Genomic DNA, 57334 nt, shown 5'->3' with positions numbered 1-57334 from the left:
TGTCAAGTCAGGTGACACCTTGTCCGCGATTGCTGCTTCTCATCAGACGACTGTTGACAAGATTGCGCAAAAAAACAAGATTAGAAATATCAATCTGATTAGTGTTGGCCAGGTTTTAGAACTGGACGATGATGTATCTGAGCAAATGACTGTTGAAAAATCAGATAAGGCTGAGCAATCTACTGTAAACCCAAGTTCTGGCTTGAGTGCTGAGGATGCAGAGGCTAAGGAGTGGATTGCTCAAAAAGAATCCAGCGGCAGTTATACAGCGCAAAATGGGCAATACTATGGTCGCTATCAGTTGACCATCACCTATCTAAATGGAGATTTATCACCAGAAAATCAAGAGAAGACAGCGGATGCTTATGTAGCAGGTCGCTATGGCTCATGGTCGGCTGCTAAAAATTTCTGGTTAGTAAATGGCTGGTATTAAAACTTTAGGAAAAATTATATTTACAGGGATTGGAGTTTATATTCTAGTCCCTTTTTTATAATTATTAGTACATTTTTGCTTGGAATATGATATTTTTCATCAAGGTGTTTACAATACTGTAAATTTACTTGACAACTTATAAAGCTCTTCAGATTGGCCAAAGGTTATTCGTTGTTCTCCGTGCTAAATCATGCTATAATAGACCTTGCTCAAGCGACCTTCAATCGTTGAAAGCACAGCACGACCTTCAATCGTGAAATAACGAAAAGATGGGAGAACACAATGAGTGATAACTCTAAGATTCGTGTCGTTGTTGGTATGAGCGGAGGTGTTGATTCATCAGTAACTGCCTTACTCTTGAAAGAGCAAGGTTACGATGTGATTGGCATCTTCATGAAAAACTGGGACGACACAGATGAATTTGGTGTCTGCACAGCCACAGAAGACTACAAAGATGTAGCAGCTGTTGCAGACCAGATTGGCATTCCTTACTACTCTGTCAACTTTGAGAAAGAGTACTGGGATCGCGTTTTTGAATACTTCTTGGCGGAATACCGAGCTGGTCGGACTCCGAACCCGGATGTCATGTGTAACAAGGAAATCAAGTTTAAAGCCTTCCTTGACTATGCATTGACACTGGGGGCAGATTACGTTGCAACAGGTCACTATGCTCAAGTGAAGAGAGACCAGGATGGCTTGGTTCACATGCTGCGTGGCAAGGACAACAATAAGGATCAAACCTACTTCTTGAGCCAGCTATCACAGGAACAACTGCAAAAGACTATGTTTCCTCTGGGTCATTTAGAAAAACCAGAAGTTCGAGCAATTGCTGAAAGAGCCGGCTTAGCCACTGCTAAGAAAAAAGACTCGACTGGTATTTGTTTCATTGGTGAGAAGAATTTTAAAGAATTTCTGAGTCAATATTTACCAGCCCAGCCTGGTCGCATGATGACAATGGATGGACGAGATATGGGTCAGCACGCTGGACTTATGTATTATACAATTGGCCAGCGAGGTGGTCTTGGAATTGGTGGCCAGCAGGGCGGTGACAACGAGCCTTGGTTTGTGGTCGGAAAAGACCTTAGCCAAAACATTCTTTATGTTGGTCAGGGCTTTTATCATGACCATTTAATGTCAACCAGCCTTGACGCTAGTCAGGTTCATTTCACAAAAGAAATGCCAGAAGAATTTACTATGGAATGTACAGCTAAGTTCCGTTACCGGCAGCCTGATTCCAAGGTAACAGTTACTGTAAAGGGTGACAAGGCTATTGTCAACTTCGATCAACCACAAAGGGCCGTTACTCCAGGCCAAGCAGTCGTCTTCTATGATGGAGAAGAGTGTTTAGGTGGTGGCTTGATTGACAGAGCTTATAAAAATGGTCAAGTCTTGCAGTACATTTAGATTGACAATTCAACATAATTTGTTAAAATAAGATAAGCAATACCTATGATGGTCAAAGCTCATGGATGTTGCAGGCTTTTTTGTCCTGCACTTCTAGAGACTTGGCCTTTTTTGGTGAAAAAATGAAGGAAAAAGAAATGACACACAATTTTACTGAAAGTTATGATGTTATCGTGATTGGAGCAGGGCACGCTGGGGTTGAGGCATCGCTTGCTGCTAGTCGAATGGGTTGTAAAGTTCTTTTGGCAACCATCAATATTGAGATGCTGGCTTTTATGCCTTGTAATCCCTCTATTGGAGGGTCTGCAAAAGGCATTGTTGTCCGTGAAGTAGATGCTTTGGGCGGCGAGATGGCCAAGAATATTGACAAGAGCTATATCCAGATGAAGATGCTCAATACAGGCAAAGGACCTGCAGTTCGGGCTCTTCGGGCGCAGGCAGATAAAGAGCTTTATTCCAAAGAAATGCGCAAGACTGTCGAAAATCAAGAAAATCTGACTCTAAGACAAACCATGATTAATGAAATCCTGGTTGAAGATGGTAAAGTAATTGGTGTTAAAACAGCGACCCATCAGGAGTATGCGGCTAAAGCCGTCATTGTTACGACTGGAACAGCCTTGCGGGGAGAGATTATTATTGGTGATCTCAAGTATTCATCTGGCCCTAACCATAGTCTAGCAGCAATTCCATTGGCAGATAATCTGCGTGATCTAGGTTTTGAAATTGGTCGTTTTAAGACAGGAACGCCTCCGCGTGTCAAGGCTTCGTCGATCAATTATGATGTGACAGAGATTCAGCCAGGTGATGAAAAGGCCAATCATTTTTCATACACATCTCGTGATGAAGACTATGTGAAAGATCAAGTGCCTTGCTGGTTGACTTATACCAATGCAGAAAGTCATGAAATTATCCAAAATAACCTGCACCGGGCTCCTATGTTTTCAGGTATCGTTAAGGGTGTGGGACCTCGCTATTGCCCGTCAATCGAGGATAAGATTGTCCGTTTTGCGGATAAGGAACGCCACCAGCTTTTCTTAGAGCCTGAGGGTCGTGATACGGAAGAAGTTTATGTTCAGGGGCTGTCAACTAGTCTGCCAGAAGATGTACAGAAGGACTTGGTTCACTCTATCAAAGGTTTAGAAAATGCTGAGATGATGCGGACAGGTTATGCCATTGAGTACGATATGATTATGCCTCACCAGTTGCGGGCAACCTTAGAAACCAAGAAAATTTCAGGACTCTTTACAGCAGGCCAAACCAATGGAACTTCTGGTTATGAAGAAGCTGCAGGCCAAGGGATTATCGCTGGGATTAATGCGGCCTTGAAGATCCAAGGGAAGCCAGAGTTGATCTTGAAGCGTAGTGATGGTTACATTGGAGTCATGATTGATGATTTGGTGACCAAGGGGACTGTAGAACCTTATCGCCTCTTGACTAGTCGAGCGGAATATCGTTTGATTCTCCGCCACGACAATGCTGATATGCGTTTGACAGAGATTGGCCGAGAAATTGGTTTGGTAGATGATGAGCGCTGGGCTCGTTTCGAGATTAAAAAGAATCAATTTGACAACGAGATGAAGCGATTGGAATCCATCAAGTTGAAACCTGTCAAGGAAACCAATGCTAAGATAGAAGCGCTTGGCTTTAAAGCTCTGACAGATGCGGTAACTGCCAAAGAATTTATGCGGCGACCGGAAGTGTCTTATCAAGATGTGGTTCAATTCATTGGTCCAGCGGCAGAAGAGTTGGATGAAAAGATTATCGAGCTAATTGAGACAGAGATTAAGTACGAAGGTTATATTTCTAAAGCTCTTGATCAAGTTGAGAAGATGAAACGCATGGAAGAAAAGCGGATTCCAGCCAATATTGATTGGGATGATATTGATTCGATTGCGACAGAAGCGCGACAGAAGTTTAAGAAAATCAATCCAGAAACGATTGGTCAGGCAAGCCGTATTTCGGGTGTCAATCCAGCAGATATTTCTATTTTGATGGTTTATTTGGAAGGTAAATCTAGAAGTATTTCTAAAAATAAAGCAAAATCGTAGACATATTAACGTACTATCTTATTGATAGTACGTTTTTTACATAATTTACACGTTTGTAAATAAATGTTTACAAAAGATCTCTTTTATATAGAGAAGCTTTTACAACTACTGTCAACTTTTTGTTTAATAAACTTTACAAGATTTACACATCTTGTAAATTAATTGTGAATGTTTATTTGAGAATAGATCCGGGATTTGAGTCTTTCTTGCTTTACAAGTATCCAAAGGCAGTGAAAACTCGCTTTTTTTAAGAAAATATGGTAAAATGGCGCAATAAGAGGTTTTTTAATGAAAAGAATTCGTTTTTCCCCGAGCCACTTTGCGATAGTGGGGTTTACTTCCTTTATCATATTAGCTATTTGTCTACGCCTTTTTGGTGATAGTTTGCCTATGCTGGTGTCTCTTTTTACAGTGTTGGCGCTCTTGGTTTGGCTATTTATACAGCAGCAAAGAGTGACCGAATTGGACGAGCTTGAGCAGATTCGCTATGTCAATCATCAAGCAGAGGGAAGTTTAGCTTCTTTGTTGGATAAGATGCCAGTTGGTGTGATTAAAATCAATGAAAATAGTGGAGATGTGGACTGGTTCAATCCTTATGCTGAATTGATTTTTACAACGGATGATGGGGAGCTAAATAGTGATCTCCTGCAGGAAATTATCCACCTTGCTGCTTCGAAATCGGGTAGCTACGCAACAGTAGGAGATAACCAGTATTCTGTTTACTTTGATTCAGCTTCTAGTGTCCTGTACTTTTTTGATGCATCAAGTGAGTATGAAGCAACAGTTGGGCTCGTTACGACGCGACCAGTTATCGGTGTTGTCTCAGTTGATAATTATGATGATTTGGAAGATGCTGTATCAGATTCAGATATTAGTCATATCAATAGCTTTGTAGCTAACTTTGTAGCAGAGTTTTCTGAGCAATTTCATATGTTCTACCGTCGGGTGGGAATGGATCGTTATTATCTTTTCACGGATTATACGGTTTTGGAACAACTGATGGATAGTAAATTTTCGATCATTGATCAATTTCGGACAGAAGCCAAGAATCGAAAACTTCCTCTGACGCTTAGTATGGGCTTTTCTTACGGAGATGGCAAGCATGATGAAATTGGTAAGACCGCGCTCCTCAATCTTAACCTAGCTGAGGTCCGAGGTGGCGACCAAGCGGTTGTCAAAGAGAATGACGAGACCAAGAATCCAGTTTACTTCGGTGGTGGAACAGCTGCATCTGTCAAACGTACACGTACGCGTACGAGGGCTATGATGGCAGCTATTTCAGATAAAATCAAGAGTGTAGATCAGGTTTTCGTGGTTGGTCATCGCAATCTTGATTTGGATGCCTTAGGCTCCGCGGTGGGTATGCAGCTTTTTGCTAGCAATATCATTGAGAAAGCCTATGTTGTGTATGATGACCAACAGATGGGCTCGGATATCTATCGCTCTATTCAAAAATTGACATCAGAAGGCGCTGATTATCTTTTGCCGATCTCGGAAGCCGTAAACCGAGTAACCAGTCGCTCACTATTGATAATGGTGGATCACTCGAAGTTGGCCTTAACGCTTTCAAGAGAATTGTTTGACCGATTTAGTCAGACGATTGTGGTGGACCATCATCGTCGCGATGAGGATTTTCCTGAAAATGCAGTCATCGCCTATATTGAAAGTGGAGCTAGCAGTGCCAGCGAATTGGTAACGGAGCTGATTCAGTTTCAAAATTCCAAGAAGAATCGCCTGAATAAAATTCAAGCCAGCCTGCTCATGGCTGGGATTATGCTAGACACCAAGAATTTCACCTCCAGAGTAACGAGTCGAACCTTTGATGTAGCCAGTTATTTGCGGGCTCGGGGCAGTGATAGTGTCGTCATTCAGGATATTTCTTCGACGAATTTTGAAGAGTATCGAGCAGTCAATGAGCTGATTTTGACTGGTAAGAAGCTTTTGCCAAATGTGATTGTAGCAGCGGGTCCTGAAAATACCAGCTATGATACTGTCGTCATTAGTAAGGCAGCTGACACTATGCTTGCCATGTCGGGCATTGAAGCAACATTTGTAGTCAGCAAAAATACTGAGGGTTACGTATCCATTTCAGCTCGTAGTCGCAGCAAGATCAATGTCCAGCGGATTATGGAGAAAATGGGTGGTGGCGGCCACTTTAATCTAGCAGCAGCGCAAGTCAGCGATCAAACGGTTGCTGAAGTCACTCAACGTCTAAATCAAGAGATTATGGATCAAGTGATGGATAATGAGGAATCAATAGAAAAGGAGAAATAAAATGAAAGTCATTTTTTTAGAGGATGTAAAAGGAAAAGGGAAAAAAGGGGAAATCAAGGAAGTACCTACTGGGTATGCTCAAAATTTCCTGATTAAGAAAAATCTGGCTAAGGAAGCCAATGCACAAGCTATCGGTGAGCTGAGAGGAAAGCAAAAATCTCAGGAAAAGGCTCATGCAGAGATGGTGGCAGAAGCTCAAGCTATCAAAGCGAAGTTGGAAGAAGAAGCAACGGTTGTTGCTTTTACAGAGAAGGTCGGACCAGACGGACGGACTTTCGGTTCGATTACTAACAAAAAAATTGCTGATGAACTACAAAAGCAATTTGGTCTAAAAATTGATAAACGGAATATCAAGGTTGATTCTCCCATTCGTTCGATTGGTTTGATTGATGTTCCTGTAAAGATTTACCAAGATGTGACAAGTGTGATTCGCCTGCGGGTTACGGAAGGGTAAAAAGAATTAAAGGAAGGATTCACCTATGGCAGAGATTGATGAGTTGCGAGCTCAGCCTCAAGATATTTTAGCAGAACAGTCTGTACTAGGGGCCATTTTCATCGATGAGAGCAAACTGGTCTTTGTCCGTGAATATATTGAGCCTGGGGATTTCTTTAAATATGCCCATCGGCTGATTTTTAAGGCCATGATTGACTTGGCGGATCGTGGGGATGCTATCGATGCGACCACCGTTCGCAATATTTTGGATAGCCAAGGAGACTTGCAGAATATTGGTGGTTTGAGCTATCTGGTGGAGGTCGTTAATTCTGTGCCGACTTCTGCCAATGCAGAGTACTATGCCAAGATCGTTTCTGAAAAAGCAATCTTACGCCGCTTGATTTCACGCTTGACAGAATCCATCAATCAAGCCTATGATGGGGAAAGACCATCAGAGGAAATCATTGCAGGAGCAGAAAAGGCCTTGATTGATGTCAGCGAAACGGCCAGCCGCAGTGGGTTTAAAAATATTCAAGATATTCTAAATCTTAACTTTGCTAATCTAGAAGCCCGTTCTCAGCAAACTACTGATATTACGGGGATTGCGACGGGTTACCGTGAGTTGGATAAGATGACGACGGGCTTGCATGAAGAAGAGTTAATCATCCTAGCTGCTCGTCCTGCGGTCGGAAAGACGGCCTTTGCCCTCAATATCGCCCAGAATATCGGGACCAAGCTGGATAAGACAGTGGCTATCTTCTCCCTAGAAATGGGGGCAGAGAGTCTTGTGGATCGGATGCTGGCCTCAGAGGGAGTGATTAATTCTCACTCCATTCGTACAGGGCAATTGACAGATGAAGAATGGCAAAAATATACCATTGCGACGGCAAATCTGGCTAATGCGAGTATTTATATCGATGACACGCCGGGGATTCGGATTACGGAGATTCGTTCGCGAGCTCGCAAGTTGTCTCAGGAGACAGGGAATCTTGGTCTGATTTTGATTGACTACCTGCAGCTGATTACAGGAACGGGTCGTGAAAACCGCCAGCAGGAAGTTTCGGAAATTTCCCGCCAGCTTAAGATTTTGGCGAAGGAGCTTAAGGTTCCGGTTATTGCTCTGAGTCAGCTCTCACGTGGCGTGGAGCAGCGACAGGATAAGCGACCAGTGCTGTCTGATATTCGGGAGTCAGGTTCCATCGAGCAGGATGCGGATATCGTAGCCTTTCTTTATCGGGATGACTATTATGAGCGGGCCGGTGAGGAAGAGGAAGGCATTCCTAACAACAAGGTTGAAGTCATTATTGAGAAAAACCGGAGCGGGGCGCGTGGTACGGTTGAGCTAATTTTCCAAAAAGAATATAATAAATTTTCAAGTATTTCTAAAAGAGAGGATGTATAGTATGAGTGATGCATTTACAGATGTGGCAAAAATGAAGAAAATCAAGGAGGACATCAAGGCTCACGAGGGGCAGATGGTAGAGATGACCTTGGAAAATGGCCGTAAGCGCCAAAAAAGTAAACAAGGTCGCTTGATTGAAGTTTACCCTTCTCTCTTTATCGTTGAGTATGAAAATGAAGGGGGACAGCCGGGTGAAATTGCTAACACCTATGTGGAGTCCTATACTTACTCAGATATTTTGACAGAGAAAAATTTAATTCGCTATTTTGACTAAGAATAATAGGTGATTCCAGAACTTTGTATTGCTTCCTAGAGTTGGGTAAACCCCGACTTTGAGGAACAGTTCATTTCTGGGATTTTTCTTAACCTAAATATGCTATACCAAGGATGGTGAAGACCATCCGAAATAGCGGATTTGCAATGGCATGAGCTAGAACTTACGAAAGCTCCTACATATAGAGAAAGGGCTGGTGAAAGAAATGATAAGAAATTTAGTTTTTGACTTAGGAAATGTCTTGATTGAATGGAATTCTGAGAAAATTTTGACCACTTTCGAACCTGAGAAAGAGCGTCGACAGATTCTTAGACAGGCTATTTTTGACTCGGGTGTCTGGCATCAAACAGACAAGGGAGAGTTGAGCTTGAAAGAAGCCTGTGACGAAGTGCTAGCTCAGCTGGATGACTCCTACCATCCTGCTGTTCAGAATATCTTCTACAATTGGTATGAGGTTGTAGAGGTTTACAGTGGTTTACAGGAAAAGATTCGACTATGGGCTAATCAAGGTTATCGCATTTATATCCTGTCAACTACTTGCGAGATTTTTTACCGTATTGAAAAAGCTGGTTCGCTGCCCATCTTTCCACTGCTGTCAGGCTATATCCTCTCCTCAGAAGTCGGGGTTGTCAAGCCAGAGCCAGAGATTTATCAAAAGCTACTAAAAAAGTATAGTCTTGATCCGATAGAGTCAGTCTTTATTGACGACATTCAAGCTAACTTGGATACGGCAGCTGAACTGGGTTTTGAAACCATCTTATCCACAAGTGAGCCAGAGAATATCAGGGCTATGGAGGCTTTGTTGGCTGCGAAAGGGAAGTTTGGCTAATTGATGATCGTTTGCTTCACTTATCGTTGAAAAGTAGTGAGTCCAAGCTCAAATCTTGACATTTGCTGATGATTACGTTATCATAATCCTATATATGGGAGTCTGTGTACAGTCTGAGAGGAAGTGTAAGCTTCGACCGCACCTGATCTGGGTAATGCCAGCGTAGGGAATTGTATTTGTAAAGACCTTGTGGTTTTGCTAAAATGGGGAATTATTCACCAATCTTTAGTTTACTGATGCATGCAACACCTTTTCCATATTGGGAAAGGTGTTTTTGTATGGAAAGCAAGGTGTTTATAAAGGGAGCTCGCTGTCTTTTTGTTTAAAAACCAAGTTATTTTCTTGTGAATTTTAAGCCTATCTGCATACATTATTCTCAGATGAAGCATGAAAGTAAGGAGGTGAAGAGATGAAAGCCAGCATTGCGTTACAAATTCTTCCTTTGTCACATAATGTGAATCGTTTGGCAGTCATAGAGGAAGTGATTGAGTTTTTGCAAAAACAGCTAGTGAAGATGGTCGTGACGCCTTTTGAGACCGTTCTAGAAGGGGAATGGGAGACTTTATTTCCTATTCTGCAGCAGGCGATTGAGCTTGCAGGCAGTCAGGCAGACAATGTTTTTGCTAATGTGAAAATAAACTATGGAAAGATTTTAAGTATTGATGAAAAACTTGAAAAATATCCTGCGGCAGCAGATTAGCCTTTTGGGTATGCTGGGAATCCTTGTTATCTGGCAGGTCATGGGCTGGCTCAAGCTCTTGCCCAAGTTTATCCTGCCGACACCTCTGGAAATCGGTCAGGCCTTTATCAGAGATGCGGGATTTCTAGCAAGTCATAGCTGGGCCACCTTAAAAGTAGCCTTGCTGGGTTTAGTCTTGGGTGTCATCTTGGCCTGTATACTAGCTGTGCTCATGGACAGCATGAGCTGGCTCAATGATTTGGTTTACCCCATGATGGTCGTGGTGCAGACGATTCCGACCATTGCTTTGGCGCCAATCCTGGTTCTCTGGCTGGGTTATGGGATTTTGCCCAAGATTGTGCTCATTATTCTGACGACGACTTTTCCGATTATCGTCAGTATTCTGGACGGTTTTCGGCATTGTGATCGAGATACTCTGACTCTCTTTGAGCTTATGCAGGCCAATCGCTGGCAGATTCTCTGGCACTTTAAGATTCCAGCTAGCCTGCCCTATTTCTATGCGGGCTTGCGCGTCAGTGTTTCCTACGCCTTTATCACGACCGTGGTTTCCGAATGGCTGGGCGGTTTCGAAGGTTTGGGTGTTTACATGATTCAGTCCAAGAAACTTTTCCAGTATGATACCATGTTTGCTATTATCATATTGGTTTCGGTTATCAGTCTTCTGGGGATGAAGCTGGTGGCTGTCAGTGAAAAATATGTCATCAAGTGGAAATAGAAGCTCAGCTCTGCTATTTTCCAAAAAAGAAAAGAGGATTATAATGAAAAAAACTTATAAAATGTTGTTGGCAGGTTTGGCTGCCGTGTCAATCTTTGGCTTAGCGGCTTGCAGCAAGTCAGGCTCAGAGTCTGCTAGTAAGGATAAAAAGATTGATTTTATTCTGGATTGGTCACCCAATACCAATCATACAGGACTTTATGTAGCTCAGGAAAAGGGCTACTTTAAGGAAGCAGGTGTGGATGTGGATATCAAGTTGCCGCCTGAAGATAGCAGTTCGGATTTGATTATCAACGGCAAGGCACCTTTTGGTATTTACTTCCAGGACTCCATGGCTAAAAAACTGGATAAGGGTGCAGAAATCACGGCTGTTGCAGCCATTGTAGAGCATAATACTTCGGGCATTATTTCCAAAAAATCTGCAGGGATTACAAGTCCTAAGGATCTGGCCGGGAAGAAATACGGCACTTGGAATGATCCAGTGGAGCTGGGTATGCTGAAAACTTTGGTAGAAAGCCAAGGCGGTCAGTTTGATGAAGTAGAAAAGGTTCCTAACAACGATTCTAACTCTATTACGCCGATTGAAAATGGCTTGTTTGATGCAGCCTGGATTTATCATGGCTGGGACGGCATCATGGCAGAGACGCAAGGCATGGATACGAATTTCTTTTACATGAAGGACTATGTCAAGGAGTTCGACTATTATTCTCCAGTCATTATTGCCAATAATGACTATCTCAAGAAGAATCCGGACAAAGCGAAAAAGGTCTTGCAGGCTATCAAGAAGGGCTATCAATATGCCATGGAGCACCCTGAAGAAGCGGCAGATATTTTAATCAAGCATGCACCAGAGTTGAAAACTAAGCGTGACTTTGTCTTGGCTTCCCAAAAATATCTGTCCGAGCAATATGCATCAGATAAGGACAAGTGGGGTCAGTTTGAGGCTAGCCGCTGGAATGCCTTTTACAAATGGGCTAAGAACAACGGCATTGTGAACAATGACTTGAGTGACAAGGGATTCAGCAACGATTATATAAAATAATGACAGAAATTAAACTTGAAAATGTAAGTTATGCTTATGATGAGCAGCAGATTTTGAAAGATATCGGCCTAGAGGTGGAAGCTGGCCAGGTCGTAGCGATTTTGGGGCCTAGTGGCGTCGGGAAAACGACCCTCTTTAATCTGATTGCTGGGATTTTGGAGGTCCAGTCGGGCAGGATTGTCCTAGACAGGCAGGAAAATCCCAAGGGCCGGGTGAGTTATATGTTGCAGAAGGACTTGCTGCTGGAGCACAAGACGGTCTTGGGCAATGTCATCTTGCCCCTCTTAATCCGAAAAGTATCCAAAAAGGAAGCGACGGAGCAGGCGACTCAGATTTTGAAGGAGTTCGGGCTCTTTGATGTGGCGGACAAGTATCCACATGAGCTGAGCGGGGGGATGCGGCAGCGCGTGGCTCTGCTGCGGACCTACATGTTCGGCCATAAGCTATTTCTTCTGGACGAGGCCTTTAGTGCCTTGGATGAGCTGACCAAGATGGAGCTGCACGCTTGGTATCTGGAGATTCACCGTAAGTTGGGCTTGACAACTCTCCTTATCACTCATAGTATCGAGGAAGCTCTGGCTCTCAGTGACCGCATCTATATTCTGAAAAATCGACCTGGGCAAATCGTAGCAGATCTCCAACTGACTTGGTCAGACAGTGAGGATAAGGAACTACAGAAGCTACGATACAAGCAGGAGATTTTGAACCTCTTGGGGCTGTAAGCTGCCTTGTTTTATAAAAATGACTTTAATCAAGCCTTTGGGCTTGATTTTTTTATGAGCCCCTTTACTTTTGACTTTATTCATGGTACAATAGCCTTTGTGTGAAATAGCAGCAGGAAAGCATGAAGCTCGTCAACAGGTGTCTTATAACAAGTAACCTTGGCTGTTTAGGCGAAGGGCATCTGCACGAATCAGGGCTTTCTAAGTGACTATTTCCACCGAAATATTATTTATATCAGGAGGACATACATATGTCACGTTATACAGGACCATCTTGGAAACAAGCTCGTCGCCTTGGCCTTTCACTTACAGGTACAGGTAAAGAATTGGCACGTCGTAACTACGTACCAGGACAACACGGACCAAACAACCGTTCTAAATTGTCAGAATACGGTTTGCAATTGGCTGAAAAACAAAAACTTCGTTTCACTTACGGTGTAGGTGAAAAACAATTCCGTAACTTGTTCGTACAAGCTACAAAAATCAAAGGTGGAATCCTTGGTTTCAACTTCATGCTTCTTTTGGAACGCCGTTTGGATAACGTTGTTTACCGTCTTGGTCTTGCGACTACTCGTCGTCAAGCTCGTCAATTCGTAAACCACGGTCACATCCTTGTTGACGGAAAACGCGTTGATATCCCATCATACCGCGTAACTCCAGGTCAAGTGATCTCAGTTCGTGAAAAATCATTGAAAGTTCCAGCTATCCTTGAAGCTGTTGAAGCAACTCTTGGACGTCCAGCATTCGTATCATTCGACGCTGAAAAATTGGAAGGTTCATTGACTCGCTTGCCAGAACGCGACGAAATCAACCCAGAAATCAACGAAGCACTTGTCGTTGAATTCTACAACAAAATGCTTTAATTTCTATTGGAAATTTATTCAGAAGCCGTTTTCGGCTTCTTTTTTATTCGACTAACAAAAAGAGGCTGGGATATCTTGTCCCAGTCTTTATTAGTTGTTGAGTTTTATAGCATCTTTAAAAGGAGATCAGCCATTTGTTCAGGGCTTTCCTTACTGCCTCGGGCGATCCACATTTGGTAGACGCCAAAGAAGGCATTAACGAGGTAGACGATGCCGTATTCCTTTTCGATTTGATTGAAAGCTTTATTGCGAAACCGTTCTTGTAGGATTTGGGAAAGTAAGGATTGGAGCTTATGGCGCAGGAAATTTTGGATTTCTCTAGTACCATTTTCCGTCAAGAGAGCAGCCAGAAGAGGCTCTTGGATCAAGAACTGAAAGACATCTGTGATAGCGACTGCAACATCTTCTCGATTGTGTTCAAAGATGTATTCTAATTGATGAAAGAGCCCTTGCTGATAGCGCTCAATCATATCATATTTATCTTTGTAGTGGGTATAAAAGCTACTGCGACTGATGCCAGCAGCTCGGGCTAATTTGACTGTTGTAATGTGGTCAAAAGACTCCTGATGCAATAAGTCAACCATAGCCTTCTCAATGATGGCCTTGGTTTTTTTACGTTTATTACTTTCTGTCATTTTAATCTTTCCTTTGTTATTGAATTATACAAAATTAGATAAGGTGTACAAAAATAGATTTTTCTGCTTGCCTTAATTTTTTTATTGTGTATAATCTATTATATCAAATTTTTAGACAAGGTGTATAAAAAAGGAGAAAAGATGTTCAAAGAATGGAAAGCGATCTTCAAAAAACCGAAGATTATTGTAGTCATGCTGGGGGTTGCCTTGATTCCAGCCTTGTATAATGTGATTTTTTTGAGCTCTATGTGGGATCCGTATGGCAAACTTTCTGATTTGCCAGTAGCGGTGGTCAATCAGGACCAGAAGGCGAGCTTGTATGGAAAAGACTTGTCCATTGGTTCAGATATGGTTCAAGATATGAAGAAAAATGCAGCGATGGATTTTCATTTTGTGGATAAGGATCAGGCAGAGAAGGGATTGGAAAAGGGCGACTATTACATGGTGGTGACTCTTCCTAAGGATCTATCAGCCAATGCGGCTAGTATCTTGAGCAATCAGCCTAAGCAAGTTACGATCCACTACCAAATATCCAGTGGTCATAGTTTTATCGCCAGCAAAATGAGCGATTCTGCCATGACTTCGATGAAGCAATCGGTCAGTCAGAAGATTACAAACAGCTATGTGACAAGCCTTTTTGCGAGTATGGATAAGCTAAAAGGTGGACTTGGAACAGCCGCAGATGGCACAGCTAAATTGGCCGAAGGCAGTCAGGAACTGGCAAACGGTAGCCAAAAGCTGTCTACTAACTTGGAAAGTCTAGCTCAGTCCAGCCTCACTTTCTCAGATGGAGCCACAGCGCTGTCAACTGGTCTGGTAGCATACACAGATGGAGTGGCTCAGATCAATGCTGGCTTGCCGACTTTTACTAGCAAGATGACGGAATATACAGATGGAGTTGGGCAGCTTTCAGCTGGCGCCAGTCAGTTAACTGCTCAGTCACAAACATTACTGAATGGAACCAACCAACTGACGGGTAATTCACAGGAATTAGTCGCTGGTGTGGAGCGCCTAAACAGCGGTTTGGCAGAACTGCAATCCTCCGTTAATAGTAGTGTTACTGCTAATCAAGAAAAGGTTGCTCAGTTGACGGCGGGTCTAGATCAGCTCAATACAGCTATTCAGAATGCCACATCAGGAACGAGCTTGCCAACGGAAACAATTGCGGCTTCTCTCACGACGATTGCGACCAATGCCCAGTCTTTGGCAAGTAGTGCGCAAAGTGATCGGGCTGCAGCCGTGGCCGCTTTAGAAGGAACAGCTGCTTACCAAAAACTTTCTACCGATGAGCAAGAAGAACTAAAAGCAGCTCTAGCAGGTGGTGCTGATTCTAGCAGTAGTGCAGCGGCAGCTATTGTACAGGAAGTCCAAGCTATCCAAACGAATCTGCAAGGTCTGCAAACAGCCAGCAGTCAGGCAAGTCAGCTGTCGGCAGCAGCCAACCAAGTCCTGCCAGGTGCTTCAGCTATGATTAGTGGTCTCTATGGTGGCTTGGGTCAGGTAAATGAAGCTCTGTCCTCTGCCAGCACTGGTTCAGCGACCCTTTCTCAAGGTATTACGGCTTATACAGGTGGCCTTTCTCAAGTAGCTCAGGGAGTAGCCGCTTATACTACAGGGGTTGACCAGCTTTCTCAAGGAGCGGCTAATCTAGCGAGCCATAATGACCAAGTGACTTCAGGAATCGGTCAAATCAGCTCAGGCCTCTCTCAATTAAATGATAAATCATCTACTTTGGTCGCAGGGATGCAAACATTATCTACAGGTGCCACTCAAATGGCAGATGGTTCTCAACAGTTAGCGACTGGTGGTCTCACTTTAAGTAGTGGGCTGGGAGACTTGTCAGTCGGTGCCCAGACTCTAAATGCAGGGTTGACGGATGCCAAGGGTCAATTGTCCGAGCTTTCAGTGACAGAGGACAATGCGGCAGCCTTGGCTGGCCCTGTCGATCTGAAAAAGACAGATAAAGATCAGGTTGGTAAAAATGGTGTTGGTATGGCTCCCTACATGATTTCTGTTGCTCTTTTTGTGGCGGCGATTTCGACCAATGTTATTTTTGGCACGCTTCCTTCTGGTCAGGTGCCAGCTTCTCGCAAAGCTTGGCTCAAGGCTCGTCTGGAAGTCAATGGCTTGATTTCTGTTTTGGCGGGTATCTTGGTTTATGGAGCGGTTCATTTGATTGGTCTTGAGGCCAACTACGAATGGACGACGCTGGCCTTGACTGTTTTAGCCAGCATGGCCTTTATGGCGGTTGTGACGACTCTGGTCACTTGGGATAGTAAGGTCGGGGCCTTTATCTCCTTGATCCTCTTGCTCCTGCAACTGGCTTCTAGCGCTGGTACTTATCCGCTGCCCCTGACGGCGAAAATCTTCCAAATGATCAATCCAATCTTGCCAATGAGCTATGCGGTGTCAGGACTGCGGGAAACAATCTCGATGAATGGTCAAATCGGTGGGCAACTAGCCTTCCTGTCCGCAACTTTACTGCTTTTCATGGTCTTAGGCACAATGGCCTATCGTCCTGATAAGAAAGAAATTATTTAAAATAGAGAAGAGCGAAGACTATTTTCTCTTCGAAAGGAACAACTTGGTTTTGTGAACAAAACCAAGTTTTTTTGTTTCACGTGAAACAGCAGAGAATTTTATTGTATAGATTTTCTCCACAAGTCTATTTTATTCAGTATGAAAATAATAATGTTTTGTTTTCTTTAAGTTTTCTTTATCCTTGCTTTAAGTTTTCATCCGTAAAATGGCTCTAGTTACAAGAAAGACAGGGGGAGAAACCATGGCTAAAAAAACATTTAAAGATAAATTTCAACGATTTGAAACAAAATATATTATTTCCAAAGAAACTTTGGCCGATTTACTGACCGAGTTTGAAGGCCATCTGGTGGAGGATGAGCATGCTTACTCGACCATCCATAATCTTTACTACGACACCCCGACCTATCAAATGATTCGTGAGTCCTTAGAAAAGCCTTATTTTAAAGAAAAATTGCGCGTGCGGACCTACGATGAAAGCCCAAGAGAAGACAGTCAAGTCTTTTTGGAAATCAAGAAAAAAGTGCGCAAGATTGTCTACAAACGCCGCATTTCGACAGATCTAGTCGCTGCAGAGGCTTACTTGGAGGGCGATCACAGTAAGGTTGAGGATTGTCAGATTCGTGAGGAAATCGACTGGATGGGTCAGCGCTACGGTGGTCTGCAGCCCATGATGTATATCTACTACAATCGTTATTCTATGAAGGGGATGGAGGATCCCAATGTTCGGATTACCATTGACCACGATTTGACCTACCGCAACTATGATTTAAGCCTCTTGAATGGTCATTACGGGGAAAATCTTCTGCCGGATCATCATGTGATTATGGAAGTCAAGGTGCCAGGGGCCTATCCGCTCTGGCTGAGTGAGATTTTGGATCGCCATCAGGTCTTCCCAAGCTCCTTTTCCAAATACGGGGTTGCTTACAAGAAAACGACAGACTATAAAGGAGTTGTAAATCATGCTTAGTCACTTATTTTATGATATTTTTACCGATACGGCCGTAGATCCAGCCATGATGCTGCTGGCAATCGGAGTGTCCTTGCTTTTGGGCTTGGTCGTTGCCAAGGTTTACCAGTTTAAGACGGTTTACAGCAAATCCTTTGTGATGAGCTTGGCGCTTTTGCCGACCTTGATTGCAATTGTCATCTTTTTAGTCAATGGAAGTTTGGGAGCAGGGGTTGCCGTCATGGGGGCCTTCAGCTTGATTCGTTTCCGTTCCGCACCGGGAGGGGCCAAGGAGTTGGTGTCCATTTTCCTAGTCATGACAATCGGGATTGCCATCGGAATGGGCTATCTGGTTTTTGCAACCGTCTTTACCCTCATCATGTCGCTCGTCATGCTGCTGCTTGAGGTGGTCAATTTTGGACAGATGAAGCATTCCATGCGCCAGCTGACTGTCGTCATACCAGAAAGTCTGGACTATGAAAGCATTTTTGATGATATTTTCAACAAAGCCGTCAATCATGTTGAACTAGCTAATGTCAAAACCTCTGATATGGGGAGCTTGTTCAAGATTAAATACATCCTTCAGCTGAATGGTCAAATGACTGAAAAAGAACTCATCGATGCCCTACGCACGCGCAATGGAAATCTAGAGATTGCCATCAGCCGCTATATCACGAAAGAAAATGAATTATAACTAGAAAGAGGCCAATCATGAAAACAGGCAAGAAAAAAATATTTCAGAAAATAAAACTAATGGTGCCCCTAGCGCTTATGACTGTTAGCTTGGGGGCCTGTAGCTTGACCAGCCAGTCCAGCACTCCTACGAGTGCTAGTGCCACGACCACTCAAACGGCTACCAGTACGACAAAGACAGATACATCTAGCTATTTCACGGATCGTGATCAGGATGCTTCTTATGATGAGTCGACAGTGACCAAGATTAGTTTGAGCGGCTCCACTGCCAAGACATCTGGTGACGGAGCCAGCGTTTCTGGCTCAACGGTGACCATTACGGCAGCTGGAACCTATGTCCTCTCTGGCAGCAGTGAAAATGTGCAGATTGTTGTCAAGGCTGGCGATCAAGATAAGGTGCAAATCGTCTTGGATGGTGTGACCATGACGGGAACGGATGCAGCGATTGTGGTAGAAAATGCAGATAAGACCTTCATTACCCTAGCTGAAGGCAGCAAGAATAGCATTTCTGACTCAGCCAATCACACCAATACTGACTACGATGCGGCCATTTATAGTAAGGACGACTTGACCTTTAACGGCTCAGGCAGTCTGATCATCGAAGGAAAATATGGTAATGCAGTCGAATCTAATGATGACCTGCGTATCACAGGCGGGACTTATACGATTAAAGGCTACAAGAATGGCTTGTCAGCCAATGATGCCATCAACATCAAGGAGGCTAGTCTGGATATTACCGCGACGGAGGATGCCATCCACGCAGATAATGACGAGGACACTTCGCTCGGAAATCTCTATATCCAGTCAGGTACCATTACGATTAATGCTGGTGATGACGGTCTTCATGCCAGCAATGCAGCGGTGATTGACGGCGGAACGATCACAGTCAAGTCCAGTGTCGAAGCTTTAGAGGGAACAAATGTCACGATTAACGGTGGTACACTTGATCTTTATGCGACGGATGATGGAATCAATGCAGCTAGTACAGCGACTGGGGCTGAGATTTTCATCAAGATTACTGGTGGTGACATCAAGGTTGAGGTCGGCCAAGGCGATACAGACGCCCTTGACTCTAACGGCGATATCATCATGACAGGCGGAAACCTAGCTATCACGTCCACTGTGTCTGCCTTTGACTTTGATGGTAAGGCTACCTATACGGGCGGGACCATCACGGTTAATGGGCAAACCCGAACCGAAATCACAGCCGACGGACCTGGCGCTGGTGGACCCGGTGGCGGCAGTGCCCCAGGCGGCCAAGGCGGTTTTGGTGGACATTGATTAGAAAAAATCTAAGCAGAGATTGTGCTTAGATTTTTTTGTTTAAATCGGCATAAAATGTACAAAAATGATATACTAGTCTCAATAATGACAAGGAGTAATACGATGAGAAAAACGGCTATTTTTGAAGATGTTGTTTCGATTATGACCCAAGATTCGGCAACTAAAAAGGATATTGCCGGTGCGGATCCGACTGGTTTTCGCGAATGTATTTCAGACGATATGAGTGAAAAGGACTTTCTTTATCAGGTTCAGACTTATCTAGCTAGCTTCGGAGTTATCGGCCACATAGCTTTTCGGGAGAAATATGCTAAGCCAAAAGGTTTTGTTCTACGTTCAACAATCCAAGGACTTTATGTTGAGCAGGCTAATGCAGATACGAATTTACAGGCGGGCGATCAAATTGTGAAACTGGATGGACAGCATCTAGAAGAATTTTATAGGATGCACCGAGCGTATTTTACCAGTTCAACGCCCGAGCGAAACTACCGTGAGTGGAGCGAGTTGATTTCAAAAGCTAGGCAAGTGACTGTTTTGCGAGCAGGAGTAGAGCAAATCCTTTCAGTTGAACCTAGCCAGAATCCTATAGAGAGCCGATTTGAATGGAAAGAGTTAGAAAAGGGTGTTATTTATCTCCGTTTGGATGACTTTAGGAACGAGAAAGCCATCAACAAACTCTATCAGGAAGCACAAGATACTATCAAGAGGGCTGCTTGTCTGGTGATTGATGTTCGTCAAAATACTGGCGGGATGGACTCGCTGTATTTTCCCCTGCTCCACTATGCTCTTTCTGAGGGGCAAGTCTATTCTGACTTGGACTGGACTGATGAAGGGATGGAAATTCTCTACACAGAGCGGAATGTCGACCTGCGTTTGAAAGATTTTGAAGCCTACGTGCAGCAGGAAGGGATTAAGCAGGAGACGAAGGATTTGTTGGAGATAATCATGCAAGACCTGCAGGCCAATCGGGGCAAAGGCTATGTCAAATTTGGAGGCGAGGACAGGGAAATGTTTTCTAATGTGAAAGGAGGAAGCCATCCTGAGAAGATTTTTGTCTTGGCAGATGTCTACTGTGCTTCGTCGGGAGACAATTTTGTCCAGATGATGAAATGGTTTCCTAAGGTGACGGTTCTGGGGCGCCCGACTCTTGGAATACTAGATTATTCCAACTGCTGTCAGGTAGATTATGGTGATTATAGTTTGAACTTTCCAACTTCACGCGCTCTAGCACTTGATAAGGGACAGGGGATGACAGACAAGGGGATTGAACCAGACATCCTTATTCCCTGGACAGTTGAGCATCTGGAGCGGGATGTGGATTTGGAGCGCTGTTTAGAGATGATTCATGACTTTTAGATATCAAAAACGACCTTTTGTTTGGAGGTCGTTTCTTGTTTATTCATCAATTCTGATCAACATCGTCTCCGTATCCACGGTCACTTGAGCACCGATGGTAATGGTAAAGAGTGGCTGAGTATGGGCAAAGTCCAAGTCATAAAGAACGGGAATTTGTTTGAGAATCGGATGTTTATCCAAGATATAAAAGAGCAGCTCCTCTGTCATCTGGCATTCTTTTGGAAAGCGGCCGATGAGAAGGGCCTGTGGGTTGGGATAGGCCTGAAGGAGGGCGGCAAGATTGCGGTCAAATTCCACATAATCATCTTCCTCCGCCTCTTCAACAAAGAGGACATAGTTTTCATCTGTTGGGGCATAGGGTGTTCCGCGCAGAAGTGAGAAGGTGGAGAGATTACCGCCGATAACAGTGGCTTGGGCTTGTCCGTGATGATAGACTTTCCACTCCGTTTCATGGAAGGTCAGTGGCGCATCGGGCAGATACCAAGCATTGTCGCCCCATTTTTCACTAGGAGTCAATTCATAAGAAGTCTGGCTGACGGCCTTGAGCCAGCTCTCGGTCTGATAGTCCTGCAGGGCATCCATCTTAAAGCTAGAGTAGGACGGTCCCATGTAGGTTTTCATACCAGTCTTACTATAGATAGCGTTGAGCAAGGCTGTTGTGTCTGAGTAGCCGCAGAAAATCTTAGGATTACTAGCAATCAATTCAAAGTCCAGATAGGGCAGGAGCTCATTGCAGTTAAAACCTCCGATAGTGGCCAGAATAGCATCAACGGAGTCATCTGAGAAGGCAGCATGAATGTCTGCCACCCGGCTTTCGATGGAGGCAGAACCTAACATATCATTTTCTAGATAATGCTCCGAAAAAGACACGGTAAATCCTAGCTTTTCCAAGCGCTCCTTGGCGACTAGATTGGCCTCAAAGCCTCCAATGTGTTCGATTGACGACGAGGGGCTGACGACCCGAATGTGCATGCCAGGTGTGAGTTTTTTCATGAGGACCTCCTTGTGGTAAATTTTATAGAGTATCATAACATAAAGGTTATAGGAAGTAAAGGTGGGGTTAGAGAATTTTTAGCAAGTCCGATAAGGAATTTATAGTAAAATCAGGTTCTTCTGACGGTGATTGGATTGGACTATATGCACTAAATCCTTGTTTTATCCAAATAGTTTTCATGCCTAATGCCTTAGCTGGCACAATATCATTATCAAGTCTGTCACCAATCATAATAGCAGGTGAAGCAGAACATGAAGCTTGTTGAAGGGCTAGTTGAAAAATTTCAGAACTAGGTTTGGAAAATCCACAGTCAGCTGATGAGATAATCAGATCAATCCATTGACTGATAGCAAACTTTTCTAATCGCTCCTCTAAGCCGGGTAGTTGATTAGCGATAATACCTATTTTATAGCGATTATGTAGTATTTCTAAGACCGTTTTTGTATCTGGGTAAAGTGTTTCTAGTTCAGAGTTCCATTTCGGACGTTCTAGACCAAACTCTTGTAACGCTATTAAATCTCCCTTTTGCCCCTCTTTAAATGATAGTAGCATCCGCTGATAAAATGCATCATAAGTGATATTTGTTCCTGCAATTGCTTGTTCAATCCTATCTTGATAAGCTTTCTCTTCATTAATTAAAGTAGAACCAATATCAAAAAATATCCATTTATAATTTGTCATTTGAAACACCTCTCTATCTTATTTTACCATTTTGACCATAAAAAACGGAACCAATCAGGCTCCGTTCTATTTTTAATGACTAATCTCAATGCTGCCGGTGCTGGTGCGGGCGGTCAGCTTGGCTTGAGCCTGTTCATTGGTATGAATGACCCGATCGCCTATGAAGTCCTCTCGGTCGTAGCTGGTCTGTATATCCTTGGGCAGTTCAATGTCACCTAGGTCTGTTTGCAGGTCTAGTGAGATGGCTTTGTAGGTCTCTTCGGCGAGATGGAGATCGATGGAGCCATTGTCGCTGGACATGTTGATGTTGCCCTTGAGAATCAGTTTATCACTAGTGATACTACCGTTGGAGAGACTGATTTGAGTATCGGTCAGGCTGGTTTGGACTAGCTCGATGCTACCGTTAGCACTTTCAATGCTACCGCTCTTAATTTGGCTCTGACTGAGTTCGATAGAGCCATTGCTGAGATCGGCTTTTAATTTTTTGATTGTCAGGTCATTGATTGATAGGCTGCCATTAGCTAAACTGGCCTTGACCTGCTCCAAGTTCCTTCCCTTAGGTAGGCTTAGAGTGATTTGTTGAGTCCTTTCTAATTCTCCATCTATCAAGCCCAGTAAAGAGCGTAGACCACTGCTAATGTTGATAAAAGATCTGGCTTCCTGAATGTATAAACTTCCGTTTTTAGCTTTAGTAGCTACTTTTTCAGTTATCTTGCCGTCTCCTTGATAATAGGTCAAGTGAACCTTATCATCGGGCGATTCTCCAATTACGACCGAGCGATTGTTGAGCTCTAGGTCTAGGGAATGGATATTATCATAGGTTTCTTCTTGCTTGGCCATCTTGGCGCTGGAAACGGAGCTCCTTACTAGATCCTGCAGACCTCCACTGGCCAGGCCTACTAGTAACAGGCCTAGACCCAGCAGACAGGTAGTAATCGCAATGCTGAACACGGTTTTTCTTACTTTAAACATGACGGCCTCCTTTCTGGGCCAAGGCTTGGGCGAGTTTGACAAAACTCAGTTTGATAAAGCGAAGGATAGGATCAATGCTGAGATAGAAGAGTCCAGCAAGTCCGAAGGCTAAGAGGCTCATCCCCAAACTAAGGGCAAAAGCAGGAATAGAAGTGCCCATGCCGAGAGTCAGGCTGTCCCAAATCAGACTAGCCCCTAGGAGAAGCATAGCAAAGGTAAAGACGACCATGACAAAAGCAAGGACACTGACGAGGAGGAAGAAAGTGAAAATCAAAGTCAAAGCCAAAATTAATAGAGGAATTGCTAGTGGAGCCGCCAAGATGGACAGAATAGCAACCTGGACGATCTGCTTACTATTTTTGACGGAGCTAGCTTCTTGGCTATCTTCTTCTATTTTCTTGTCCAGAAGATTGATGATAATCTCGTGAGCCGCTTCTTTGGGGCTGCCCAGCTCAGCTATAGCTGCTGCCTCTCCCTCTGGACCGACCTCGTCAAAGTACTCGGTGAAGTAGTCCATGGCTTCTTGATAGTCTTTTGCTGGCAACTTTTTTAAATATTTTTCTAGCTGGGCTAGATATTCAGTTCTTGTCATGGCGAACACTCCCTTCGATAATGCCCTTAATCATGCTGGCATAAAGCTCCCATTCATTTTTGAGGCTGACCAGTTGTTTCTGACCTGTTGGGGTCAGAGAATAATATTTTCGTTTTCGACCTTGATATTCCTGAGAGTAAGTCGCTAAATACTGACTCTTTTCCAATTTTTTCAGGATAGGATAAAGCGTGGACTCCTTAATATCGGCAATGAGCTTGATAGTCTGGCTAATCTCGTAGCCATAGGAATCTTCTTTATCTAAAATCGCTAAAATCAGAAATTCTATCAGGGTAGAAGATGTAGGGAAATACATGCACTACCTCCTATATATAAAAATATTATATATAAACTTTCTACATATAGGATAACCCCTTTTGAACAAAAAGTCAAGTAATATATAGAAATTTCACTTATAGATTTTGAAAAGGATTTCACCCTTGAAAGATAAGGGAAGTAACTCTTTTTCTCCTTATTTCCTTACAAGAACTTTACACAATTGATAGCTTTTATATTGAAATCTTTCTCTATAAAATGGTAAAATAATCTATGTCTATCTAAAAAAGATAAGAGTGAATGAAATGACGAAATATAAGACGATTTATAAGTTTGTAGGGCAGACATTGCTATACTTTGTGATTTTCGTAGCCCTGCTTTATTTCTTTAGTTATCTTGGTCAAGGTCAAGGTGGCTTTATCTACAATGAATTTTAATGTAAGAGAGTACTATACACATGTCAAATACAGCAATTACAGATATGATTGAAGCGATTGAGCACTTTGCTCAGACGCAGCCAGATTTCCCTGTCTACAATGTCCTAGGACAAGTTCATACTTACGGAGATCTAAAGGCTGACTCCGATGCACTGGCAGCCAAGATTGATAGCTTGGGGCTGGCTCCCAAGTCACCAGTGGTTGTTTACGGTGGTCAGGAATATGAAATGTTGGCTACTTTTGTGGCCTTAACCAAGACTGGTCATGCTTATATTCCTATTGATAGTCATTCAGCCTTGGAGCGCGTGACTGCTATTTTGGAAGTAGCTGAACCAAGCCTGATTATTGCCATTGCGGATTTTCCGCTGGCTGATACAGATGCAGCCATTCTCAGTCTGGAAGAGGTTCGAGCGGCTTACGCAGAAAAGACTGCCTATGAGATGAGCCATCCTGTCAAGGGTGATGATAATTACTACATCATCTTTACTTCTGGTACGACTGGCAAACCTAAGGGTGTGCAAATCTCTCATGATAACCTGCTCAGCTTTACCAACTGGATGATTACAGACAAGGAATTTGCGACACCCAGCCGTCCGCAAATGCTGGCGCAACCGCCTTATTCTTTTGACTTGTCAGTTATGTACTGGGCACCGACTTTGGCGTTGGGAGGGACTCTCTATGCCCTGCCTTCTAGTCTGACTCAGGACTTCAAGCAGCTATTTGAAGCGATTCTTAGCTTGCCTGTAGCAATCTGGACTTCTACACCGTCCTTTGCGGATATGGCCATGCTTTCGGAAGATTTTAACAGCCAAAAGATGCCAGGTATTACGCATTTTTACTTTGATGGGGAGGAGCTGACAGTCAAGACAGCTCAGAAATTGCGGGAGCGTTTCCCTGAGGCTCGTATTATCAATGCTTACGGCCCAACCGAAGCAACAGTGGCTCTGTCTGCAGTTGCTATCACAGATGAGATGTTAGCGACCCTCAAGCGTCTGCCAATCGGCTATACCAAGGAAGATTCTCCAACCTTTGTCATCGATGCAAATGGGCAAAAATTGCCAAATGGTCAGCAGGGCGAAATCATTGTCTGTGGACCAGCCGTATCCAAGGGCTACCTCAACAATCCTGAAAAGACAGCTGAAGCCTTCTTTGAATTTGAAGGGCTGCCAGCCTATCATACAGGCGATGTGGGTACGATGACTGATGAAGGCCTCCTACTCTACGGCGGTCGTATGGACTTCCAGATTAAGTTTAACGGCTATCGCATCGAGCTAGAGGATGTGTCTCAAAACCTCAACAAATCCAAGTATATCGAGGCGGCAGTAGCAGTGCCACGCTACAATAAGGACCACAAGGTTCAAAACTTATTGGCCTACGTTATTTTGAAAGACGGTGTTGCGGAGCAATTTGACCGCGAAATCGATATTACCAAGGCTATCAAAGAGGATCTACAGGATATCATGATGTCTTATATGATGCCATCTAAGTTCCTCTATCGGGAATCTCTGCCCCTAACACCAAACGGCAAGATTGATATCAAGGAGCTGATTAGTGAGGTCAACAAGTCATGATGGATTTCTTGAAACAGCTTCCTCATCTGGAGCCTTACGGAGACCCACAGTATTTCCTTTATCTTATCTTGGCTGTTTTGCCAATCTTTATCGGACTTTTCTTTAAGAAACGCTTCTCGGTCTACGAAGCCTTAGTTAGCTTGGCTTTTATCGTCTTGATGCTGACAGGTCCTAGTCTGGCGCAGCTCTATGCCCTGCTCTTTTATGTTGTCTGGCAGACGGTCTGGGTCTATTCTTATAAATTCTACCGCAAAAAGCAGGACAGCAAGTGGATATTTTATTTGCATACAGCATTGGCGGTTCTGCCCCTATTCTGGGTTAAGGTCGAGCCAGCTATTAGTGGCCATCAATCACTCTTTGGCTTTTTGGGAATTTCCTATTTGACCTTCCGCTCAGTTGGTATGATTATTGAGCTGAGGGATGGCGTGCTGACTGATTTCAGCCTCTGGGAATTCCTCCGCTTTATGCTCTTTATGCCCACTTTTTCTAGTGGTCCTATTGATCGTTTCAAGCGTTTCAATGAAAATTATCTCCAGATACCAGAGCGCGATGAGCTTCTAGATATGCTGGAGCAGTCGGTCAAGTATATCATGCTGGGCTTTCTCTATAAGTTTGTACTGGCTCATATCTTTGGCCACATGATTTTAGGGCATGTCAAGACCTACGCCCTCTATACTGGCGGTTTCTTCAATCTGGGAACGCTAGGCGTCATGTATGTCTTTGGTCTGGATCTCTTCTTTGACTTTGCTGGTTATTCGATGTTTGCGGTGGCCATTTCCAATCTTATGGGCATCAAGAGTCCTATCAACTTTGACAAGCCTTTTGTTTCACGCGATTTGAAGGAATTCTGGAATCGCTGGCACATGAGCCTGTCCTTCTGGTTCCGAGACTTTGTCTTTATGCGTCTGGTCATGGTGCTCATGCGCAACAAGGTCTTTAAAAACCGCAATACGACTTCCAGTGTAGCCTATATAATCAATATGTTGGTCATGGGCTTCTGGCATGGTGTGACCTGGTACTATATCGCCTATGGTCTTTTCCACGGTCTGGGTTTGGTGGTCAATGACGCTTGGCTCCGTAAGAAAAAGACCATCAATAAAGAGCGTAAAAGCAAGGGACTGCCAGCCCTGCCTGACAACAAGTGGACCCAAGCACTGGGGGTTGTTATCACCTTCCATGTTGTCATGTTCTCATTCTTGATCTTCTCAGGATTTTTGAATGACCTTTGGTTTAAAAAATAAAATGTAAAACGAGGAAACTATAATGGATGTAAAAGCAGAAGTAATTGAAATTATTGACGAATTATTTATGGAAGATGTTTCGGACATGATGGACGAGGACTTGTTTGATGCTGGCGTTTTGGACAGCATGGGGACAGTAGAGCTGATTGTTGAGCTGGAAAACCGTTTTGATATCCGCGTGCCAGTATCAGAATTTGGTCGCGATGACTGGAATACAGCCAATAAAATCGTTGAAGGTGTAACGGAGCTTCGTAATGCTTAAACGACTCTGGCTGATTCTGGGGCCGGTCTTCTGCGCCTTGGTCATGGTCGCCCTGCTCTTTTTCTTCTATCCGCTTGAGAAAAAGCACGATGTGGAAGCAGAGAAGCGGGCAGCTGTGACCCTTACAGCAGAAACGTTCAAAAGCCGTAGCAAAAAAATGACGGCCCTGACAGATCAAGATACCCGTTTTGTGCCCTACTTTGGCTCCAGCGAATGGCTGCGCTTTGACAGCATGCACCCAGCTGTTTTGGCCGAGAAGTATGACCGCAATTACCGACCTTATTTTCTAGGGCAGCGGGGGGCGGCTTCGCTCAACCAATATTTTGGGATGCAGCAGATGACCTCTGAGCTGGAAAATAAGACGGCTGTCTATGTCGTTTCTCCGCAATGGTTTACTAAAAAAGGCTATGATGCAGCAGCTTTTCAGCAGTATTTCAATAGCGACCAGCTAGCTGGCTTTCTCAGTTGGCAGGACGGTGGCGTAGGCGCTCAGTATGCGGCCCAGCGGCTTTTGCAGCTCTATCCCAACATTGCTATGGGGGATATTGTCAGGAAAGTGGCCGATGGAAGCCAACTGACTTCTTTTGAGCAGCAGTATATCCATACTATGAGCCGGATTTATCAGCGGGAGGATGCATTTTTCAGTACATTTGCTGCTGGTAATAATGGCAACTATGACACGAAGGTTTTACCTCAGCTTTCCCGTCTTCCAGATGAATTCTCCTATGAAGAATTGGAAAAACTGGCTACTGCAGATGCTGTCAAGCAGACCAATAACAATGATTTAGGGATCGATAACGACTTTTATAAGAAGCGTTTGGCTAGAAAAATCAAGAAGTTCAAAGGATTCCAATCCAAACAGTCTTACGAAAAGTCTCCTGAGTACAATGATTTGCAGCTAGTTTTGGAACAATTTGCCAAATCAAAAACCAATGTCATCTTTGTCATTCCACCGGTCAATGCCAAATGGATGGCCTATACTGGACTGAGCGAAGAGATGTACCAGCGGACAGTTGAGAAGATTAAGTTCCAGCTGGAGAGTCAAGGCTTTACAAATATTGCTGACTTTTCTAAGGACGGCGATAAGCCTTACTTCATGCAGGACACGATCCACATGGGCTGGAATGGTTGGCTGGCCTTCGACAAGGCTGTCGATCCTTTTGTGTCTAATCCTCAACCTGCTCCGAATTATCAGATCAATGAAAAATTCTTCAGTAAGGAGTGGGCTAATTACACGGGTAACTACGAGGAATTTGTCAAATAAGAATGCAAGCTGAAAGGAGAAGTCATGATTCGCTTGGCGGAAATGCAAGATATACCAGCAATTTTAGCAATTTTTGAGCAGGCTAGGGAGTTTATGCGGACTATGGGAAATCTCAGTCAGTGGCCAGCTTCCTATCCGAATCGTCAGCTGGTAGAGGAAGATATTCGGGTAGGTCACTGCTATGTCTTTGAAGAGGCTGGGCAAGTTGTTGGAACCTTTGCGTTCATCATCGGACCAGATCCAACCTACCAAGAGATTGAAGGTGCTTGGCATTTTTCAGAGCCTTACGGTACAATCCATCGTATCGCTTCAAATGGACAAGTAAAGGGTCTGGCTCATCAATGTTTTGACTTTTGCTTGCAGCAGATTCCTTATCTCCGCATCGATACGCATGAAGATAACCATCCGATGCAGTCAGCCATTCGCCGCTACGGTTTTAGCCAGTGTGGTACGATTTATTTGCCAGATGGCAGCCCTCGCCTTGCCTATGATTACCATCAATAAAAAAATCTGCTCAAGGGCAGATTTTTTTGCATTATAGTAAAACATATTCCTCAATAACTTTGGCGACCCCATGCTGGTTGTTGCTTTTAGTGACGACTGTTGCCTCAGCTTTAACTGCTTCAGGGGCATTGCCCATGGCAACTCCCAGACCAGCCAGTCGCAGCATTGGAAGGTCATTGAAGTTGTCTCCAATCGTCATGACCTGCTCCAGCGGAATCTGGTAGTGTTTGGCCACTTCTAGAAGGGCCTGCTCTTTTGACACCTGTTTATGTGTGACTTCCAAATAGTTGTCCTTGGACAGGTAGAAGGCTGTATTTGGAAAATCTATCGTTTGCAAGTAGGCATGGAGCTGCTGGATAACAGCTGCTTCATCAATCAACAGCAGCTTATGGGCTGGAATGAGCATATCTAGAACGGGCAGTAGAACATTTTGAATAAGAGGCTGCTCACCTGTAATCTCGGCTTCAATCTGCACCCACTTGTCCAAACGGTCAGCAATCCAATCTTTGCCAGAGTAGAGATTGATGGAAACACTAGGAAACTTAGTTTTGACCAACTCCAGAAAAGTGCGAATTTCTTTTTTATCCAATGGATGCTCGATAATGGTCTCGTAATTTTGCGGATCACCCTTGATGACCAGAGCACCGTTGTAGCAGGCTAGTGGGTTATCACCCAGTCCCAGCTTGCGCGCAATTGGCTCCATGCCCAGAGGAGAGCGGGCAGAGGCTAGAACAAAAGGGATGTTTTCTTTTTTTAGCAAGGGAATCTGCTCCCTCAGCTGCGGATCTACTTGGTGCTGGTCATCGAGAATTGTGCCGTCAATGTCGCTGATAATCAAACGAATATCTTGCTTGGTCATGGTTGCTTCCTCCATAAGCTACAAAATGAAATCTTGTCGAGCTAGTAAATAATGGTGACTTTCCCAGCCAGAAGAGCTTCTAGCTCAGGGCTAGGTTTTTGATCGGTGATCCAGTAGTCAAAATCGCTGATATTTCCTAAAATATAGGTTGATTCTTTCTTAACTTTGGCCTGCTCGGCCAGCAGAATCTTTGTCTTGGCCTGTTTGAGAGCTAGCTTCTTCAGATAGGCATCTTCCTGATCTTCAAAGCTGATTTGGCCATTTTTCAGCCCTGCAGCTCCGATAAAAGCTAGATCAAAAGAAATATCTCTGAGCAGCTCGGCTTCATTGAGGGCGTAGTAAAAACGATTTCTCGGATAGAACTTCCCACCTAAAAGATGGAAAGCAACCTGCTCTTGGTCACTCAGCATGATGGCATTATCCAAAGAATGAGAAAAAATTGTCATCGGTTGCTGAACTTTCTGAGCCAGCTTAAGAACCACCGTCGACACATCAAAGAAATTGACCTGATTGGGTTTGAGAAAGTCCAGAGCCTTGTGAGCAATGGCCTTTTTTTCTTGGTTTAGTTGGCCGACACGGTCGTTGAAAGAGGGAATTTGCCGACTAGTTTCTAAAGGAATAATCCCGCCATGGGTGCGCTGGACTAGTTTTCGCTCGCTCAAAATTGAAAAATCACGGCGAATAGTGTCCTTAGAAACCTGAAAATAATCCACCATGTCCTTAGCTGCCAGTTGTCCTTTGTCCTCTAAAAGTTCCAGCATTTTTGAAAGCCGCTGCTCTTGATACATCTTTTTCATCCTTTCTGCTTCTTTATAAGTTCATTATAAGTCATTTTATAAGTATATGCAAGTATTTATAATGAAATATAAGTGTTTTTATCAAAAATATGGAAAATCCTTTTGAAATTATGTTATAAGCAAAAAAATCAAGCAAGTAAGATGAGGAAAGATGATTTCAAGTGAATTTCGGCAATTACAAGAAACTTGGCAGCAAAAAACTCCTGATGGAGAATCAGAAGTTTTATAGAATCTTATCAAATTTTTCTATGTAAAAGAGGCTCATGGTCATGATAACGGTCAGTCCGAGGAGGATGAGGATAGCTGGTGTCCAAGAATGGAACAAATCAAAGCTGTAGCCAAAGAGGCTTGGGCCGAAGGCGGCTAGGATATATCCTCCAGTTTGAGCCAGTCCAGATAGTTGAGCCGTTTGCGCAGGTGTAGAGGTCTTGAGGGAGAAGGTCACCATGAGATAGGGGAAGAGGGCGCTGACAGACATACCAATGAGCAGATTAAGAATCAGCCAATAAGCAAAGGAATCTGTCCGAATCAAGAGCATGGTAATACCGATCAGACCTGCCGCAGAAACCAGGCTAATCATGACCAGACGTTGACGAGCTTTCAAGCGCGCTGTCAAACTAGGAATTGTCATTGAAAAGGGCAGGCTAATCAGAGAAAAGACCGCTGCTAGTAGTCCGGTCGTATCAGTAGAAAGGCCAGCTTGCTGCCCCAAGGTTGGCAACCAAGTCATACTGGTATAAAAGAGTAGTGACTGTAAGCCACCAAATAAAATCAAGGCCCAGACTCTTGGATTTTTCAGAAGCGCTCCTTGCTCCTGCTTTCCTTGCTGTTTAGCCGCCAAGCGATGGCTATATTTGACATTGGGCAACCAAACCAGAAGAATCACAAAGCAAATCAGGGTCGATACCCAAATGAGACCTTGCCAAGAGCTCATTTGAACGATGGGAACAGCCAGAGCAGACAGAATCGTGATCGACAGCCCCATCGATGTGATATAAAGAGTCGTCAAAAGACCGACACGATGCGGCTGATTGGCCTGAATCAAGCTCGGAAGAAGGACGTTTAAGACCGCAATAGCCGCTCCTAAAATAATAGTTCCCGTATAGAGTAAGGGAAGATTAAACACGCGAATCAGCGAGCCTAGAGTTAGGACGACTAGCACAAGAGCAAACAGCTTTTCCAAGCTCATCTTTTGTGCTAAGCGCGGAGCAAAGATAGAGCAGAGGGCAAACATAATCAAAGGCAGACTGGTCAAGAGGCCCAGGGAGCTAACTGGAACCTGTAGCCCCTCCGCAATGTCTGTCAGAACGATAGGCAAAACAGTAAAAGGAGCCCGTAGTGCTATCCCGATCATCACTATACCTGGAATTAAAAATGGTGAGTGTTCTTTTTTCATAAATAGTCAATCTCCTTTCGTACGTCAAGGAACGATTATACCATATCTTTTCAGAAAATGATAGGCGAATTGCGGCTTAGTCCATCAAGTCCAGAAAATAGTGAGAAATAGTGTCTTCGTCAACCTGATTTCGTTGCTGCAACCACCAGCTGACCGTCTCTACAAAAGTTGACGTCACATAATTTTTTAAAAAGTTGTCTGGCAGATGGCTTTTTTTCTGCAATAATTTCTGCTCAATCATGGGAAAGAGATAGCGCTCAAGCTCGATTTTCAGGCGGTTGATGAAATAAGTATTTTTAGCTAGAAGAAGGGTGGCTATCCGATCCTGATTTTTCCGAAAGTGCTGGAAAATATGGGCTGTCGCTTCAAACAAATCGCGTCCTTCAGAGCGCTCGATAAAGGTATGCTGAAAGAGCTCTTGGCAGAGTTCCTCTAGCAGGGTTTCCTTGGTCTCAAAGTGGCTATAGAAGGTGGAGCGGCCCACATCTGCTAGATCAATGATTTCCTGAACGGTGATGCTTTCGTAGCTTTTCTGATTGAGCAGGCTGATAAAGGATTGGTAAATGGCTGCGCGTGATTTTTTTACTCGTCTATCCATGGAAATTCCGTACAAAAAGAGCTTTTTGTCTGCTAAGAGACAAAGGGCATGAACTGGCTCTTGTTTCCTTTCTGATAATAGTGGATAATATAATTGAACAGAGTGTTCGGTATTGATTAGATTATACCATAAATCGCATTATTTTAGGAAAATAAATAAGGAGGTTCACATGAAATCCAGTAGAAATATGACAATCGCTTTTCTCTTGAACTTTTCTTTTGCTATTATTGAGTTTATCTTTGGCCTTCTCTTTCATTCCAGTGCTGTCTTAGCAGATGCAATTCACGATACAGGAGATGCCTTGGCTATTGGCCTATCGACTCTTTTTGAGAAGATTTCCACAAAAAAAGAAGACCGCAACTATACCCTAGGATATAAACGCTACAGCCTGCTGGGTGCCCTCTTGACCTCAGTGATTTTGCTGATCGGTTCGACCTTGGTAATCGTGGAAAATGTCCCTAAATTATTCGCTCCTGAGAAGGTAAATTATGATGGCATGTTGGTTTTGGGAATTGTTGCTATTGCCGTTAATACAGCAGCTAGCAGAGTAGTCAGCCATGGCCACAGCCACAATGAATCCATTCTTAGTCTGCATTTTCTTGAGGATATTTTGGGCTGGCTAGCGGTTATTCTCGTATCTCTTATTTTGCGCTTCACCGATTGGTATTTCCTGGATCCGCTGCTTTCTCTCGTCATCGCAGGCTTTATTCTCAGCAAGGCGCTGCCAAAATTTTGGGAGAATATCCAGATCTTCCTAGACCATGTGCCCAGCGATGTGGATCTTAGTCAGCTTTATCAGGAAATAGCAGCGCTGGAAAATGTGCGAGCCATCACCCAGCTCAATGTTTGGACAACAGATGGCTTGGAAAAATTTGCCATGCTTCATATCTGTCTGGAAAATCCCAATTTGCTGGCTGAAACGCAGGCTGTCCTGCGCCAAAAGCTCTTAGCTTACGGCATTGCCAAAGTGACCATTCAGACCGATGAAAGCTTGCAGGAACACCAAGAATATTGTATTAGTAAAGAATAAGCCAGCTCCCCAGAGAAATTCTGGGGCTTTTGTTTGCGGAAATAAAAAAATTCTCAAATAGCACATAAATGCTTGTCTTTTATTCTTGTATGTGATATATTTATAACATAAAGGGTGTTAAATATTTCTAACACACGAAAGGAGTCTATCATGAAAAAAAGTCAAAAAATGGCTGGCCTCATTTTGATGGTCGCCACCGCTCTCTTTATTGATTTTACCGTTTTCTTTGCTCCCAGCAATCTCAACTGGCCAGCCAAGTGGATGATTGTCGGTTTAGTAAGTTTAGGTCAGCTCGTGAGTATCTGGTCTTGGTTTCACATGAAACCATGGCCTAAGAAGATGAAAGAAGTTCAAGAAAAGCAGGTCTATGATCTGACCATGAAATTTTATAATCTACTAACGCTTTCGGCAACCTCTATTTATACTGTCGGAATTTGGTTGTGGACTCCGAGCACCAATCCGCCCATTATAAAGCACATTGCTTTGGGAAGCCTCCTCGCTATCCAGTTTCTCTTTCTTTTATTTTTTGCCTTGAAAAAGGTCAAGGAGAGAGCAGACGAGCGCTTTTATGCCAATCTAGCAAAAGCAGCGACTTTGATGTTTGCCATCTGTATAGCAACTTTGCTGGTGCTTGCAGGGATCAGTGCTAATGTAGGATCTATCACAGTCAATGCTGGAATATTTTTCATCATGATTGGTGTCTTGGTTTTGCTCTTTGGATTTGTCTTCTTCTTATTTGAAAAGAGAGGTTAAAAATGGCCAAGGAAAGCAATATTATCACCAATCTTAAATCTGTCCGCGAATCCAGAGGCATGACCCAGCAGGAATTAGCGGACCGCATTGGAATGCGGCGCGAAACGATCTTGCATTTGGAAAATAATCGCTACAATCCCTCGCTAGAGATGGCTTTAAAAATCGCTCAAGTTTTTGATTTGCGGGTGGATGAACTCTTTCAATTAAAGGACACGGGAGGACAATCATGAAGACGGTTTTTGACTACCAAAGGGAAGGTGAAAAAGGAGAGATTCGCCGCTTTGTCCTGCTGTCTACATCGCCCAGACGCAAGGAATTGCTGAGCTTTTTGAATCCAGAGATTCAGTTTGTAGAAGTGGACGAGCGAGCTATCGAAGAGCATTGTATGGCAAGCATCGATGATCAGGACTTTCTGACCAAGGCAGCCAAGATTTGCTGTGAGATTTCCAAGGCCAAGTCTGATTTGGACTTAGAAGCCGAGACTCTTTATATTTCGGCTGATACCATCGTCGTAGTGGATGATCAGATTTACAATAAACCACAGGATTTAGCTGAAGCCAGTCGGATGTTTCGCTCTTACTTTGGCAAGAGCCACCATGTAGTGACCTCGGTCTGCCTACGTATGCAGGATTTTCTAGAAGTTTTTTACACCGTGGCGCAGGTGGACTTTGTGGATTATTACCCAGAATTAGAGCCTGTCATCGAGGCTTATCTGCATGACAAGCGTCCGCTGGATAAGGCGGGTGCTTATGGCTTTCAGGAGCTGGATCCTCGCTTTATCCGCTCAATTACAGGTGATATGCACACCATCATCGGCCTGCCTGTCGCTGAGACTAGCTATCGGATTTTTAGAGATAGCAAAGGAAAAGATTAAGGCTTTGATTGCTCTTCTAAAACATCAAAAATCTCCCCACAAGTGATTATTCACTTTCTTAGGGAGATTTTTTCTATGTTTTGAGCTTGAGACTGGATCCTAGATATTTACATCGCTCCAGCTAAATGGTGTGTAGCCAAGCAACTCAATCCCGTCAATCTCAACGGATTTAATAATTTCTTGAACGTTGTCTTGAATATTCTTAGCTAATTGCGGATGGTCAGAGACCTCAGAACAAGTCTCAATGACCAAGAGAGGCTTGTGGTAGCGCTCATATAGCTCAGACATGGCAATTCGAAGAAGGACAGGTTGTGCAAGGCAAGTTTCTACATTTTTGCGGACATATTTGTTGGTAAACAAATCTTGGATATTTTCCGCCGCATAATGTGAGAAGGCAACAAAGTCCACGATGCCTTCCCTTAAGGCGAAGACATCCTCTTCCGTAATGCCCAGATCAAGCTGATTTCGCTCAATGTAGCGAAGGAAGTGATTTGGATAGTGTCCCTTGGTCTGCACATCTGTAAAAATGTAGTTTTTACGTCTGTTCAACTCATGGCCCAAGGCATCAGTAGCTGAGTGATTTTCTTGGTGAGAGTCACTATTGATGGTAATCAAGCTACCGAATTGGAAGGTTGGATTGATGGTTTGACCGAGCTTAACCATATTTGCGGATGCGATTAGCTGATGGTGGGCAGCCAGCCAAATTTGTTGTTCTTGGTTTTCTGTGCTGTCAAAGTGTAGCCCAGCGCCTAAGAATGGCAAATAAGACAGAGCGCTCATTTCTTTAAAGGTAATCCAGTAAGTGACTTTTTCTTTAAAGTGGGTCAAAACGGCTTCGCAATACTTTTCATACATGGCAATCATTTGCCGGCTTTTCCATGCTCCGTATTTTTCATACAAATGGAGAGGGAAATCAAAATGAGACAGGCTTACAATTGGTTCAATGTCATTCTCGAGCAGTGCATCGATAATTGACTCATAGAAAGCAAGGACCTTAGCATCGGGTCTCCGCTCTTCTCCTGTCGGAAAGAGGCGAGTCCATGAAAAGGACAGCTGGTAGGTATTGAAGCCCATTGTTTTAATTTTTTCAATATCTGCCAGATAATCCTGTTTGCTGGAGCCTTGTTTGAATAAATCGTAGGCTCCTAAGGGGATTGTTCGATAGTCAACTGTTCCGTCCATGACAGAGAGACGATAGTCTTCACCATACTGGGGCAGGATGTCGGTGATTCCTAGACTTTTACCATTACTTGATAGAATATTTCTAATCATATTAGTTCCTTTCAGTATTCATTCGCTGCTTGTTCTGAGCTTATTTTTTATGTCTCTTAGTAATCATGGCCAAGGTTGATAGATTCTGTGTAACAGTAGTGAACTCAGAAGCCATGCTTTGCGATTGATATACGGCAGCAGACAGGCTGATCGAATGGGCTCTCTCTGCACTGATTGATTGTTCAATGATCATTCTTTGTGACTGTGATTCAGCGATAGATAGACTGATTGAACGCTCTCTTTCCACGCTCATTGATTGCTCAATAGCGATACTTTGTGATTGCGATTCCGCAACAGATAGACTGCGTGACTGTTCTTGCTCTAGGCTGATAGACTGCTCAATAATCTTACTTTGGGCTTCAGATTGGGCAAGGTAAATGCTGAATGAATGATCCTGTTCGACGCTGATTGATTGTTCAACGGCTCTGCTGAGGATTTTAGATTCTGCAGTAGATAAACTAAATGATTGTTCTTGCTCCAAGCTGGTAGACTGCTCAATAGTATCTCTTTTGGTTCTAGATTCCGCAGCCGCCAGACTGTATGAATATTCCTGTTCCAGATTGCGAGATTGTTCCACCGCCGCATGTTGTGATTGTGATTCTGCGATAGATAGGCTGCGTGACTGTTCTTGTTCCAAGCTGATAGAATGCTCTACGGCCACGCTTTTCGCCTCGGATTCCGCCATAGACAGGTTAGTAGATACTTCATTTTCTAGGCTGATAGACTGTTCAATAGCGATGCTTTGAATTTCATTTTCCGTCACAGATAGGCTTAGTGATGCCTCGTTCTCCGCGCTAATAGATTGTTCAATTGCTCGACTTAAGGCTTGGGATTCAGCCACAGACAGGCTGATAGACGCTTCATTTTCTGCACTAATAGATTGTTCAATTGCTTTGCTTAGCGCCTCTGATTCTACGATAGACAAGCTCGTAGACACTTCGTTTTCCGTGATAATAGACTGTTCAATAGCTCTATCTAAGACTTGGGATTCCTCTACAGACAAGCTTGTAGATGCTTCGTTCTCTGCACTGATTGATTCTTCAATAGCAATGCTTTGAGATACAGATTCAGCTATCGACAGACTAGTAGACGCTTCGATTTCTGCACTGATTGATTCTTGGATAGCAATGCTTTGAGACACCGATTCCGCCACGGACAAGCTGTTAGACGTTTCCAATTCTGCGCTAATGGATTCCTGAATTGCGATACTTTGAGCCACAGATTCAGCAATCGACAAGCTCTTAGACGCTTCGATTTCCGCGCTGATGGATTCTTGGACTGCAATGCTTTGCGAAACTGACTCTGCTACAGATAGGCTAGTAGAAGCTTCCAATTCCGCGCTGATCGATTCTTGAATTGCAAGGCTCTGAGAAATAGACTCCGCCACGGACAAGCTCAGCGACGTTTCCAATTCTGCGCTGATTGATTCTTGAATCGCGATGCTTTGAGAAATAGACTCAGCAGCAGATAAGCTTAGCGATGCTTCCAATTCTGCACTAATAGATTCTTGGATGGCAACGCTCTGAGAAATAGACTCCGCCACGGACAAGCTGATAGACGCTTCGATTTTTGCGCTGATCGATTCTTGGATAGCAATGCTTTGAGATACAGACTCAGCCACGGATAAGCTCAGCGACGTTTCCAATTCTGCGCTAATGGATTCCTGAATCGCGATACTTTGAGATACAGATTCAGCGATAGATAAGCTCAGCGACGTTTCCAATTCTGAGCTAATGGATTCCTGAATCGCGATGCTTTGCGAAACAGACTCTGCTACAGATAAGCTAGTAGATGCTTCCGTTTCTGCGCTGATTGATTCTTGGATAGCAATACTTTGCGAAACAGACTCTGCTACAGATAAGCTAGTAGATGCTTCGATTTCTGCGCTGATTGATTCTTGAATGGCAATACTTTGAGAAACAGACTCAGCAGCAGATAAGCTCAGCGATGCTTCGATTTCTGCGCTGATTGATTCTTGGATAGCAATACTTTGAGAAACAGACTCAGCAGCAGATAAGCTCAGCGATGCTTCGATTTCTGCGCTGATTGATTCTTGGATAGCAATGCTTTGCGCCACAGACTCAGCAACCGACAAGCTCTTAGACGCTTCGATTTCTGCGCTGATTGATTCTTGAATCGCGATACTTTGAGACACAGATTCAGCGATAGACAAGCTGGTAGATGCTTCGATTTCTGCGCTGATTGACTCTTGGACTACAATGCTTTGAGAAACCGACTCAGCTACAGATAAGCTCAGCGATGCTTCGTTGTCCGCACTGAGAGACTCTTCAGCGGCCATGCTTTGAGATACAGACTCAAAAATTGATAAGCTCAGCGACGCTCTATTTTCTTCAAGGATTGATTGCTCGAAGGCATGACTTTGCGCAATTGACAAGCTAGCAGAAGTATCCGTTTCCTTGCTGTCAGATTGCCCAACTTCCAAACTTTGTGTCTGTGATTCGGTTACTTCTAAACTACGAGAAGCCTTTTTACTTTCTATACTTAATGATAGAGATATTGAATCAGCAGTGCTCTTCAAGCCCCTCTTTTTCATAGAATCTGAAGAAATGTTTGTCTCAGTAGATTCTGTCGTGCTAGCTGCCTGGCTTTTCGCTGCCATTTTTTCTTGCTCCAGACTAGCTTCACTTTCTACAGATGGAGATTCGTCTACTTCTTCTCCACCGATATTCATAACATCCAAGCGGTCGTAGTATTGGATCGATTCCAAAGCTTTCTCAATGAGGAAATTCTCTCTATCTTCTGGGTTCACATTGACTTGTGGGTTACTTCCTTCATTGTTATGAGCCGCAGAAGTGGATGATTCGTCCTCTTCTCCTTTTATAAGACGCTTAAAGCCACCTAAAAAATTACGAAACATACCTTTGTTCTCATCATTATTTGGCATGGACATACTCTCCCTAATTTTAGTAATAATACTATTATAAAGGCTAGTAGAGCATCTGTCAAAATTTATTGCATTAAAATGAAGATTTTCAAAAGTAAGGGTTTTCTTGGAACTTTATAAGAGTTTTTCTCCGAATTTTATCCATTATTTTACATAGAAGATTTAGATGTCAAAGAAACAGCACATATCATAAAAACTTCAGATAGATTTTTGGTTTAGGAGAAATATATAACATTCAGTTTTTTCTCTAAAAATAAAAGGAAAAAGCCAATGAAACGCTGATTTCAAGGACTTTTAAATATCATTTGCGATTTCTATACATGATTACTCCAATAGATAAAGAGATAGTAATCAAAGCACTTATCGATAAAATTATTATATTATTAGTAAAAATATCTACTACTTGAAGAATAGATACCAAACTAACAATGAAAAGCATTATTTCCATAATCCTATTTTTTTGTAACTCATTAAATTGGTTTCGCTCTTTTAATAGATTGAGTTCTTCTTGCTTAATTTTTTCTATATACTCATCATGCTTGAAGTAAGAATTTTCTTGTAAATGAGTAAACAAGTCAAAAACGGCTCTATGATTGATTCGATAGATAAAAAGAGAAGATCTTTTATAGTTGTGAATCCACTCGTTAAATTTAATTAGCTGTTTATCATTTGAAAGTTGAAATTTTTCGAGTCCGTCCATAATAGTTTCATCTAGACAAACTAACTGAAAGAACGGAGTAGCCGAAGATAAAAAGAAGCTAGCTTGTTTTAGAAAATTAGACTCAAAATTATTAGAATTGCCGTTATTCCATACGATATAATTTGCACCTTTGTTTATATAATTAATAGAATCTAAATCAAAATAGTTTGTTAGATAATTTTTTGATCTATTTTTAGAAGACACGTTTTTCGGACTATAAGGGGCATTAATCATCCAGGTATACAATTTATCTTTTTTAAAGAATTCCATTTTATTCATTTGATCCATATTTGTGATAAAATGTAAAATAAATGTACTCTCAGTTAATTTCAAACCTCCATTTATAGATGAAAGTTCTTTTTTTATATACTTCAATATATCATCAACTTGATAATCAGAATTTAAAGAATATATCCTATTTTTCTTTTTGAAATCGGGAAATATTTGAGCTTTCATTATTGTATATGGATGGAGAAAGTCAATAGTGTAGAAAGAGGACCTTAAATCTTCAAATAATTCAATTATTATTGATCCGTTTTGAAAAATAGTGAGTGTAACAAAGAAAAAATGTAATTCATCTTCCCCGTCTATCTCTATTAAAGGAGTAAAAACAAATTTAACAAATGGATTAGATTTGGAACTATATAGACAATTTTGTTTCTCTTTTTCTAGTTTTTCGAAATATAAATTTAAATAGTAGTTAGTTTTCTCGTCTACTTTGCTTTTTAAATGTTGTAACTCTTTGGGAATTCGCCACGAGTCATGTTTTTTTATGAAAAGTTGGTTATCTTTGGTAGCTCTTAACTCCATAATTGTAGCAGGATGATTTTCAAATTTCTTAGTTATTATTTCCGTTAGTTTATTATTTTCTATTTTATATAAGTCGGTGCTTAGCATATAAAAACAAGTAATTTTAACTTCTTCAATTTTCTTGGAAATTTCGGAGATTTTTTCAGCTAAATTGATGTTATCTTTCTTTTTCATATATAGTCTATCCTTAAAGATTCTTTTGCGATAATTATATCAAAATTTAATGTGAATAAATCTTAATTAGTTAAAATGCAATTATTTCACTAAAAATAAAAAAGCCTTTGAAATCAACGTTTCATAGGCTTTCTTTATCTCAATTATTTTACTTCTGTAAAGGTTTGAAATGTTATTTTAGCGTCTTCCAAACGCTGTTAAATCAACGTTTGAAAAATTTTTATTAAAAAATGTAGTCAGAAATGTAGTCATAGGACTAATCTGTAAGTTTAGCTATTTCCCTTAGATAAATCTCAACCGCCTCAGCCTTCTTTTTAGGAGCTAATTCAGCATAAGTATCCATGGTTGTTTTGATGGATTTATGCCCCATCCTGATTTGAAGTTCCTTCCAGTTTGCACCAGCATTGAGCATTAAAGAAGCATGGGTGTGGCGAAAGAGGTGGAAACCATAGTTTGGCAATCCTAATTCAGTTAGGCGTTTTTTTAGTGTTGCACGCTCGTTTCTGTCGCACATATAGTTCCCGTAGATAGTTGGAAAAATCAAATCAACGGTAGGAAGATTATGCTTCTCGAAATAGCAACTCATTTCATTGTGGAATGCTTGTAAATCTTCTAAAATTTGTTTTGGAACAGCAACACGACGATTTCCTGAGTCTGTTTTAGCACTATTTTTACAAACCATCGTGCCCTTGATACCAAGTTTTTTGTTCCCTGCCTTCCACATTAGTGTTTTATTGACAAGGATTTCATTAGCTTCAAAATCTAGGTCTTGAATAGTCAAAGCTAACAGCTCATTAATTCGCAAAGCAGAAGCAAGCAGAGTATCGCAGATAACCCTAAATCTTCTATTAGCTCTTGTATTAGGTAAGCTGTTTAGATAGGTCAGCCAAGCAGCAAGTTCATCTTCATGAAGTACCATAATACGCTCTTTATTGGCTTTTGGCTTTGGTGGGATTTTGACTGCTCGTGCGGGATTATTGGCTAATTCAAAATTAGTTATTCCATAATCAAAGATATCACTCAACTTGTAAACGACTGCTCCAAAATCTTTGGCATGACCTTTTTTTGATTTTTTAGCTCCAGATTCAACTGATTTTTTAGATTGTTGGGCAAGCTTATTGACCCAAATTTGAATATCAGCAGATTTAATCTCTTCTGGTTTATAGTCTCCAAATTTAGGGATGATATAAGTATCAAGATAGCCTCTAACACGATTGATTGTATTTTGAGATGAGACCCAGGTCACGAAGCTAGTAAACCATGCTTCGGCTAGTTCTTCAAAATTACTGATATTTAAGGTCTCTTTTAAAGTTGACCCCTTAGCTTCAAAATCAAATCTAGCTTGAATAATTTTTCGGTCAAGGCTTCTTAAGGTTTTAGCAGTAATTGATGATGTGATTTTTTTGCCAGTTTTAACATCGATTCCAATATAGACCCCTCTTTGGGTATAGCTAATAGCTCCGTTTTTTTTGGTAGTTTTAGTAACCTTTCTATTATTGTGTATGATGATTTCTTTTTGCATAGTAGCCTTCTTACTTCAGAATATACAAAAGGCTAAAATAACGACCTCACATTTATTGTGATAGTATTATTTTAGCATATTTGGGTTACGGAGTTAAGTATTTTATGACTTCCTCGATTTTATAGTAGACTGTTCTTGTTCCTTCTATTGGAGGTTCTAGTCTATTCAATCCTGTTTTTTCCCATGTTTTCAAGGTATTGGGGGAAATTTGAAGAATTGACAATAACTCTTTCTGAGTTACAATGTTTATATATTTTTGTTTTTCTTTCTGATGTTGAACAATGGTAACTAAAGTATTTAGTAGTTGTTCGATTTGGATTAATTTAGCGTACTCTTTGTTAGTCATTAAACTCCTCCTCTTTCCCATAGCCTGAGTGACGACGTGAGTCAAGATATTTTGCAAAGAAATAAGTTTTATCAATTATTAAATCAAGTAACAACGGATTTTCAGTTCGTGCATACCTGACCAGATTATTAAACTCGGTAAAATTACGTTCCTCTATGATATCAATTACCATTGAAAGAAATTCGTCATTGTTGTTGCTGATAAGGAATTTATCCAGTTCAAAACCGCAACCAGATTGAATTTCATTGATATCGTATAAAGTCTTTTCGGGGTTTTCTGCATGAGTGAAGTAGTCATACATTCCTTTTGGTGACATAACAGGCTCTACATGGGCAGGTGCATTGAGGTTATTAGTTAGTAATTCGGAAACTTGAGAATAACTTTTGAGTGAATCAAAATATAACGCTCCATGCTTGTGAGCTTTTTTAAATTCTCCCGTTTCCTTGTTGATGTCTTTGTCGTGCCATGGGCTCAATACAAAGGGAATGTGTAATTCCTCCAGTATGTCTAGATAATTTTTAGGAGCACTATCCTGATAAAGCAGGAATGCCCATTTGTTTGAGCGCTTTTCTTTTGTCATCTTTCTCCTCCGTTCTGTGATTATTGATTATTGATTTATTGGGGGTCGTAGTAACCCCAATAAATCTTCTCTTGGGGCTTTGCCCCAACCCCCAGCCTCTCCTGCCCGATGAATCCCCATCAAACCGAGAACGCTTGCCAATTCAACAAGGGACGGGGTAGTATTTTTTGGCGCTTCACTCCTTGCCGTTGGCATCGTTGCGCGCTTAAAAAATCTCCACCCCTCAAGCCCTTGCGAATAGGCATTTTCCTGCTGGGGAGGTCGTGCCGACACTATACCGATGATGAAACTTCAAAGTAGGTTTATTGTCGCTAAAACCAGTATAGCAGGAAAAACGCTCCAACTAATCATAGCGAGAAAACAGCTCTTGCATACGTTGGTTTAATCGCTCCATATCTTTAACCTGAATTGTCCGAAACAGTCTGGCTGGTTCTCCCTCTAATTGGAAATAGCCATAACCCCTAGGTTTTATGATTACTTCATCTTTTTCCATATCAGGGAAAAGAAGCTGACGGTTATTAGCTGACATCAGAAAGCTAGTTGACAGTGATATAACACAGTTAAAATTGTATCTACCTGGTAAGTCGGACATTAAAAATCGTTGACTTGATAGGATAATCCGTAAACCCAAACTCCTACCCATGCTATTCATCATTAACATCTTGGAAAGCACTTCCTTTTGTTTTTTCTTGTCCATCTGCTCAAGATACGCTAGAAAAGCTTGCCATTCATCAAATATCAGATAAATATTGTGAGATTTAGGTTCGGATTTATTGAGCCTTGCCTCAAAGCGTTGATAGACCGTTTCGAACAACTCAAGGCAGTCAAGACCTCTGGCAACATGATTACCAGTCATTGAGAACATCTCATTATCTGCTTTGAAATCCATAAAATAGGCTTCAGCCGTCCTATCATAAAATGAAATTAGACCTAATAACCTTCTCAAAAAAGTAGATTTGCCTGACCCTGATGGTCCTGCAATAATCCAAGCAAAGTATCGGTTAATATCAATATAAACAGGGACGGGTCGCCCCCTGTTATTGATTTCAAAAACATCCTTAATCATGCTAGAAATCTTCCTCCGTTTGATGATTTTTCAAAAGCACTTCGTTTGCAGCCAATAACCGAACCTTAATAGCTAGGAAAGGTTCACGCTTAGAACGACTAACAACACAGTCCGTATAACCATTAGACATAAACTTGACTGCTTGTCGTACTTTAGTTTCAAAGTTCGCAAGTAGTTCATCAGAGATTTCTTTATCTAGATGAATGAAGAATACTCCTTGATTACTATCAGAACACTCTACACCTTGCACAAACTCCATGGTAGAAACTGGTAGTTCTGTAACCGCATCTTCTGTGAGCCAATGGTAAACCGTTGTGACTAACGGATTAGCAGGCGTTTGCTTACTCTGTTTATAACTTTCCCACATTGTCGAGAAGATTTCTCCATCTGTTATAAAAAAGAGGAGGACTAAGATTGCTCCGATAATTGGGACAATCCAAATTAAGAACCTGATGAACAAGACAAGTAATAACAAAGCTACTAAGACAGATAAAACTTGATGGTACCATTTGAACGAAAGAAATTGTTTAAAACATTTTTTTATTATTTTCATTATGAATACCTCCTTAATTTACAATAATATCAGATAGTTTAAGAACTAGATCCAACCCTATAGGTTGCTTGAATTTATCAAGATTAAAAGCAACCTCATAATTACTGAAGGTTATTTCACAACCTATGTAGTTGTCTAGAGGTTCATCGTTATAGTTTTTCAGCTTTATCTTGATGGTTGGACAGAGTTTCTCTTGTCCAATGCTTGCAAGCTGATCATAAAGCTCGCTATTAACACCTATAAGATTTCCCCAAGGACGTTGATTTTCCGTTCCCTTATTTAACAATCCAATTTTCGAATCAACAATCATAATAGTAGAAGGAATTTCAACTACTAAAGCAACTAATTCTGCGAATTTTTTAGGACTCTCGCAAAGTCCAAGATTTAGTTTCATTTTTTTACCTCTAAAAATTGAAAACCAACACAAGCGTCTCAGCTTGTCCGTCTGTTGGTGAAAGTGACTATGACGACAACAGAAACATTATATTCTATTTAAAAATGAAGAATATTTGCAATTACTCAATTTGAAGTCGTGAGCAAGACTGTCTTAGCTAAGTACACTTCTATTGTAAAGCATCTTAAGAATCTTTAATTTCAAAAATCTTGAAAGTGTTTCTCTTAAAGTTGTGCTACAGTAGCAACAAATTCAATTAACCATTCAGTTAAGCTTTCAGCGATTTGATAGGATGTTTCTTCTTTAGGAAAATCAGGGAAGTAATCATATAGAGCAGTTGTCAAGGTTGAGAGATTCTGTTGAATGTCATTCTCTTTTGCTTGAAAGAGTTGCTTTGTAGAGCTAGAACCATTAGTAAGAATTAACTCTGTCAATTGGTTAATGAGTAACTCACAGAAGTCAAGATTAGGGAAGAAGATACTTTTTACATTGGTTAGTCCTAGTGTTTCTTGTAGAGCATCCGCAGTATCTAAGGTGATGTTGCGTTTTCCTTTTAGGATTTGGCTAATTGCAGGGGCAGAAATCAATCGGATGTTATCACCAAAATAGTAAGACACTTCGTTTTGAGGGATTTCTTGTTCAATCAATTGTTGCTTGATAGATTCTCCGAGCAATTCGCAATAGAGGGTTTTAACTTTAGCTTTTAGCATAAGTTGTCCTTTCCAGTCCAAGGACAGAAAGAAACTGTTATGAGCCATACTGAATACCGAAAGGTGAAAAAAGCACACCAAATAAACGGATAAACAGATATATGCAGAACTCGACCTTTATCGTCTGAGTTTTCATATTCGTTTCAATCCGTCCATTTGATGCGCATCATATAGGACAATGTTTTTTTATAACGTTATTAGATAATATCGTTATAATAGTATTATCTACAGAGATGCCCCTACAGACTATAGCAAGGATATTCTACTTAACTATATAGGATGAACTGGTTAAAGTTTCATGATATAATATAAAAGACATGGAAAAACCTTGACAGAATTTTTGAATATGGAGAGAAAAAAAGTGAAAAATAAACCAATTCATTACTATTTACGCTATGTTGAAAATATCGAGCTTCGGAAGATAAAAACATACATCAAGAATAATGAAACTGAAGAATTACTAAGCTTAAAAGAGAAGATACTTATTTTGAAATTACATGAGCTTTTTGATAACTATGATAAACGCAAAATTGGACTTGAAAAATTTTTGGGCATTGTTAAAGTAGATGGTGAGTGTTACCTTAAAAAATCTTTAAAATTATTTAAACCATATTTCGTATCAAAGAATCAGCAAGAAAGTCTAAAAAAAGCGATTAAAAAGATTAAGAAATTGAAAGAGCGTGAAGATTATAATTTCCTAGAGTCTTTTCGTAGAGATAAAATAGAAGAACGTTTAAGGAAGATTTTATGGCATGTCATTCCAACTAAGAAAAACTTTCGATATATGCTAATAGGAGAGAAAAATGATTCGGAATCCTTTTTTTATTTTTCTGGAATAAATGATTTGAAAACTTATTCAAAATTTTTAGGAGACAGTGAGGAAAATATAGGAAAGTCGCAACCATTGGACGGAGAACTTATACGACTTACCAAGAAACTACGCAGTAAGAAAATTGACATATTAAAACTAGATAGCGAACATGAACAGCTACAAAAAGAATTAGCTGAGTATTATTTTATTGCGGAATTTTATTATCTTGGATAAAAGAAAACACCCTCTTATTTTGAAGGTGTTGTATTGACTATGCTATAAAAAATTTAGCAGTTAATTTGTACAAGGTCATATAGAAATTGTATTTTTGATAGTGTGAGCTTAAAAAACGTCCTAACTATTTGGTTAGGGCGTTTTCTATGTATATGAGTCCTTAAATATATAATTATTTAGCCGATTGCTGCTGCAATATATTGAAACTTCAGAACTGGTTTGAATCAATTTCTTTATCTTAGGTAATATATGTAGGAGTATTCACTTTTCAATCTTGCCTAGGTTTATTATCTCTAAAAAGAGATTGACATAACGTTCTCTATTATCGTTGACCTGTAATGAGCTTATTAGATTGGATAAATCGTTATTATAATTGTCTGAAAAAGGCAAGAAAAATTCGGAAGGTGTTACATTTAAAGCATTCAATATTCTTATTAGTGTGTCAACCGATAGATTTCTCTTTTCATTTTCAACAAGGTTTATAAAAGGTAAACTCAAGTCACTTAAATTGGCGAGTTCTTGTTGTGTAAAACCTCGTTTTACTCGAAGTTTTTTTATCTGAGAACCAACTGATAAAATACTCAATATTTATCCTTTCACATACTTATTTTTAACTATTGTATAAATAATTCCTCTAAAAATATATACAACATTGTATATATTTGTCAAAATACATTTACAATTATTTAAAACGATGATAAAATTATTTATGAAAGGAGATTGTTAAATATGGCAATATTAATTGAGGAAGTTACAGAAGAACCTGGATGCGCTGGTTGTGGATGTATCAGTATTGCAATACCTATAGTTATTCTATATCTATTTAGAGAATCCATTATAAATGGTATTGTTACACTATTAGCTGGAGTGTTTACAGTTTTATTGTGGTTGATTGGAATAACACTTGTAATAACTGGTGGATATTATTTATTGAAATATATTCTAAAAGAGTCAGAATCTAGAAAAAAGGAGTGAGTCTTTTTGAGGTTATACGTAATAAGAGAAAAAATATTTTCTCCTATATGGCTTATAATTATTAGTGTTATAACTACTTTGCTACTTTTATTAGTTATACTTAGTAATAGTGGTTTATTTTCAAAAAACCACACATATGTTAAAGGTAAGACAGTAGAAATACATAATGTTAACTTTACATATGAAGACTCAATTCGCTATAAAGATAAGAATGGGAGTCATCTTTTAGAAGAACTAGTCCGAAATAACTTTAAAAATAGAATCGAATATAAAGGTAACACATACGAATATTTCCGAACATATTATAATGATTATACTGATGTCTTATATCTTGATAGATATATAAAAATCAAAGAGAAAGGCAATGGAATTCATTGGGGTAACTCATACAAGAATAAAGATAATTTTCTAGATGTTGATGTGGATTATAATGGAAATATCATAAGCCTTAAATATTGATTTTCAGTGGAGGTATGTAGAGAGTATAGTTTGCTATACTACCATAGAAAATTTAATACTCTTTTATTCAAGAATAGTAACCCGTCAGATGTGTTCGTATTTAAAACTAATCTAACAGGTAGGTCTAGATACCAAAAAGAGAGTAGCTGGATACAGAAAAAACATCCTAATCATTGGCGATTGGGATGTTTTTGTATATCTGAATATCTAAATTTATTTCACAAAAAATGTAGTCAAAAATGTAGTCATTCAGGTGATTTATATTGCAATGTAATGAATTTTAGAATTTCAAGAATCGCATTAAATCAAGGTTTTTCGTTTCTACTGAAACGTAATGACCCACTATTTAACTTCTGTAAACACAACATGTTTGCGAAGTTTTGGTGAGTATTTCTTCAATTGAAGACGGTCTGGAGTGTTACGTTTGTTTTTAGAAGTAAGGTACAAGCGTTCACCAGATTCTTTGTGTTCAAGTGTAATATTTACGCGCATGGTATCTCCCTTCTATTATTCAGCTGCTGCAGCTTTAGCGATTTTACGTCCTTTGTAGTATCCTTTAAGTGATACACGGTGAGAACGTGAGTAATCTCCAGTAGTTTCGTCAAAAGTTACAGATGGAGCTGTTACTTTGTAGTGTGTACGACGTTTGTTTTTCTTCGCTTTTGAAGTGCGACGTGCAGGTACTGCCATTGTTTGTTTCTCCTTTTAGAATGTAATTCGATGCAATCTCATGATTTTCATCAACTTTAACAGTATAACAAAAGTTTTTTGTAAAGTAAAGTTACTTGACAGAATTTTTTGATTTTCTTTTTGACAATAGCAAAGCTTTTTAGTAGTCGCATATATTTTTAAGTTTATTATTCCAATATTCTGAAAATTTAAAAATTTTCTTCTGTCCAACAGAGCATAAGTGTGGTATAATAAAGCACAAAGATGACTACAATGAAAGGGAAAGACATGACAGATAAATTAGATACACGCCACAGAAGTAAGATTTATGATAGTATGGTCAAATCTCCTAACCGCGCCATGCTTCGCGCGACAGGGATGACGGACAAGGACTTTGAGACTCCGATTGTCGGAGTGATTTCGACTTGGGCAGAAAATACGCCTTGTAATATTCACCTACATGATTTTGGCAAACTAGCCAAAGAAGGAGTAAAAGAACAAGGTGCTTGGCCTGTTCAATTCGGTACGATTACCGTAGCTGACGGGATTGCCATGGGAACGCCAGGTATGCGTTTCTCTCTGACTTCACGTGACATCATCGCAGACTCTATCGAAGCTGCCATGGGCGGACATAATGTGGATGCCTTCGTCGCTATCGGCGGCTGTGACAAGAATATGCCTGGCTCCATGATTGCCATTGCCAATATGGATATTCCAGCCATTTTTGCTTATGGTGGAACTATTGCACCGGGAAATCTGGATGGAAAAGACATTGACTTGGTTTCCGTCTTTGAAGGAATCGGGAAGTGGAACCATGGCGATTTGACTGCTGAGGAAGTACGCCGCATCGAGTGTAATGCCTGCCCTGGCCCTGGTGGCTGTGGCGGTATGTACACAGCTAATACTATGGCGACAGCTATTGAAGTCCTAGGGATGAGCTTGCCTGGTTCTTCTTCTCACCCAGCAGAATCTCAAGATAAGAAGGATGATATCGTGGAAGCTGGTCGAGCAGTTGTCCGTATGTTGGAAATGGGACTTAAGCCGTCTGACATTCTGACTCGCGAAGCCTTCGAAGATGCGATCACAGTGACCATGGCTCTAGGCGGCTCTACCAATGCCACTCTGCACTTGTTGGCCATTGCTCATGCGGCCAATGTGGAGCTGACCTTGGATGACTTTAATGTCATTCAAGAGCGCGTGCCGCATTTGGCGGATTTGAAACCATCTGGCCAGTATGTCTTCCAAGACCTATACAATGTCGGTGGTGTGCCTGCTGTTATGAAATATCTCTTGGCTAATGGCTTCTTGCACGGTGATCGAATCACTTGTACAGGTAAGACGGTGGCGGAAAACTTGGCTGATTTTGCTGACTTGACGCCAGGTCAGAAGGTCATCATGCCGCTTGAAAATCCAAAACGTGCGGACGGTCCATTGATTATCCTACATGGTAATCTGGCGCCAGATGGCGCGGTTGCCAAGGTATCAGGTGTTAAAGTTCGTCGTCACGTCGGACCTGCTAAGGTCTTTGACTCAGAAGAAGCTGCTATTGATGCAGTGTTGGCCGATGAAGTAGTTGATGGCGATGTAGTCGTGGTTCGCTACGTTGGTCCAAAGGGTGGCCCTGGTATGCCAGAAATGCTGTCACTTTCTTCTATCATCGTAGGAAAGGGTCAAGGAGATAAGGTAGCTCTCTTAACAGACGGTCGCTTCTCAGGTGGTACCTACGGTCTCGTTGTCGGACATATCGCTCCGGAAGCTCAGGATGGTGGACCAATTGCCTACCTTCGTACAGGCGATATGGTCACGGTTGACCAAGATACCAAGGAAATTTCCATGGCAGTTTCTGAAGAAGAACTTGAAAAACGCAAAGCAGAAACAACTATTCCACCGCTTTATAGCCGCGGTGTACTTGGTAAATATGCTCACATGGTATCTTCTGCTGCTAAAGGTGCTGTTACCGACTTCTGGAAACCAGAAGAAACAGGGAAGAAATAGCCTATATATGACAAAAGAACCCGCTAGTTTTTCTAGCGGGTTTATTAATTTGGATGAATTTCTATCTTCTTATCTAGGACTAATCCCCAGCGCAATCCGTCCAAAGCGACTGATACGAGTGATTTTCCACGCGGGCGACCAAGTGACTTCAACAGAGACAGTCTCGATGCCCTCGATTTGCTTCAGGGACTCGACGATTTCAATAGGAACGGTTTCAGTACAGTCGCAGGCTGTGTCTGTGAAGGTCATGACAATCTTGCAGTGGCCGGTCTCGTCAAGATTGATTTCATAGATAAGCCCGAGATTGTAGACATCAAGCTCGACTTCTGGATCGTAAATCGTTTCGAGTTTCTTGATGAATTCTTCTTGGATAGCTGCGGCTCGGTCATTGATTTTGATATCGTCTCTCATCATCGGTCCTTCTTTCTCTATAGAATGGTGGTTTTATTTTCTCATAATTCTGACAATTTTTCAAGAAATTCTGGCGAATGAAAACGGATTTAGTCTTTCGGAAGGAATTTTTCTGCTCTAACTCCTCAAAACATCTGATTTATGGTAAAATAATAGATATTATATAGTTGCAGAGGATTAGAAAATGAAATTACAAAAACCTAAAGGAACTCAGGATATCCTCCCTCAGGAATCTGCCAAATGGCAGTATCTGGAGGAGTTTGCTCGTAAGACGTTTAAAAAATACAACTATGCGGAAATTCGGACACCGATTTTTGAGCACTATGAGGTCATCAGTCGTTCTGTTGGAGATACGACAGACATTGTGACCAAGGAAATGTATGATTTCTATGATAAAGGGGACCGTCATATCACCTTGCGACCAGAAGGAACTGCACCGGTCGTTCGTTCTTATGTCGAAAACAAGCTCTTTGCACCAGAAGTTCAAAAGCCAGTTAAGCTTTATTATATGGGCTCTATGTTCCGCTATGAGCGGCCTCAGGCTGGTCGCTTGCGCGAATTTCACCAAATCGGGGTGGAGTGCTTTGGTTCTGAAAATCCAGCGACAGATGCAGAAACGATTGCTATGGCGGCTCAATTCTTCAAGGAAATTGGAATTGGGCAGGTGACGCTGCAGCTGAATAGTTTGGGCAATGCAGCAAGTCGAGCTGCCTATCGTCAGGCCTTGATTGATTATTTGACTCCGCTGAAAGACAGTCTTTCTAAGGATAGTCAGCGTCGTTTAGAGGAAAATCCGCTGCGGGTGCTGGATTCGAAGGAAAAAGAAGATAAGGCAGCCGTTGCGCAGGCTCCTTCGATTTTGGACTTTCTGGACGAGGAGAGCCAGGAGCATTTTGCGGTTGTCCGCTCAATGCTAGAGTCTTTGGACGTTCCTTATGTCATTAACACCAATATGGTACGCGGACTGGACTACTACAATCACACGATTTTTGAGTTTACGACTGATGTGGCAGGCAGTGAACTGACTATCTGTGCGGGCGGTCGCTATGATGGCTTGGTTGACTACTTTGGTGGGCCAGAAACCCCTGCCTTTGGTTTTGGTATGGGAATGGAGCGTCTCCTCTTGATTTTAGAAAAACAGGGAGCAGCTTTGCCATTTGAGACAGGCTTGGATGCCTATATTGCCGTTCTAGGTGAGGCTGCCAATCGCAGCGCTTTGGAATTGGTGCAAGCTCTTCGGAATCAAGGATTTGCGGCCGAGCGAGACTATTTGGACCGCAAGCTTAAGGCACAATTCAAGTCAGCAGATGCTTTCAGAGCCAAGACCATCATTACTTTAGGCGAAAGTGAAATCGAAAGCAACCAAGTCACTGTGAAGAATAATGAAACTCGTCAAGAAGTGGTGGTTGGACTGGATCAAGTTCAAGAAAACTATCAGGCTGTTCTCGAAAAATTAGGTTGTTAGAGAAAAACTTATTCTTTCTTAAAGGCTGAGCTCTTTAAGGAATCTCAAAATATTACAATTTTGTTACACGATGAGCAAATAATGTAATAAATTGATAATATTCTGGTATAATGGATATACCCTTACATAAATAAAGGAGAAAAAATGAAAAAATTGATGAAATTTGGCGTATTGCCTGCTTGTATTCTTTTGTTGGGAGCATGTTCGGCCCTGCCAAAACCACAGAAGAAGAACGCTGAAAACGTGAAGACAGAGCAGTCTTCATCTTCTACATCAGAAAAAGAAACCAATGAAAAGCGGATTGAAAAAGACGCAGATATTATCTTGCGTGCAGTCTTTACAGATCACTCTTCAGGTTTCACGACCTTGATGGGAACTTCTGTTGACAAATGGAAGAAAGGCATTACTCAGTCTTACGTTGATGAAAACCTGTCTAAATACACACCAGAAGAAAACTATACGCTTGACTTAAAGACAGAAAAATTCCCTCCATCAAAAATCTTAGAGCTATTTGACCAAGCACGTTTTAAAGTCTTGGCTACGATTGGCGATGATTTTGAAATTACTAAGGTTGAAGACGATGGGGAAACAGCAACTGTAACATTTAAGAGTCGTGCGATTGCGACACGTGATTTGGCCAATCTAATCAATATGACCAAAGCTAGTCTGTTTGAAAATGGGATTGAAGATGTAAAAGCCTTGGAAGACTCAACGGATCCAGATCTGGAGAAGCGTTTGGCTTTGGTAAATAACTTCCTCTTCTACTATGCTTTTGACCGTATGAATGAAGACTTTGGCTACATTGCGCCACGTGAGTTTACAATGGAGTTAACGAAGACAAAAGAGGGTCGCTATATTCTTAATGACGAAAACTTTATTGAATTGCGTAAATCAATTTTTGTAAATGAGTATTCAGCAAATGGTGCGGAAACCCGTAAAGGAAACAAATCAACAGATTCTGGCTCTAAATCTGACTCAAGCTCCTCTTCATCTTCCGATAAATCAAAGATCTAATAGTTTGAAATAAGATTTAGGATCTCATTTATATAGATAACGGGTCTGGGGCTTTTTGTCTCGGACTTTTATTTTTCAACTAGCTTGAATTGACGGAGGATATGAATGAAAACAATTTATTTAAGCAAAGAAGACATGTTGGAAATCTGTCAAGATGGTGACAAGTATTTCTTGCATTATCCAACTTTTAATATTACCTGCCCAGAAGTGATTAGAGAAATCCCCAAAGAAGCTGCAGATAGTTATATGTCTGGAGAACATACTGGCAAAGAGTTGATGAATTATGCGCAGTTTGGTTTTTGGAGATCTAAAAAGCAATATACACAAGAAGAATCTGACAAGCTCTTCATCGAAAATCATCCTTCTTTTATTTTAAAAAAACCTGAAAATAGTCGTTCTCTGTTTACAGCAGAGGAATTTAGACAAATCGTTACCCAAGCCATATCTTCAGAACTGGAACCAACGGAGCTTGATGCTATTGGTATAGTTGATAATCATTTAGAGCTTCTTCTGGTGGATCCAGTTGGCTGGGAGGAAGAGATAGAAGCAGTTCATCTGGAAATGCTGCAGGAAAAACTCAACAACTATATTTATTTCCTCGAAAGCAAGCAGTATGTGGCACGATATGGCGATAACTTTAACAAAAAAGTCATCCATATTACTTTCCAATATTCTCCTTCTAACAATGGACTTGCGTTTTTAGCAGCTGCTCAGAAGGTATTGCAGAATACAGATATGAGCTTGAAGATAGAATTGCCAGATTGAGATATCAAAAGAGAAGATGTTTGTCTTCTCTTTTCTAGTATTCTTGAAATTTTACAATCTTTTCTGGACCTAATTTCTAATGTGATATAATGTAAAAAAGAATATTTCTAATCAATATTGTTAAAATCCGCAATATCCAATCTATTTGGATTTGGGTGGGGATTGTTGTGGTTGTCCCTGTTTTGAGGCAATTAACAAATGTTGCTTTTATTCAGTCTAGTGTTTAAAAAATAATATCAGGTATTTTAGCGATGATTGGGAAAGCTGTTGTTTCTGGTTGGAATAATATGGTTAATGGTATCAAAGGGTTATTTTCATGGTAAATGTATACAGAGTTAAAGGCCAAGTTTTTAATATCACATTGAATGATAAGGTGGTACAAAAAGGTTGGTATCTGATTGTGACAGATTTAGGTCAAGAATACCTTGTGCAAAGAAATTATAGTCTATCTTCTAAGAGTTTTTTTAGAATTTATCAAACTGAATATTCATTATATAACCATATTTCTGATCGAGGATTAAATAGCAATAAGCGATTGACTAATTTAGGAATAGCAATTGTGCTATCAGCATTTATCCGTTGGTTGACTCCATTTGAATTATGGTTAGGTCCGACAAATCATACGGCAAGTTTAGTTCAAGGTAGTATAAATGTATTGATCCTAGTCCTTGTTTTATTCATTTCATTTTTTTTGGTGTCCTGCTATAGGAAAATTAAACTTAAAAATTTTCTTAGAAAACAAAATGCGGATCTAAGCTATATTGGAAAAATTAGGTCATTGACTCCATTAAAAACAGTGAAAGAAGGGATTGGTTTTTGGTGATTATGAAAGCGGTTTTTATAAAAATAGTTGCTTATGCATTTTTATTTCTTATTTTTATTTTTCCAATATTTTTATTTTCCTATTTTGTTCAGTTGAGACTGTTTTTGATTATACCAATTATACTTTATATCATTTTATTTTATAATGGGATTGTTATTAACGAAAACAATCAGATTGTAGAATTTGAAATAGAAGAGAAAACAAAGTGAGATCATCTTACAAGAAAATAACATTTATATAGATATTTAAAGGAGAGCAGGAATGAAAACAAACAAGTTATTGACATTAGGTAGTGTGGTTTATTTAGAGGGTGGAGCAATACCAGTAATGATAGTTTTACGCCATCCGATTTTTAGCATCAAGGAGGAACTTTGTTATTTTGATTATGCAGGTGTAAATCAGTTGATTGGGTTAGAACCCGAAAAAATAACCTACTTTAATCATGAGGACATAAGTGAAGTGGTTTTTGAAGGATATGCAAGTGAAAATGAGGAACGAATTCAAAAAGGATTATCTGAATGGATTAAGGAACATCCGGAAATACCTAAGGCAGATGTTGATAAAATTAATTTAGCATTAAATGATAAATAGATTGTAATTAATAGTAGTTATTAAAGATGAATTAGACGTGATAATTATGGAAAAATAAAAAATCACTAAATAATTTTCATTGTTAATAGATAAGAATAAGATTGCTCCACTAAAAGGAGAGATAATTAATATGAAAAACTAATTATTCTCTCACTTAAGTGGTTATATTTGATTGATGTCCTCTGTCTCACAGTCACGTGTAGCAGGATTCAATCAGTTGCTTAGTGCCTTTGACAGCTTCGGCGGTAGTGGAGATGAGCTGATAGGAACAGGCTATGATGCAGCTCGTGTATATGCGACAAGTGTCATGAGTCCTTATTATAAAGGATTCATTCTCTACTCTGAAGCCGTTGCGGATGCGGCCAACACACTGGCGGATAACTATGTAGCCAAGTGTGGAG

Annotated in this window: 60 protein-coding genes, 1 pseudogene and 1 riboswitch (1 of these 62 cut by a window edge); of the genes and pseudogenes, 37 read left to right on the top strand and 24 right to left on the bottom strand. The window is 41.3% G+C overall.

All coding sequences use genetic code 11. The features are described 5' to 3' along the window. The 13 genes from O3644_RS05995 to rpsD all read left to right on the top strand — a co-directional run. Positions 1-433 carry the 3' portion of a LysM peptidoglycan-binding domain-containing protein gene (locus O3644_RS05995; RefSeq protein ID WP_371595304.1) on the top strand. Its footprint begins 104 nt before the window's first position, so only the last 433 of its 537 coding nucleotides appear in the window; its start codon lies off the left edge, out of view; the stop codon is at positions 431-433. Between the two features lie 282 nt (positions 434-715). Continuing rightward, a complete protein-coding gene (gene mnmA, locus O3644_RS05990) occupies positions 716-1837 on the top strand; it encodes a tRNA 2-thiouridine(34) synthase MnmA (protein WP_371595303.1) in 1122 nt (373 codons plus the stop codon). A gap of 137 nt (positions 1838-1974) precedes the next feature. Then, complete coding sequence (mnmG, locus tag O3644_RS05985) at positions 1975-3885, top strand: tRNA uridine-5-carboxymethylaminomethyl(34) synthesis enzyme MnmG (RefSeq protein WP_371595302.1); 1911 nt, start codon at positions 1975-1977, stop codon at positions 3883-3885. Positions 3886-4173: 288 nt separating this feature from the next. After that, positions 4174-6159, top strand: a complete 1986-nt coding sequence (locus O3644_RS05980) for a DHH family phosphoesterase (RefSeq protein ID WP_371595301.1) — start codon at positions 4174-4176, stop codon at positions 6157-6159. Between the two features lies 1 nt (position 6160). Further along, positions 6161-6613 carry a 50S ribosomal protein L9 gene (gene rplI, locus O3644_RS05975; protein WP_005591407.1) on the top strand — a complete coding sequence of 151 codons (453 nt, stop codon included), beginning with the start codon at positions 6161-6163 and terminating at the stop codon, positions 6611-6613. Between the two features lie 25 nt (positions 6614-6638). Then, positions 6639-7994 (top strand): replicative DNA helicase, encoded by a 1356-nt coding sequence (dnaB, locus tag O3644_RS05970; protein ID WP_005592121.1) that lies wholly within the window; start codon positions 6639-6641, stop codon positions 7992-7994. Position 7995: 1 nt separating this feature from the next. Beyond that, positions 7996-8268 carry a Veg family protein gene (locus O3644_RS05965; protein WP_005592064.1) on the top strand — a complete coding sequence of 91 codons (273 nt, stop codon included), beginning with the start codon at positions 7996-7998 and terminating at the stop codon, positions 8266-8268. 205 nt (positions 8269-8473) lie between these two features. After that, positions 8474-9097, top strand: coding sequence for an HAD family hydrolase (locus O3644_RS05960; protein WP_371595300.1), 624 nt, complete (start codon positions 8474-8476; stop codon positions 9095-9097). Positions 9098-9181: 84 nt separating this feature from the next. Next, positions 9182-9284, top strand: a riboswitch (TPP riboswitch). A 222-nt stretch (positions 9285-9506) separates the two neighbouring features. After that, the gene (locus O3644_RS05955; protein ID WP_371595299.1) at positions 9507-9797 is read left to right on the top strand and encodes an MTH1187 family thiamine-binding protein; all 291 of its coding nucleotides are present in this window, start codon (positions 9507-9509) and stop codon (positions 9795-9797) included. Beyond that, entirely contained in the window at positions 9760-10512 is a 753-nt protein-coding gene (locus O3644_RS05950; protein WP_371595298.1) for an ABC transporter permease, read from the top strand. Before O3644_RS05955 ends, O3644_RS05950 begins: the two co-directional genes overlap by 38 nt. A gap of 43 nt (positions 10513-10555) precedes the next feature. Then, the gene (locus O3644_RS05945) at positions 10556-11554 is read left to right on the top strand and encodes an ABC transporter substrate-binding protein (protein WP_048765689.1); all 999 of its coding nucleotides are present in this window, start codon (positions 10556-10558) and stop codon (positions 11552-11554) included. Then, positions 11554-12276 carry an ABC transporter ATP-binding protein gene (locus O3644_RS05940; protein ID WP_048765685.1) on the top strand — a complete coding sequence of 241 codons (723 nt, stop codon included), beginning with the start codon at positions 11554-11556 and terminating at the stop codon, positions 12274-12276. Before O3644_RS05945 ends, O3644_RS05940 begins: the two co-directional genes overlap by 1 nt. A gap of 251 nt (positions 12277-12527) precedes the next feature. Beyond that, on the top strand, positions 12528-13139 hold the full coding sequence (gene rpsD / locus O3644_RS05935; RefSeq protein ID WP_000092756.1) for a 30S ribosomal protein S4: 612 nt from the start codon (positions 12528-12530) through the stop codon (positions 13137-13139). 104 nt (positions 13140-13243) lie between these two features. On the opposite strand, the gene O3644_RS05930 is transcribed toward rpsD, so the two are convergent. After that, the gene (locus O3644_RS05930; RefSeq protein WP_048765680.1) at positions 13244-13774 is read right to left on the bottom strand and encodes a TetR/AcrR family transcriptional regulator; all 531 of its coding nucleotides are present in this window, start codon (positions 13772-13774) and stop codon (positions 13244-13246) included. 141 nt (positions 13775-13915) lie between these two features. Here O3644_RS05930 and O3644_RS05925 point away from each other — a divergent pair, with 141 nt between their 5' ends. The 5 genes from O3644_RS05925 to O3644_RS05905 all read left to right on the top strand — a co-directional run bounded on the left by O3644_RS05925 (position 13916) and on the right by O3644_RS05905 (position 20591). Next, a complete protein-coding gene (locus O3644_RS05925) occupies positions 13916-16315 on the top strand; it encodes a YhgE/Pip family protein (RefSeq protein WP_371595296.1) in 2400 nt (799 codons plus the stop codon). A gap of 241 nt (positions 16316-16556) precedes the next feature. Then, the gene (locus O3644_RS05920; RefSeq protein ID WP_048765676.1) at positions 16557-17282 is read left to right on the top strand and encodes a polyphosphate polymerase domain-containing protein; all 726 of its coding nucleotides are present in this window, start codon (positions 16557-16559) and stop codon (positions 17280-17282) included. Beyond that, the gene (locus O3644_RS05915) at positions 17275-17955 is read left to right on the top strand and encodes a DUF4956 domain-containing protein (protein ID WP_371595295.1); all 681 of its coding nucleotides are present in this window, start codon (positions 17275-17277) and stop codon (positions 17953-17955) included. Before O3644_RS05920 ends, O3644_RS05915 begins: the two co-directional genes overlap by 8 nt. A gap of 17 nt (positions 17956-17972) precedes the next feature. Further along, on the top strand, positions 17973-19235 hold the full coding sequence (locus O3644_RS05910) for a carbohydrate-binding domain-containing protein (protein ID WP_371595294.1): 1263 nt from the start codon (positions 17973-17975) through the stop codon (positions 19233-19235). 105 nt (positions 19236-19340) lie between these two features. Beyond that, positions 19341-20591, top strand: coding sequence for a S41 family peptidase (locus tag O3644_RS05905; RefSeq protein ID WP_371595293.1), 1251 nt, complete (start codon positions 19341-19343; stop codon positions 20589-20591). Between the two features lie 39 nt (positions 20592-20630). Here the strand turns inward: O3644_RS05905 and O3644_RS05900 are convergent, their stop codons facing one another. From O3644_RS05900 to O3644_RS05880, 5 genes are all read right to left on the bottom strand, one after another. Beyond that, on the bottom strand, positions 20631-21584 hold the full coding sequence (locus tag O3644_RS05900) for a S66 peptidase family protein (protein ID WP_371595292.1): 954 nt from the start codon (positions 21582-21584) through the stop codon (positions 20631-20633). Between the two features lie 67 nt (positions 21585-21651). Continuing rightward, the gene (locus O3644_RS05895) at positions 21652-22266 is read right to left on the bottom strand and encodes an HAD family hydrolase (protein WP_314043728.1); all 615 of its coding nucleotides are present in this window, start codon (positions 22264-22266) and stop codon (positions 21652-21654) included. 72 nt (positions 22267-22338) lie between these two features. Further along, positions 22339-23238, bottom strand: a complete 900-nt coding sequence (locus O3644_RS05890) for a DUF4097 domain-containing protein (protein ID WP_371595291.1) — start codon at positions 23236-23238, stop codon at positions 22339-22341. Then, positions 23231-23830: a DUF1700 domain-containing protein gene (locus O3644_RS05885; protein WP_371595290.1), complete on the bottom strand. Its 600-nt coding sequence runs from the start codon at positions 23828-23830 to the stop codon at positions 23231-23233. The genes O3644_RS05890 and O3644_RS05885 overlap by 8 nt, the downstream gene beginning before the upstream one ends. Further along, complete coding sequence (locus tag O3644_RS05880; RefSeq protein WP_371595289.1) at positions 23817-24143, bottom strand: PadR family transcriptional regulator; 327 nt, start codon at positions 24141-24143, stop codon at positions 23817-23819. The genes O3644_RS05885 and O3644_RS05880 overlap by 14 nt, the downstream gene beginning before the upstream one ends. Before the next feature lie 265 nt (positions 24144-24408). Here O3644_RS05880 and O3644_RS05875 point away from each other — a divergent pair, with 265 nt between their 5' ends. The 6 genes from O3644_RS05875 to O3644_RS05850 are packed head-to-tail and all read left to right on the top strand — an operon-like array spanning position 24409 to position 29382. Further along, a complete protein-coding gene (locus tag O3644_RS05875) occupies positions 24409-24540 on the top strand; it encodes a teichoic acid D-Ala incorporation-associated protein DltX (RefSeq protein WP_005591428.1) in 132 nt (43 codons plus the stop codon). A gap of 20 nt (positions 24541-24560) precedes the next feature. Then, a complete protein-coding gene (gene dltA / locus O3644_RS05870) occupies positions 24561-26111 on the top strand; it encodes a D-alanine--poly(phosphoribitol) ligase subunit DltA (protein WP_371595288.1) in 1551 nt (516 codons plus the stop codon). Next, the gene (gene dltB / locus O3644_RS05865) at positions 26108-27352 is read left to right on the top strand and encodes a D-alanyl-lipoteichoic acid biosynthesis protein DltB (RefSeq protein WP_247950925.1); all 1245 of its coding nucleotides are present in this window, start codon (positions 26108-26110) and stop codon (positions 27350-27352) included. The genes dltA and dltB overlap by 4 nt, the downstream gene beginning before the upstream one ends. Positions 27353-27374: 22 nt before the next feature. Further along, positions 27375-27614: a D-alanine--poly(phosphoribitol) ligase subunit DltC gene (gene dltC / locus O3644_RS05860; protein ID WP_005591431.1), complete on the top strand. Its 240-nt coding sequence runs from the start codon at positions 27375-27377 to the stop codon at positions 27612-27614. Then, positions 27607-28878: a D-alanyl-lipoteichoic acid biosynthesis protein DltD gene (gene dltD, locus O3644_RS05855; RefSeq protein ID WP_268731584.1), complete on the top strand. Its 1272-nt coding sequence runs from the start codon at positions 27607-27609 to the stop codon at positions 28876-28878. The genes dltC and dltD overlap by 8 nt, the downstream gene beginning before the upstream one ends. Before the next feature lie 24 nt (positions 28879-28902). Then, positions 28903-29382, top strand: coding sequence for a GNAT family N-acetyltransferase (locus O3644_RS05850; RefSeq protein ID WP_247950927.1), 480 nt, complete (start codon positions 28903-28905; stop codon positions 29380-29382). Between the two features lie 31 nt (positions 29383-29413). Here the strand turns inward: O3644_RS05850 and O3644_RS05845 are convergent, their stop codons facing one another. From O3644_RS05845 to O3644_RS05830, 4 genes are all read right to left on the bottom strand, one after another. Beyond that, positions 29414-30241: a Cof-type HAD-IIB family hydrolase gene (locus tag O3644_RS05845; protein ID WP_045500014.1), complete on the bottom strand. Its 828-nt coding sequence runs from the start codon at positions 30239-30241 to the stop codon at positions 29414-29416. Between the two features lie 41 nt (positions 30242-30282). Then, entirely contained in the window at positions 30283-31029 is a 747-nt protein-coding gene (locus O3644_RS05840) for a DeoR/GlpR family DNA-binding transcription regulator (protein WP_048765741.1), read from the bottom strand. Between the two features lie 232 nt (positions 31030-31261). After that, positions 31262-32434, bottom strand: a complete 1173-nt coding sequence (locus O3644_RS05835; RefSeq protein WP_048765649.1) for an MFS transporter — start codon at positions 32432-32434, stop codon at positions 31262-31264. Positions 32435-32510: 76 nt separating this feature from the next. Then, positions 32511-33032 (bottom strand): TetR/AcrR family transcriptional regulator, encoded by a 522-nt coding sequence (locus tag O3644_RS05830; RefSeq protein WP_048765648.1) that lies wholly within the window; start codon positions 33030-33032, stop codon positions 32511-32513. Positions 33033-33201: 169 nt separating this feature from the next. On the opposite strand from O3644_RS05830, the gene O3644_RS05825 reads away from it, so the two are divergent. The 4 genes from O3644_RS05825 (at position 33202) to O3644_RS05810 (ending at position 35689) form a co-directional block, all read left to right on the top strand. Beyond that, entirely contained in the window at positions 33202-34062 is an 861-nt protein-coding gene (locus O3644_RS05825; protein WP_048765647.1) for a cation diffusion facilitator family transporter, read from the top strand. 150 nt (positions 34063-34212) lie between these two features. Continuing rightward, the gene (locus O3644_RS05820; RefSeq protein WP_048765645.1) at positions 34213-34815 is read left to right on the top strand and encodes a DUF3796 domain-containing protein; all 603 of its coding nucleotides are present in this window, start codon (positions 34213-34215) and stop codon (positions 34813-34815) included. Positions 34816-34817: 2 nt separating this feature from the next. Continuing rightward, positions 34818-35045, top strand: coding sequence for a helix-turn-helix transcriptional regulator (locus O3644_RS05815; protein WP_048765642.1), 228 nt, complete (start codon positions 34818-34820; stop codon positions 35043-35045). Further along, entirely contained in the window at positions 35042-35689 is a 648-nt protein-coding gene (locus O3644_RS05810) for a nucleoside triphosphate pyrophosphatase (RefSeq protein ID WP_048765641.1), read from the top strand. Before O3644_RS05815 ends, O3644_RS05810 begins: the two co-directional genes overlap by 4 nt. A 99-nt stretch (positions 35690-35788) precedes the next feature. Here the strand turns inward: O3644_RS05810 and O3644_RS05805 are convergent, their stop codons facing one another. The 10 genes from O3644_RS05805 to O3644_RS05760 all read right to left on the bottom strand — a co-directional run bounded on the left by O3644_RS05805 (position 35789) and on the right by O3644_RS05760 (position 46721). Further along, positions 35789-36961 (bottom strand): family 1 glycosylhydrolase, encoded by a 1173-nt coding sequence (locus tag O3644_RS05805; protein ID WP_048765640.1) that lies wholly within the window; start codon positions 36959-36961, stop codon positions 35789-35791. Between the two features lie 40 nt (positions 36962-37001). Next, positions 37002-39866: a hypothetical protein gene (locus O3644_RS05800; protein ID WP_371595287.1), complete on the bottom strand. Its 2865-nt coding sequence runs from the start codon at positions 39864-39866 to the stop codon at positions 37002-37004. Positions 39867-40167: 301 nt separating this feature from the next. Then, on the bottom strand, positions 40168-41550 hold the full coding sequence (locus O3644_RS05795; RefSeq protein ID WP_371595286.1) for a hypothetical protein: 1383 nt from the start codon (positions 41548-41550) through the stop codon (positions 40168-40170). A gap of 256 nt (positions 41551-41806) precedes the next feature. Beyond that, entirely contained in the window at positions 41807-43072 is a 1266-nt protein-coding gene (locus O3644_RS05790) for a tyrosine-type recombinase/integrase (RefSeq protein ID WP_371595285.1), read from the bottom strand. Positions 43073-43157: 85 nt separating this feature from the next. After that, positions 43158-43418 carry a MerR family transcriptional regulator gene (locus O3644_RS05785; RefSeq protein ID WP_371595284.1) on the bottom strand — a complete coding sequence of 87 codons (261 nt, stop codon included), beginning with the start codon at positions 43416-43418 and terminating at the stop codon, positions 43158-43160. After that, a complete protein-coding gene (locus tag O3644_RS05780) occupies positions 43411-43998 on the bottom strand; it encodes a replication protein (protein WP_371595283.1) in 588 nt (195 codons plus the stop codon). Before O3644_RS05780 ends, O3644_RS05785 begins: the two co-directional genes overlap by 8 nt. Before the next feature lie 343 nt (positions 43999-44341). Beyond that, positions 44342-45064, bottom strand: a complete 723-nt coding sequence (locus tag O3644_RS05775; RefSeq protein ID WP_371595282.1) for a hypothetical protein — start codon at positions 45062-45064, stop codon at positions 44342-44344. Between the two features lies 1 nt (position 45065). After that, a complete protein-coding gene (locus tag O3644_RS05770) occupies positions 45066-45617 on the bottom strand; it encodes a hypothetical protein (protein ID WP_371595281.1) in 552 nt (183 codons plus the stop codon). Positions 45618-45630: 13 nt separating this feature from the next. Continuing rightward, positions 45631-46011 carry a hypothetical protein gene (locus O3644_RS05765; RefSeq protein WP_371595280.1) on the bottom strand — a complete coding sequence of 127 codons (381 nt, stop codon included), beginning with the start codon at positions 46009-46011 and terminating at the stop codon, positions 45631-45633. A 224-nt stretch (positions 46012-46235) separates the two neighbouring features. Further along, positions 46236-46721: an XRE family transcriptional regulator gene (locus tag O3644_RS05760; RefSeq protein WP_371595279.1), complete on the bottom strand. Its 486-nt coding sequence runs from the start codon at positions 46719-46721 to the stop codon at positions 46236-46238. A 361-nt stretch (positions 46722-47082) separates the two neighbouring features. Here O3644_RS05760 and O3644_RS05755 point away from each other — a divergent pair, with 361 nt between their 5' ends. Next, entirely contained in the window at positions 47083-47766 is a 684-nt protein-coding gene (locus O3644_RS05755; RefSeq protein ID WP_371595278.1) for a hypothetical protein, read from the top strand. A gap of 261 nt (positions 47767-48027) precedes the next feature. Here O3644_RS05755 and O3644_RS05750 read toward each other — a convergent pair whose 3' ends face one another. Continuing rightward, positions 48028-48351, bottom strand: coding sequence for a helix-turn-helix domain-containing protein (locus tag O3644_RS05750; protein WP_371595277.1), 324 nt, complete (start codon positions 48349-48351; stop codon positions 48028-48030). 144 nt (positions 48352-48495) lie between these two features. On the opposite strand from O3644_RS05750, the gene O3644_RS05745 reads away from it, so the two are divergent. Further along, positions 48496-48741, top strand: a complete 246-nt coding sequence (locus tag O3644_RS05745; RefSeq protein ID WP_371595276.1) for a hypothetical protein — start codon at positions 48496-48498, stop codon at positions 48739-48741. Between the two features lie 801 nt (positions 48742-49542). On the opposite strand, the gene rpmG is transcribed toward O3644_RS05745, so the two are convergent. Then, the gene (gene rpmG / locus O3644_RS05740) at positions 49543-49692 is read right to left on the bottom strand and encodes a 50S ribosomal protein L33 (protein ID WP_001265622.1); all 150 of its coding nucleotides are present in this window, start codon (positions 49690-49692) and stop codon (positions 49543-49545) included. 15 nt (positions 49693-49707) lie between these two features. Continuing rightward, positions 49708-49890 (bottom strand): 50S ribosomal protein L32, encoded by a 183-nt coding sequence (rpmF, locus tag O3644_RS05735; protein ID WP_008809991.1) that lies wholly within the window; start codon positions 49888-49890, stop codon positions 49708-49710. Between the two features lie 252 nt (positions 49891-50142). On the opposite strand from rpmF, the gene ilvD reads away from it, so the two are divergent. After that, positions 50143-51864 (top strand): dihydroxy-acid dehydratase, encoded by a 1722-nt coding sequence (ilvD, locus tag O3644_RS05730; RefSeq protein ID WP_371259085.1) that lies wholly within the window; start codon positions 50143-50145, stop codon positions 51862-51864. Between the two features lie 69 nt (positions 51865-51933). On the opposite strand, the gene O3644_RS05725 is transcribed toward ilvD, so the two are convergent. Further along, the gene (locus O3644_RS05725; protein WP_015606018.1) at positions 51934-52275 is read right to left on the bottom strand and encodes a metal-sulfur cluster assembly factor; all 342 of its coding nucleotides are present in this window, start codon (positions 52273-52275) and stop codon (positions 51934-51936) included. Between the two features lie 184 nt (positions 52276-52459). On the opposite strand from O3644_RS05725, the gene hisS reads away from it, so the two are divergent. The 6 genes and pseudogenes from hisS to O3644_RS05695 form a co-directional block, all read left to right on the top strand. Then, positions 52460-53740 (top strand): histidine--tRNA ligase, encoded by a 1281-nt coding sequence (gene hisS, locus O3644_RS05720; protein ID WP_371595275.1) that lies wholly within the window; start codon positions 52460-52462, stop codon positions 53738-53740. 144 nt (positions 53741-53884) lie between these two features. Further along, positions 53885-54754, top strand: a complete 870-nt coding sequence (locus tag O3644_RS05715; RefSeq protein WP_062004527.1) for a hypothetical protein — start codon at positions 53885-53887, stop codon at positions 54752-54754. Between the two features lie 105 nt (positions 54755-54859). Next, the gene (locus O3644_RS05710; RefSeq protein WP_371595274.1) at positions 54860-55519 is read left to right on the top strand and encodes a DUF6572 domain-containing protein; all 660 of its coding nucleotides are present in this window, start codon (positions 54860-54862) and stop codon (positions 55517-55519) included. A 316-nt stretch (positions 55520-55835) separates the two neighbouring features. Beyond that, a complete protein-coding gene (locus O3644_RS05705) occupies positions 55836-56342 on the top strand; it encodes a hypothetical protein (RefSeq protein WP_371595273.1) in 507 nt (168 codons plus the stop codon). Between the two features lie 261 nt (positions 56343-56603). Further along, complete coding sequence (locus tag O3644_RS05700) at positions 56604-56933, top strand: DUF4176 domain-containing protein (protein ID WP_274948368.1); 330 nt, start codon at positions 56604-56606, stop codon at positions 56931-56933. Between the two features lie 175 nt (positions 56934-57108). After that, a pseudogene (locus tag O3644_RS05695) lies at positions 57109-57334 on the top strand (hypothetical protein); the annotation flags it as partial.

The organism is Streptococcus sp. 27098_8_113 (assembly GCF_041432545.1).
Classification (GTDB): domain Bacteria; phylum Bacillota; class Bacilli; order Lactobacillales; family Streptococcaceae; genus Streptococcus.
Note: the sequence above shows the minus strand (reverse complement) of the source record. Positions and strands in the feature narration are given on the sequence as shown.

Coding starts and splice junctions, on each gene's coding strand:
- O3644_RS05895 (WP_314043728.1), bottom strand. CDS start 22,266: ATGACAAATTATAAATGGATATTTTTTGATATTGGTTCTACTTTAATT.
- O3644_RS05715 (WP_062004527.1), top strand. CDS start 53,885: ATGAAAAAATTGATGAAATTTGGCGTATTGCCTGCTTGTATTCTTTTG.
- dltB (WP_247950925.1), top strand. CDS start 26,108: ATGATGGATTTCTTGAAACAGCTTCCTCATCTGGAGCCTTACGGAGAC.
- O3644_RS05880 (WP_371595289.1), bottom strand. CDS start 24,143: ATGTATTTCCCTACATCTTCTACCCTGATAGAATTTCTGATTTTAGCG.
- dltD (WP_268731584.1), top strand. CDS start 27,607: ATGCTTAAACGACTCTGGCTGATTCTGGGGCCGGTCTTCTGCGCCTTG.
- O3644_RS05890 (WP_371595291.1), bottom strand. CDS start 23,238: ATGTTTAAAGTAAGAAAAACCGTGTTCAGCATTGCGATTACTACCTGT.
- O3644_RS05700 (WP_274948368.1), top strand. CDS start 56,604: ATGAAAACAAACAAGTTATTGACATTAGGTAGTGTGGTTTATTTAGAG.
- O3644_RS05835 (WP_048765649.1), bottom strand. CDS start 32,434: ATGAAAAAAGAACACTCACCATTTTTAATTCCAGGTATAGTGATGATC.
- O3644_RS05800 (WP_371595287.1), bottom strand. CDS start 39,866: ATGCCAAATAATGATGAGAACAAAGGTATGTTTCGTAATTTTTTAGGT.
- O3644_RS05960 (WP_371595300.1), top strand. CDS start 8,474: ATGATAAGAAATTTAGTTTTTGACTTAGGAAATGTCTTGATTGAATGG.
- O3644_RS05830 (WP_048765648.1), bottom strand. CDS start 33,032: ATGGATAGACGAGTAAAAAAATCACGCGCAGCCATTTACCAATCCTTT.
- O3644_RS05780 (WP_371595283.1), bottom strand. CDS start 43,998: ATGACAAAAGAAAAGCGCTCAAACAAATGGGCATTCCTGCTTTATCAG.
- O3644_RS05815 (WP_048765642.1), top strand. CDS start 34,818: ATGGCCAAGGAAAGCAATATTATCACCAATCTTAAATCTGTCCGCGAA.
- O3644_RS05725 (WP_015606018.1), bottom strand. CDS start 52,275: ATGAGAGACGATATCAAAATCAATGACCGAGCCGCAGCTATCCAAGAA.
- O3644_RS05790 (WP_371595285.1), bottom strand. CDS start 43,072: ATGCAAAAAGAAATCATCATACACAATAATAGAAAGGTTACTAAAACT.
- O3644_RS05930 (WP_048765680.1), bottom strand. CDS start 13,774: ATGACAGAAAGTAATAAACGTAAAAAAACCAAGGCCATCATTGAGAAG.
- rpsD (WP_000092756.1), top strand. CDS start 12,528: ATGTCACGTTATACAGGACCATCTTGGAAACAAGCTCGTCGCCTTGGC.
- rpmG (WP_001265622.1), bottom strand. CDS start 49,692: ATGCGCGTAAATATTACACTTGAACACAAAGAATCTGGTGAACGCTTG.
- O3644_RS05760 (WP_371595279.1), bottom strand. CDS start 46,721: ATGCTAAAAGCTAAAGTTAAAACCCTCTATTGCGAATTGCTCGGAGAA.
- mnmG (WP_371595302.1), top strand. CDS start 1,975: ATGACACACAATTTTACTGAAAGTTATGATGTTATCGTGATTGGAGCA.
- hisS (WP_371595275.1), top strand. CDS start 52,460: ATGAAATTACAAAAACCTAAAGGAACTCAGGATATCCTCCCTCAGGAA.
- O3644_RS05910 (WP_371595294.1), top strand. CDS start 17,973: ATGAAAACAGGCAAGAAAAAAATATTTCAGAAAATAAAACTAATGGTG.
- O3644_RS05940 (WP_048765685.1), top strand. CDS start 11,554: ATGACAGAAATTAAACTTGAAAATGTAAGTTATGCTTATGATGAGCAG.
- O3644_RS05765 (WP_371595280.1), bottom strand. CDS start 46,011: ATGAAACTAAATCTTGGACTTTGCGAGAGTCCTAAAAAATTCGCAGAA.
- dltA (WP_371595288.1), top strand. CDS start 24,561: ATGTCAAATACAGCAATTACAGATATGATTGAAGCGATTGAGCACTTT.
- O3644_RS05955 (WP_371595299.1), top strand. CDS start 9,507: ATGAAAGCCAGCATTGCGTTACAAATTCTTCCTTTGTCACATAATGTG.
- mnmA (WP_371595303.1), top strand. CDS start 716: ATGAGTGATAACTCTAAGATTCGTGTCGTTGTTGGTATGAGCGGAGGT.
- O3644_RS05850 (WP_247950927.1), top strand. CDS start 28,903: ATGATTCGCTTGGCGGAAATGCAAGATATACCAGCAATTTTAGCAATT.
- O3644_RS05770 (WP_371595281.1), bottom strand. CDS start 45,617: ATGAAAATAATAAAAAAATGTTTTAAACAATTTCTTTCGTTCAAATGG.
- O3644_RS05915 (WP_371595295.1), top strand. CDS start 17,275: ATGCTTAGTCACTTATTTTATGATATTTTTACCGATACGGCCGTAGAT.
- O3644_RS05825 (WP_048765647.1), top strand. CDS start 33,202: ATGAAATCCAGTAGAAATATGACAATCGCTTTTCTCTTGAACTTTTCT.
- O3644_RS05885 (WP_371595290.1), bottom strand. CDS start 23,830: ATGACAAGAACTGAATATCTAGCCCAGCTAGAAAAATATTTAAAAAAG.
- O3644_RS05920 (WP_048765676.1), top strand. CDS start 16,557: ATGGCTAAAAAAACATTTAAAGATAAATTTCAACGATTTGAAACAAAA.
- O3644_RS05875 (WP_005591428.1), top strand. CDS start 24,409: ATGACGAAATATAAGACGATTTATAAGTTTGTAGGGCAGACATTGCTA.
- O3644_RS05950 (WP_371595298.1), top strand. CDS start 9,760: ATGAAAAACTTGAAAAATATCCTGCGGCAGCAGATTAGCCTTTTGGGT.
- O3644_RS05810 (WP_048765641.1), top strand. CDS start 35,042: ATGAAGACGGTTTTTGACTACCAAAGGGAAGGTGAAAAAGGAGAGATT.
- O3644_RS05820 (WP_048765645.1), top strand. CDS start 34,213: ATGAAAAAAAGTCAAAAAATGGCTGGCCTCATTTTGATGGTCGCCACC.
- O3644_RS05745 (WP_371595276.1), top strand. CDS start 48,496: ATGGCAATATTAATTGAGGAAGTTACAGAAGAACCTGGATGCGCTGGT.
- rplI (WP_005591407.1), top strand. CDS start 6,161: ATGAAAGTCATTTTTTTAGAGGATGTAAAAGGAAAAGGGAAAAAAGGG.
- O3644_RS05900 (WP_371595292.1), bottom strand. CDS start 21,584: ATGAAAAAACTCACACCTGGCATGCACATTCGGGTCGTCAGCCCCTCG.
- O3644_RS05945 (WP_048765689.1), top strand. CDS start 10,556: ATGAAAAAAACTTATAAAATGTTGTTGGCAGGTTTGGCTGCCGTGTCA.
- dltC (WP_005591431.1), top strand. CDS start 27,375: ATGGATGTAAAAGCAGAAGTAATTGAAATTATTGACGAATTATTTATG.
- O3644_RS05845 (WP_045500014.1), bottom strand. CDS start 30,241: ATGACCAAGCAAGATATTCGTTTGATTATCAGCGACATTGACGGCACA.
- O3644_RS05710 (WP_371595274.1), top strand. CDS start 54,860: ATGAAAACAATTTATTTAAGCAAAGAAGACATGTTGGAAATCTGTCAA.
- O3644_RS05805 (WP_048765640.1), bottom strand. CDS start 36,961: ATGATTAGAAATATTCTATCAAGTAATGGTAAAAGTCTAGGAATCACC.
- O3644_RS05775 (WP_371595282.1), bottom strand. CDS start 45,064: ATGATTAAGGATGTTTTTGAAATCAATAACAGGGGGCGACCCGTCCCT.
- O3644_RS05905 (WP_371595293.1), top strand. CDS start 19,341: ATGAGAAAAACGGCTATTTTTGAAGATGTTGTTTCGATTATGACCCAA.
- dnaB (WP_005592121.1), top strand. CDS start 6,639: ATGGCAGAGATTGATGAGTTGCGAGCTCAGCCTCAAGATATTTTAGCA.
- O3644_RS05840 (WP_048765741.1), bottom strand. CDS start 31,029: ATGTATCAAGAGCAGCGGCTTTCAAAAATGCTGGAACTTTTAGAGGAC.
- O3644_RS05705 (WP_371595273.1), top strand. CDS start 55,836: ATGGTAAATGTATACAGAGTTAAAGGCCAAGTTTTTAATATCACATTG.
- ilvD (WP_371259085.1), top strand. CDS start 50,143: ATGAAAGGGAAAGACATGACAGATAAATTAGATACACGCCACAGAAGT.
- rpmF (WP_008809991.1), bottom strand. CDS start 49,890: ATGGCAGTACCTGCACGTCGCACTTCAAAAGCGAAGAAAAACAAACGT.
- O3644_RS05785 (WP_371595284.1), bottom strand. CDS start 43,418: ATGACTAACAAAGAGTACGCTAAATTAATCCAAATCGAACAACTACTA.
- O3644_RS05925 (WP_371595296.1), top strand. CDS start 13,916: ATGTTCAAAGAATGGAAAGCGATCTTCAAAAAACCGAAGATTATTGTA.
- O3644_RS05795 (WP_371595286.1), bottom strand. CDS start 41,550: ATGAAAAAGAAAGATAACATCAATTTAGCTGAAAAAATCTCCGAAATT.
- O3644_RS05980 (WP_371595301.1), top strand. CDS start 4,174: ATGAAAAGAATTCGTTTTTCCCCGAGCCACTTTGCGATAGTGGGGTTT.
- O3644_RS05965 (WP_005592064.1), top strand. CDS start 7,996: ATGAGTGATGCATTTACAGATGTGGCAAAAATGAAGAAAATCAAGGAG.